At 69.4% G+C, this 46,704-nt stretch carries 32 protein-coding genes and 3 tRNA genes; 16 read left to right on the top strand and 19 right to left on the bottom strand.

Annotated features, from left to right (window positions below):
- Positions 1-113 precede the first annotated feature (113 nt).
- Positions 114-1,028 carry a transposase gene (locus M0R80_14890; protein ID MCK9460922.1) on the top strand — a complete coding sequence of 305 codons (915 nt, stop codon included), beginning with the start codon at positions 114-116 and terminating at the stop codon, positions 1,026-1,028.
- Positions 1,029-1,063: 35 nt separating this feature from the next.
- Here M0R80_14890 and M0R80_14895 read toward each other — a convergent pair whose 3' ends face one another.
- Complete coding sequence (locus tag M0R80_14895; protein MCK9460923.1) at positions 1,064-2,887, bottom strand: hypothetical protein; 1,824 nt, start codon at positions 2,885-2,887, stop codon at positions 1,064-1,066.
- A gap of 18 nt (positions 2,888-2,905) precedes the next feature.
- On the bottom strand, positions 2,906-3,445 hold the full coding sequence (locus M0R80_14900; protein ID MCK9460924.1) for a hypothetical protein: 540 nt from the start codon (positions 3,443-3,445) through the stop codon (positions 2,906-2,908).
- Between the two features lie 257 nt (positions 3,446-3,702).
- On the opposite strand from M0R80_14900, the gene M0R80_14905 reads away from it, so the two are divergent.
- The 6 genes from M0R80_14905 to M0R80_14930 are packed head-to-tail and all read left to right on the top strand — an operon-like array spanning position 3,703 to position 14,521.
- On the top strand, positions 3,703-4,236 hold the full coding sequence (locus tag M0R80_14905; protein MCK9460925.1) for a hypothetical protein: 534 nt from the start codon (positions 3,703-3,705) through the stop codon (positions 4,234-4,236).
- Positions 4,237-4,255: 19 nt separating this feature from the next.
- Positions 4,256-10,261 (top strand): hypothetical protein, encoded by a 6,006-nt coding sequence (locus tag M0R80_14910; GenBank protein MCK9460926.1) that lies wholly within the window; start codon positions 4,256-4,258, stop codon positions 10,259-10,261.
- A gap of 24 nt (positions 10,262-10,285) precedes the next feature.
- The gene (locus M0R80_14915) at positions 10,286-11,485 is read left to right on the top strand and encodes a tetratricopeptide repeat protein (protein ID MCK9460927.1); all 1,200 of its coding nucleotides are present in this window, start codon (positions 10,286-10,288) and stop codon (positions 11,483-11,485) included.
- A gap of 16 nt (positions 11,486-11,501) precedes the next feature.
- Complete coding sequence (locus M0R80_14920; GenBank protein ID MCK9460928.1) at positions 11,502-12,812, top strand: FHA domain-containing protein; 1,311 nt, start codon at positions 11,502-11,504, stop codon at positions 12,810-12,812.
- Complete coding sequence (locus tag M0R80_14925; protein MCK9460929.1) at positions 12,809-13,339, top strand: hypothetical protein; 531 nt, start codon at positions 12,809-12,811, stop codon at positions 13,337-13,339. The genes M0R80_14920 and M0R80_14925 overlap by 4 nt, the downstream gene beginning before the upstream one ends.
- Positions 13,340-13,387: 48 nt before the next feature.
- Complete coding sequence (locus tag M0R80_14930; protein MCK9460930.1) at positions 13,388-14,521, top strand: hypothetical protein; 1,134 nt, start codon at positions 13,388-13,390, stop codon at positions 14,519-14,521.
- A 22-nt stretch (positions 14,522-14,543) separates the two neighbouring features.
- On the opposite strand, the gene M0R80_14935 is transcribed toward M0R80_14930, so the two are convergent.
- The gene (locus M0R80_14935; protein ID MCK9460931.1) at positions 14,544-19,517 is read right to left on the bottom strand and encodes a hypothetical protein; all 4,974 of its coding nucleotides are present in this window, start codon (positions 19,515-19,517) and stop codon (positions 14,544-14,546) included.
- A 219-nt stretch (positions 19,518-19,736) separates the two neighbouring features.
- Here M0R80_14935 and ftcD point away from each other — a divergent pair, with 219 nt between their 5' ends.
- Complete coding sequence (gene ftcD / locus M0R80_14940; GenBank protein MCK9460932.1) at positions 19,737-21,416, top strand: glutamate formimidoyltransferase; 1,680 nt, start codon at positions 19,737-19,739, stop codon at positions 21,414-21,416.
- 48 nt (positions 21,417-21,464) lie between these two features.
- Here the strand turns inward: ftcD and M0R80_14945 are convergent, their stop codons facing one another.
- From M0R80_14945 to M0R80_14965, 5 genes are all read right to left on the bottom strand, one after another.
- Positions 21,465-25,643, bottom strand: a complete 4,179-nt coding sequence (locus M0R80_14945) for a hypothetical protein (protein ID MCK9460933.1) — start codon at positions 25,641-25,643, stop codon at positions 21,465-21,467.
- A 109-nt stretch (positions 25,644-25,752) separates the two neighbouring features.
- On the bottom strand, positions 25,753-26,790 hold the full coding sequence (locus M0R80_14950; GenBank protein ID MCK9460934.1) for a polyprenyl synthetase family protein: 1,038 nt from the start codon (positions 26,788-26,790) through the stop codon (positions 25,753-25,755).
- 43 nt (positions 26,791-26,833) lie between these two features.
- Positions 26,834-26,907: transfer RNA gene (locus M0R80_14955), tRNA-Lys, on the bottom strand.
- Positions 26,908-26,931: 24 nt separating this feature from the next.
- A tRNA-Arg gene (locus tag M0R80_14960) sits at positions 26,932-27,005 on the bottom strand.
- 120 nt (positions 27,006-27,125) lie between these two features.
- Positions 27,126-27,197, bottom strand: a tRNA-His gene (locus M0R80_14965).
- 123 nt (positions 27,198-27,320) lie between these two features.
- On the opposite strand from M0R80_14965, the gene M0R80_14970 reads away from it, so the two are divergent.
- Together M0R80_14970 and M0R80_14975 are read left to right on the top strand one after the other, a co-directional pair.
- Complete coding sequence (locus M0R80_14970; GenBank protein MCK9460935.1) at positions 27,321-28,736, top strand: TolC family protein; 1,416 nt, start codon at positions 27,321-27,323, stop codon at positions 28,734-28,736.
- 73 nt (positions 28,737-28,809) lie between these two features.
- A complete protein-coding gene (locus M0R80_14975; GenBank protein ID MCK9460936.1) occupies positions 28,810-29,397 on the top strand; it encodes an ABC transporter substrate-binding protein in 588 nt (195 codons plus the stop codon).
- 18 nt (positions 29,398-29,415) lie between these two features.
- On the opposite strand, the gene M0R80_14980 is transcribed toward M0R80_14975, so the two are convergent.
- Positions 29,416-30,807: a PKD domain-containing protein gene (locus M0R80_14980; GenBank protein MCK9460937.1), complete on the bottom strand. Its 1,392-nt coding sequence runs from the start codon at positions 30,805-30,807 to the stop codon at positions 29,416-29,418.
- Positions 30,808-30,958: 151 nt separating this feature from the next.
- Between M0R80_14980 and M0R80_14985 the strand changes: the two genes are divergently transcribed.
- Positions 30,959-31,285: a hypothetical protein gene (locus M0R80_14985; GenBank protein ID MCK9460938.1), complete on the top strand. Its 327-nt coding sequence runs from the start codon at positions 30,959-30,961 to the stop codon at positions 31,283-31,285.
- Here the strand turns inward: M0R80_14985 and M0R80_14990 are convergent, their stop codons facing one another.
- From M0R80_14990 to M0R80_15000, 3 genes are read right to left on the bottom strand one after another with little or no spacing between them, the layout of a single operon-like run.
- Positions 31,286-32,323, bottom strand: coding sequence for a tetratricopeptide repeat protein (locus M0R80_14990; protein MCK9460939.1), 1,038 nt, complete (start codon positions 32,321-32,323; stop codon positions 31,286-31,288).
- Positions 32,320-32,781 carry a hypothetical protein gene (locus tag M0R80_14995; GenBank protein ID MCK9460940.1) on the bottom strand — a complete coding sequence of 154 codons (462 nt, stop codon included), beginning with the start codon at positions 32,779-32,781 and terminating at the stop codon, positions 32,320-32,322. Before M0R80_14995 ends, M0R80_14990 begins: the two co-directional genes overlap by 4 nt.
- Before the next feature lie 44 nt (positions 32,782-32,825).
- Complete coding sequence (locus M0R80_15000; GenBank protein MCK9460941.1) at positions 32,826-33,161, bottom strand: hypothetical protein; 336 nt, start codon at positions 33,159-33,161, stop codon at positions 32,826-32,828.
- Positions 33,162-33,260: 99 nt separating this feature from the next.
- On the opposite strand from M0R80_15000, the gene leuS reads away from it, so the two are divergent.
- The 4 genes from leuS to M0R80_15020 all read left to right on the top strand — a co-directional run bounded on the left by leuS (position 33,261) and on the right by M0R80_15020 (position 38,628).
- Positions 33,261-35,876, top strand: coding sequence for a leucine--tRNA ligase (gene leuS / locus M0R80_15005; protein MCK9460942.1), 2,616 nt, complete (start codon positions 33,261-33,263; stop codon positions 35,874-35,876).
- 3 nt (positions 35,877-35,879) lie between these two features.
- Positions 35,880-36,665 carry a type I methionyl aminopeptidase gene (gene map / locus M0R80_15010; protein MCK9460943.1) on the top strand — a complete coding sequence of 262 codons (786 nt, stop codon included), beginning with the start codon at positions 35,880-35,882 and terminating at the stop codon, positions 36,663-36,665.
- The gene (locus M0R80_15015; protein ID MCK9460944.1) at positions 36,662-37,222 is read left to right on the top strand and encodes a hypothetical protein; all 561 of its coding nucleotides are present in this window, start codon (positions 36,662-36,664) and stop codon (positions 37,220-37,222) included. Before map ends, M0R80_15015 begins: the two co-directional genes overlap by 4 nt.
- Positions 37,223-37,533: 311 nt before the next feature.
- Positions 37,534-38,628 (top strand): hypothetical protein, encoded by a 1,095-nt coding sequence (locus M0R80_15020; GenBank protein ID MCK9460945.1) that lies wholly within the window; start codon positions 37,534-37,536, stop codon positions 38,626-38,628.
- Between the two features lie 24 nt (positions 38,629-38,652).
- On the opposite strand, the gene pssA is transcribed toward M0R80_15020, so the two are convergent.
- Positions 38,653-39,471: a CDP-diacylglycerol--serine O-phosphatidyltransferase gene (gene pssA / locus M0R80_15025; protein MCK9460946.1), complete on the bottom strand. Its 819-nt coding sequence runs from the start codon at positions 39,469-39,471 to the stop codon at positions 38,653-38,655.
- 161 nt (positions 39,472-39,632) lie between these two features.
- Here pssA and M0R80_15030 point away from each other — a divergent pair, with 161 nt between their 5' ends.
- Complete coding sequence (locus M0R80_15030; GenBank protein MCK9460947.1) at positions 39,633-40,757, top strand: PEGA domain-containing protein; 1,125 nt, start codon at positions 39,633-39,635, stop codon at positions 40,755-40,757.
- Positions 40,758-40,762: 5 nt separating this feature from the next.
- Here M0R80_15030 and M0R80_15035 read toward each other — a convergent pair whose 3' ends face one another.
- The 6 genes from M0R80_15035 to M0R80_15060 form a co-directional block, all read right to left on the bottom strand.
- The gene (locus M0R80_15035) at positions 40,763-41,785 is read right to left on the bottom strand and encodes a hypothetical protein (GenBank protein MCK9460948.1); all 1,023 of its coding nucleotides are present in this window, start codon (positions 41,783-41,785) and stop codon (positions 40,763-40,765) included.
- Between the two features lie 49 nt (positions 41,786-41,834).
- Complete coding sequence (locus M0R80_15040) at positions 41,835-42,779, bottom strand: hypothetical protein (protein ID MCK9460949.1); 945 nt, start codon at positions 42,777-42,779, stop codon at positions 41,835-41,837.
- 151 nt (positions 42,780-42,930) lie between these two features.
- The gene (gene dacB, locus M0R80_15045; protein MCK9460950.1) at positions 42,931-44,403 is read right to left on the bottom strand and encodes a D-alanyl-D-alanine carboxypeptidase/D-alanyl-D-alanine-endopeptidase; all 1,473 of its coding nucleotides are present in this window, start codon (positions 44,401-44,403) and stop codon (positions 42,931-42,933) included.
- Positions 44,404-44,476: 73 nt separating this feature from the next.
- Positions 44,477-44,866 (bottom strand): HEPN domain-containing protein, encoded by a 390-nt coding sequence (locus tag M0R80_15050; GenBank protein ID MCK9460951.1) that lies wholly within the window; start codon positions 44,864-44,866, stop codon positions 44,477-44,479.
- Positions 44,863-45,183, bottom strand: coding sequence for a nucleotidyltransferase domain-containing protein (locus M0R80_15055; protein MCK9460952.1), 321 nt, complete (start codon positions 45,181-45,183; stop codon positions 44,863-44,865). Before M0R80_15055 ends, M0R80_15050 begins: the two co-directional genes overlap by 4 nt.
- A 349-nt stretch (positions 45,184-45,532) precedes the next feature.
- On the bottom strand, positions 45,533-46,684 hold the full coding sequence (locus M0R80_15060; GenBank protein MCK9460953.1) for a transposase: 1,152 nt from the start codon (positions 46,682-46,684) through the stop codon (positions 45,533-45,535).
- Positions 46,685-46,704 lie beyond the last annotated feature (20 nt).

Consider the following 46,704-nt stretch of genomic DNA (forward strand, 5'->3'; position numbering starts at 1 on the left):
TCATCCGAATTTCAGGAAGTTATCGCCTCCTTCCATCCCAACGGACCGACAGTGCTCGGTCGCACCAAGACCCATCACTTGTCATATAGGCCCATGTCCTGTAGATTGGCGCGATGGCTAGGAAACCCCGCATCGACTATCCGGGCGCGTGGCACCACGTCATGCACCGGGGCGCTCGTCGCGCGCCCATCTTCAACTCCGATGATCACTGCGGCACGTTCCTCGGACACGTCGCGGCGACTGTCGAAACGTTCGGCATCGAGGTGCACGCCTATTCGCTGATGCCGAACCACTACCACCTGCTCGTCAGGTCACCCCACGGCAACCTGTCGCGCGCGATGCGTCACCTGAACGCGAGCTACACGCAGCACGTCAACGCGAGGCACGGCTGGGACGGGCCGGTCTTCCGCGGCCGGTTCCACAGCGAGCTCGTACGAAACGAGGCGAGCCTCCCGTTCTTGCTCGCGTACATTCATCTGAACCCATTGCGCGCTGGTCTCGTCACGCGCCTCGACTCCGACTGCTGGACGAGCCACCGCGCTTACATGGGTCGCGACCCCGCGCCCCCTTGGCTGACGCTCGGATACCTTCTCGGCGTGCTCGGCTCCGCGGCGAAGCTGCACGGCTACGTCGGAGACGTTCACCGAAAGCGCATCGCGTGGCCGGACGGCATGTCGCTCGACACGGGTTGGTTGAACGAGAAAGAGACGAGCCCGGCGCGAAACGTCGAAGCGCCGATCGCGGCCCGCTTCGGTGACCCGCGGATCGTCATGACGAATGTCTGCGAGGTCGCGGGTGTCCGGAAGTCGGAGTTGTCCCGCGCTGCCTGCGGTCCGCGCGCTAATCCGCCGCGCCGTCTGGCGGTGTTCGCCTTGCGCAGATGGACCTCGATGACACACGGCGAGATCGGCGCCGCGCTCGACATGTCGCCGACCCAGGTGGCGAACGTCCTGCGGAGATTCGACGCGTCCGCCGAGCCGATGAAGGCGTGGGTCGAGGCGCTCGGCGCGCGTCTATATGACAAGTGATGGGTCTTGACCCCAGTGTGTGACCCCAGTGTGCGTCAGCGGCCAGCGGCCATGTACGTGTAGGTGAAGATGCAGCCGTGGAGCTGGCAAGCCTCTCCGCACGCGGCGTCGTCGATGATCCAGCGGACGTTGAGCAGATCGTTGGCGTTGTCGACCACGAAGGAGCAGTCGCTCGAGATGGCCTGGACAGTCGCGCTCTGGCCCGACGTGATCGTGTCGTCGTAGCACTTCCAAGTGTTGTCCAGCGTGTCCACCACCCCGATCGCCGCGACATTGTACGTCGCGTGATTGTCGTAGACGTAACAGGTCATGTTGGTGACGGTCACCCCGTGGGGGAGCGTCAGGGCCGCGACGAGCTCGGTCCCGGTGGCGCCTGTCGGTATGAACCGGTAGGTCCCGTTCCCGGCGCCGTCGTAGGCGTCGGAGCTCGCGTTCGTCGTGAACGCCCCGGAGGCGAGCGCCGCGTAGCCGGTCTGGGGAGACGCGTAGTCGAACCCCGTCGCGATCGCCGTGCCGTTGATCATCGCGGGCCCGTCCACGATGAGGCTTCCGGCGTACGTCCTCCCGTCGAAGTAGCCGGCCCAGCCGTTCGTCGTCGAAGCGGTGGTGCCGTACACGCCGTAGTTGACCCCAGTACTGGACGTCGCGGTTCCGTACACGCCGTAACCCGTCGCGGCCGCCGTCGTGCCCAGGACACCGGTCGCGCCGACGCCGTAGACGCCGGTGCCGGTGGTCGTCGTGTACCCCTGCCCGTAGACGCCGCCGATGCCGCCCGAGCCCGCGTTGCCTCTCACGCCGGCGTAGCCGCCCTGGCCGTAGATCGGATACCCGCTGCTGTTCGTGGTCGCCGCGTTGATGGTGATCCAGTTCGCGCTCGTCGCGTCGATCGCGTACGCCCCGTTCGGCGTGGAGATGCTCAGCGCGCCGGTCATCGCATCGCCCGTCACGTTCACGTACGCGGCGTCGTGGTTGTGCGAGATCGGCGCGTAAGCAGCGGCGTGGTCGTGGTTGCCCGCGGCGGCGGTGCCGGCCGCGGTCCCGTAGTTGACGCTGAACGACGTGCCGGTCAGGGTCAGGCCGGTGCCGGCCGCGTAGGTCGTGTTGGTGTCGATGTCCGTCGCGCACTCCCACGAGTCGCCGTCGTACTTGAGCACGTAGCCCGTCGTGCAGGTTCTCCACGGAACGTAGACGCCGGCGTGGGCGTGGTTGCCCGTCGCCACGGTGCCCGCCGTCGTGCCCGTCGTCACCCCGACCGTCACCGTGCCTCCCACCGTGCTCGCGGTGATCGGCGCCGTGCCGTTCACCACCGTGATCCCCCCGCCGGCGCCGGTGTCGTCAGGGTCGCAGATCAGCCCCCCTGCCCCGTCGAACGCGCGGAACGCGGTGTCGGGCGGGCAGCCGGTGTCGATGAGGACCGACAGATCATCGGCGTCGTCCTCACCGAGCACCCCGAACTGCCGGCAGGACTGGGCCTCCGAGGCGAACGGGACCGACGCGAGCCGGATGCGCGGCATCTCCACGTCCTCGGCGACCGTGATCCCGAGCCACTGCTCCGGCGCGCCCCAATCGATGACGAGCGGGTTCCCCGACGGGTCGAGCTCGCCGAGGTACACGGTGAAGAACCCGTCCTGCACGTCGACGGCATTCGTCGTCTCGTAGATCTCCGTCCAGATCGGCGTGACGTCGTCAAACGCGTTGTAGATCCTGAACGTCAGCTTGGTCGGCCCGTCGATGGGGCTCCCGACGCTGTCCGAGAGCACGCCCTGCACCGGCATCAGCTGAGGAACCGTGGCGTTCGCGGAGCCCATGGCTCCCAGGAACACGGCGAAAACACAGAACACCCCAATCATCTTCTTCATGGCTTCTTCCTTCCCGTCCTACTGGTTCACCAGGGCACCGGTGCCCAGATTGATTTGATAAAACGCCGTCGACGCCGAACCCTGCGGTGAGCCGCCCACGCTGACGCGGAGCGTGTACGCGGCGGTCGAGACCTGACCACCGCCGGACGGGATGCCGATGACCTGATCCACATCCGTGTCCGTGTCGGTATCTGTGTCCGTGTCGGTATCGGTGTCCGTGTCCGTGTCGGTGTCCGTATCGGTATCGGTGTCGGTGTCGGTATCCGTGTCCGTATCGGTATCGGTGTCCGTATCGGTATCGGTGTCCGTATCCGTGTCGGTGTCGGTGTCGGTGTCGGTGTCGGTATCGGTGTCGGTGTCGGTCTCGGTGTCCGAGTCCGTGTCGGTGTCGATATCCGTGTCGGAATCGGTGTCCGTATCGGTATCGCTGTCGACGTCGGTGTCGGTGTCCGTGTCCGCGTCGGAGCCCCCGCCCGCCCCGGGGACGATGGCGGAGCACCCCGCGACCGCCGCGAAGAGCGCGGCGAAGAGAATCGACCACCTCGGTACCGCTGGCATCGCAACTCCTTGGCAGTGCGCCGTCCCGCGCGGCGCAGCTGAACGGTCATTTAACGAGTGTGCGATTATAACCAAATACCTCTGAGCACGGTCCGAAAAAGAAGCGCTTCGAAAAAAAAACCGGCCGGCTCTTCGGACCATCATTTGGGTTGTCGCCGGTCGAAAACGCCCTTAGACTCGGTGCTAATAGGTTCAGTGTCCTGGTAATCGTCCATCAGCGACCCGTCGTCGCGCGCGCAGGTTCGAAGGAGAGTGAAATGTCAATTCCGCACCAACGATTCGGCTCGATCGCGCTGCTCGTGTCGCTCGTCGCAGGCTGCTCCGTGATAGTCCCCGGAGCCGACGGCGAGGGGTCGGACACCGACACGGACATCGACACCGACACGGATACCGATACCGACATCGACACGGACACGGACATCGACACCGACACGGACACGGATTCAGACACCGACACGGACACGGACACCGACACCGACACGGATTCAGACACCGACACGGACACGGATTCCGACACGGACACCGATACCGACACGGATTCCGACACGGACACCGACACCGACACCGACACCGATACCGACACCGATACCGACACGGACACCGACACCGATACCGACACGGACACCGATGCCGACGTGAAGACCATGGTGTTCGGGTCGGTCACCGGCGGCGGCCTGGTCGAGTCGTACAGCTACAAATGCATCGTGACGATCGGCGGCGGGACGCCGGGGTCGACGCAGAGCACTTCCTACAAGGCGAACCTCGGGGTCGGCGCCTTGGTGAAGCAGTAGACACAAGGGGAGAACTAAAATGAAGAAGATGATCGTCAGCGCTGCGATTCTCGGGGCCGCAATCTGCTGTGCCACGGCCGCCAGGGCCGAGGTGCCGGACCTGATCCCGGTCCAGGGAATCCTCACCGATCAGTACGGCGACACCATCGACGGGCTGGCGAACATCCAGTTCGCCATCTACGACTCCGAAGTGGGCGGGACGCTCGTCTGGTCCGAGCTCTACAACGGCGTCAACCAGGTCGATGTCGTGGACGGGTTCTTCACCGTCTACCTGGGCACGCTCACCACGATCAACTTTGAGGACTTCGTGCTCCACCCCGAGCTGTGGCTCGGCATCACGGTCGGGCTCGACGACGAGATGGACCGGATCCGGATGGCCGCGGTGCCGTTCGCCGAGGAGGCCGGGATCTGCTCCCAGGTCGGCGACCTGACCGCCGAGGACATCCAGGAGGCGCTGAACTTCGCGTGCAGCGGCGATCAGTTCCTGCGCGGCTGGGACCCGGTCAGCGGCCCGATCTGCGGGACCGACATCACGAGCGCCGGCGTGGACGGCGGAACGATCACCGACGTGTACGCCGGCACCGGGCTCCAGAAGGACTGGGTCTCCGGCAACCCGGAGCTCTCGGCGGTGTTCGGCACCGCCGCGGGCACGGTGGCCGAGGGCAACCACCTCCACGCGGGCACGTACCAGCCGCTGACCAGCGGCGGGCCGTGCGGCGCGGGCTCGTTCATCTCGAACATCGACCCCGGCACCGGCGCCGTCACCTGCACGGCGGAGGAGACCGGCGAGAGCTACACCGCCGGGTTCGGCCTGACCGCGGCGGTGGTGGGCTCGAACATCGAGTTCGCGGTGAACGACACACTGATCCAGGTCAGGCTGGACGGCTCGTGTGCGCCGGGCGAGTTCGTCGAGTCGATCAACCCCGCGACCGGCGACTTCGCCTGCGCCACCCCGGCCGGCTCCGACTACACGCCCGGCACGGGCATCACGATCGGCTCCGGCCAGATCTCCGTCGATTTCGGCGTGGTCCAGCACCGCGTCTACACCAGCTCCACGACGATCAACGGCCAGTGCGACGACGGCAACCTGGTGCGCGGCATCGACCCGGCCTCGGGCGCGATCACCTGCGTCGTCGATCAGACCACCACCGGCGAGCCCGGCACGGGCATCGTGTCGCTCACGGCGCTGCCCCCGCTCACCGGCGGCGGCAACGACGTGAACGAGACGATCGGCATCGACATGGGCACCGGCGCCGCGCAGGCGGCGTGGGGCAACCACAACCACGACGCGGTCTACCCCCAGGTCTCGGAGACCCTGGCCGGCATGACCTGCGCGGCCGGCCAGCTGCTGGAGTACGACCTCTCCCTGGGCTGGATCTGCGCGGCCGACGACGATACCAACACCAACGCGGCCACGCTCTGCTCGGGCGACAGCACCTACCTGGACGGCGAGGGCAACTGCGACGTGATCAACCTCGCCGGCTTCCAGCTCGACGTGGTCGCCACGACCTGCGCCCTGGGCATCGCCTCGATCGCCAACGACGGCACGGTCACCTGCTCCTCCACCGACGCCAACACGATCTACACGGCGGGCGCGGGCATCGGCATCGCGTCCGACGTGATCTCGGTGGCGTTCGCCGGTTCCGGCACGGCGGCCACCGCGTCGCGCAGCGACCACGGCCACGACCACGGCACCCTGGCCGGGCAGCTCGACGACGACCACCCGCAGTACTTCAACCTCTCCCAGGCCGAGACCGTGTCCGCGATCCCGGCGTTCAACGGCGGCACCTCGGGGACGAGCGCGCCGTTCACCGTGGACAGCAGCACGCTGGTGACGAACCTGAACGCGGACCTGTTCGACGGCCTCGACTCCACCGACTTCTCCATGGCCGGCCACACGCACACCGGGTACGCGCCGACCTCCCACTCCCACGCGGCGACCGACATCACGTCGGGCACGCTGAGCACGGACCGGTTCGACGCCTACGCGGACCTGACCGCGGCCGGCGTCCTGAACGCCGACGCGGACACCGACATCCTGATCCGCTCCCAGTCCGACGCGCGCTACGCCGCGACCTCCCACGCCCACGACCACGGCGGGATGACCGGCCTCCTGGACGACGACCACACCCAGTACTTCAACCTCGCCCAGGCCGAGACCGTCTCGGCGATCCCGGCGTTCACGGGCGGCACGACCGGGACGAGCGCGCCCTTTACCGTGGACAGCACGTTCCTCGTCACGAACATGAACGCCGACCTGATCGACGGCCAGCACGCGACCGACTTCGCCGCCGCGGGCCACACCCACACCGAGTACGCGCCGACCTCGCACAGCCACGACCACGGCGCGATGACCGGCCTCGCGGACGACGACCACACGCAGTACTTCAACCTGGCCCAGGCCGAGGCCGTGACCGCGATCCCGAGCTTCAACGGCGGCACCTCGGGCGTGAGCGCGCCGTTCACGGTGGACTCGAACTTCGCGGTGACCAGCCTGAACGCGGACCTGCTCGACGGCCTCCACGCGAGCGCGTTCACCCAAACCGGGCACACCCACGTCTGGAGCAACATAACGGACCCGCCGGCCGTCTACCCGAACAGCAACCTGCTCGACGGCCTCGACTCGACCGCGTTCTCCCTCGCGGCCCACAACCACACGGGCGTGTACCTGCCGCTGTTCTCCTGCACCCTCGGCCAGGTCATGAAGTGGGACGGATCGGCCTGGGCCTGCGACGCGGACCTGGGCGGGACCTACATCGCGGGCGACGGCATCGGCATCGCCTCGAACACGATCTCGGTGGACTGGGCCGAGGTCCAGCACCGGGTCTACACGGACGCCACGACGGATGACGGGATCTGCGACACCGGCTACGTGGTCCGGGGCGTGAATCCGGACACGGGCGAGGTGATCTGCGTGCTCGACGCCACCGTGGGCGGCACGCCGGGCACCGGCATCATCCAGGTCAACGCGATCTCGCCGATCACGGGCGGCGGCAACACGTCGACCATTGACATCGGCGTGAGCGTGGGCACGGCCGCCGGCACCGTGGCCGCGGGCAACCACGCCCACGCCGGCGTGTACGCGCCCGTGAGCCACGCGCACAGCGGCGCGGACATCACGAGCGGCACCGTGGGGACATCCTACTACAGCGCGTACGCCGACCTGACGGCCGAGGCGTACCTCAACAACGACGCCGACACCGACATCCTGACCCGGGCCCAGTGCGACGCGCGGTACCCCTCGCTCTCCCACACCCACGACCACGGCACGAACACCGGCCTCGCCGACGACGACCACCCGCAGTACTTCAACCTCTCCCAGAGCGAGACCGTGGCCGGCATCCCGGCGTTCACGGGCGGCACCACGGGCTCGACCGCGCCCTTCTCCGTGGACAGCACCTTCCTGGTGACGAGCCTGAACGCGGACCTGATCGACGGCCAGCACGCCTCGGAGTTCGCGACGACCTCGCACGCCCACGACCACGGCGCGATGACCGGCCTCGCGGACGACGACCACACCCAGTACTTCAACCTCTCCCAGGCCGAGGCCGTGACGGCGATCCCGGCGTTCAACGGCGGCACCACGGGCGCGAGCGCGCCGTTCACCGTGGACAGCACCTTCCTGGTGACGAGCCTGAACTCGGACCTGCTCGACGGCCAGCACGGGACCTACTACGCCACGTCGGCCCACACCCACGCCGGGGTGTACGCGCCGGTCAGCCACGCGCACAGCGGCGCGGACATCACGAGCGGCACGGTGGGCACCTCCTACTACAGCGCGTACGCCGACCTCACGGCCGAGGCGGTCCTCAACAACGACGCGGACACCGACATCCTGACCCGGCTCCAGGGCGACGCGCGCTACGCCGCGACCTCCCACGCCCACGACCACGGCGGGATGAGCGGCCTCGCGGACGACGACCACACGCAGTACTTCAACCTCTCCCAGGCCGAGACCGTGACCGCGATCCCGGCGTTCACCGGCGGCACGACCGGCTCGACCGCGCCGTTCACCGTGGACAGCACGTTCCTCGTCACGAACCTCAACTCGGACCTGCTCGACGGCCAGCACGGGAGCTACTACTCCGCGGCGACCCACGGCCACGATCACGGCACCCTCTCGGGCCTGACCGACGACGACCACACGCAGTACTTCAACCTGTCGCAGAGCGAGACCGTGTCCGGCCGCCCGGCGTTCAACGGCGGCACGTCCGGCTCGACCGCGCCGTTCTCGGTGGACAGCACCTTGGTCGTCACGAGCCTCAACGCCGACTACCTGGACGGCCTGCACTCGTCGTCGTTCCTCACGAACTGCTCGACGTGCAACACGACCTTCGACGCGCGTTACATCCTGCGCACCGGCGACACGGTGAGCACCTCCGGCGTCTACAATTTCAGTTACACCGGCGCGAGCCCCCTCTACGGCACCCACGTCTTCGCAAATGCGAGCACGAACACCGGCCCCGCCTGGGCGCTGGTCGGCAGGGCGAACAACCATCCCAGCGCGGCAGGCGTATACGGCGACTCCTCCGACGGCAGCGGGATCTCCAGCACCAGCTACCAGTACGGTGTCTACGGCTTCGCCGAGTCGTACAACTCCAACCACACCACCGGCCAGCTCAACGGTGTTTACGGCGCGGCGTACACCGAGATCAACACCGGATCGATCGACTACGCCGGCGTGCGCGGCGCCGCCAACAACGGGGACGTCGGCATATCCACTCAGGATTTCTTCGGCGGGTACTTCACGGCGAATACCTACTACGGGAACACTTATGGTATCCGCGCACAGGCGACCAACACTGGTGGATACGCCTACGGCGGCTATTTTGTCGCGTCGACCTCTACATCCGACGCCTACGGAATCTACGCTTCCTCCACCAATAACGGCTCGGGCAGCAGCGGCTACGACAACTGGGGCATGTTCCTGAACTCAAATCAGTCCAACGCGGCAGCGACCGGCAACGCGGAGGCCTTGGAAATCCAATCGAACCACAATGGAACGTCCGGTGGCGTGTACGGCGTGCACATCTACACCTACGGCTCCAACGCGGGTTCCCAGTACGGCGTTTCCACCAACAGTTACGGCAGCACCGGCGACACTGGCGCGCAGTACGGCGTCTACAGCTACATCAACGGCACCACGACCGGCACCCGCTACGCGGTGAACGGGTACAGCGCCACCGCCGGCTCGTACGCCGGCTACTTCCAGGGAGCGCTGCACATCACCGGGGCGCTCACCAAGGGCTCGGGGTCGTTCGTGCAGCCGCACAAGAGCGATCCCACCAAGGAGATCGTGTACAACTTCCTCGAGGGGCCGGAGCACGCGGCGTTCATCCGCGGCACCGCGTTCCTCGAGGGCGGCCGGGCCGTGATCGAGATGCCCGAGCACTGGCAGCAGGTCGCGGCCGCGGAGGGCATCACCGTGCACCTGACCCCGATCGGCACCTGGGCCCCGCTCTACGCCGCGTCGATCTCGGCGCGCGAGGTCGTGATCGAGTCCGCGGCCGGGTTCGGGGGCGACGACGTGGAGTTCTCTTACTACATCCTCTGCAAGCGCGACGGGTTCCAGGCCCACGAGCCGATCCAGGAGAACGTGCACTTCCTGCCGAACCCGGATCAGAGCGCGTGGATGTTCGAGAACAGCTGGTCCAACGACACGCTGACCATCTCCGCGATCCGCGCGATGATGATCTCGAACGGCACGCTCAACGCGGACGGCACGCTCAACCGCGCGACCGCCGCGCGCCTCGGCTGGAAGGTCATCCCCAACGAGGAGGACGAGGCGTACTGCCACGAGCACAACCTGCCGTGCGCCCGGCCGGAACAGGCGGAGCGCCAGGCTCTCGAGGCGCACCACGCCGCGGACAGGGCCGCCGACGAGAAGTACCGGCGCCAGGAGCGCGCGGCGCTCAAGGCAGAGCGTAACAGGCAGAAAGCCGTGGACAGGCAGCTCCCGACGGAGAGCTCCTACGACGACCTGGAGTGGGACAGCTACGCCGAGGGGTTCTCCTCCGCCGAATAACCCCCGACACGATCGGAATCGACCATGTCTACCAGCGACGGGCGGCCCGCGTGCCGCACCACGTTCCTCCTGGCGCTGCTCGCGATCGCGGCGCTCGGTGCCCTGCTGCTCGCCGGGCCGCGGGAGTTCACGCACGGCGTGCGCCTCTTCTACGCGGCCGTGGCAGCCGCGATCGCGCTCGTGGCGGCGCTCGTCCTCGCCTCGCGCGCCGCGAGGCCGACCGACGAGGCTCTCGACCGCAAGCACGTCGCCTGGGTCGCGGCCGTGTGCGTGGCCGGCCTGGGCGCCGCCGCGATGGCGGTCGCCCTGCCCCACTCCCCGAGCGCGCCGGCGGCCGCCCCGGCAGCCGACGCCGGCCCGGCGACGGACGCGGGCGTTCCCGATGAGGCCGCCCCGGTCGCCCGAAAGCGCGAACCGGCCGGCGGCGCCCGCGACGTCGACGAGGAGATCGCCCGGGCCGGCGCGGCGCTCGGCCGCGACGACTTCGCGCAGGCCGAGAGCCTCTTCCGCGGCGCCGTCGAGAAGGCGACCGCGGCCGGGCTGGACGACCGGCGGCTGACCGCGAGCATGGGGCTCGGCGAGAGCCTGCTCGTTTCGGGAAAGACGGACGAGGCGATCGAGGTGATCACCGCGGCCCGCTCCTGGGCCGAGGGCGCGTTCGACGCCCCGCCGCCCGACGGCGTGCGCCTGATGGTGGTCGAGGCCCGGGCGCGCGCGCTCGCCAAGGATCTTCCGGCGGCCGCGGCGCTGGCCGAGCAGGCGATCGCGCTGGCCGATCGCCACCACCCCGGCGAGGCCCAGCTGCGCGGGACGGCGCTCGCTACGCTGGTGGACACGCTCCTCGGCCAGGGGCAGCCCGACGAGGCGCTCGCCGCGGTGGACGCGCAGCTGGCGCGCCTGCGCGCGGCGCCGCGCCCGGACGGCGCCGAGGTCGCGGCCTGGCTCGACACGGCCGGCCGGGTGCTGGGCATGGCCAAGCGCTACGAGGAGTCCGCCGCCCGCCTGAAGGAGGCGCTCGATCTGCTGCGGAAGGCCGGCGATCCCGATCCCGTGCGCGTGGCGCTGACCCAGTCGAGCCTCTCGTTCTCGCTGTGGAACGCCGGGAAGAAGGCCGAGGCGAAGAAGCTGCTGGCCGAGGCGCGAAAGGTGCTCGAGGCGCGGCTGCCCGAGGACCACCCGGCGCGCGCCCGCGTGACCGCGCTGGCCGCGGAGATGGGGCGCTAACCCCGGCGCCCACGCGATGAACCTCACGATCGTCCACACCAAGGGCCCGCGGCAGGGGACGGAGGACGCCTTCTCCGGCAAGGCCGTCGTCACCCTCGGCCGGCACCCGGCGTGCGACGTCGTCTTCCAGGAGAGCGGCACGCCGATCGTCTCGGGCCGCCACGCGGAGCTGCGCATCGAGGGCGACCGGCTCGTCGTCGTCGATCTCCAGTCGACCAACGGCACCTTCGTGAACGGGCGGCGCGCCCAGTCCGCCGAGCTTCAGCCCGGCGACGAGGTGACGCTCGGGGCGAACGGCCCGGCCTTCCGCGCGTCCGGCGCCGCGGTGGCCGCAGGGGCCCCGGCCTCCGAAAACGAAGGGCCGAAGATCTACGGCCAGAAGACCGTCGGCATGATGATCCAGCAGGCGCTCGCCTCGGTCCCGCAAGCGCAGGCGGCGCCCAAGGGGACCTCCAAGTCGACCGAGTACTTCGAGGCGCTCGTCGAGAAGAAGGTCCGGGGGTCCTCCAAGCGGCTCAAGATCATCGTGGCCGCCGCGGCCTTTGCCGTCGTCGCCGCGGGCGCGATCGTCGGCACCATCGCCTACCGCAACCGCACGGTCCAGGTGATCCAGACCACCCAGGTGGGCGTCGAGTCGGGCGGCGCGATCGCGGCGGCGAACCGCTACAAAGTCTTCATGCTCGCCGGGTACCCGGCGAAGGACGGCAGGCCGACCGGGCCGCTGCAGGGCTTCTGCACCGCGTTCGCCGTGAGCCCGGATCTCCTCGCGACCAACGCGCACTGCGTCGTCTCGGGATCGAAGCGCTTCGTCTCGGTGACCGCGCTCATGAACGGCGCGCCGGCGAACCGCTTCCCGGTCGTCCAGTGGGCGGCGCACCCGGCGTACCGGGAGGGCGAGATCTCACCCGACGTGGGGCTCCTGCGCATCGCCGGCAAGCTCACGACCGCCGTGACCCGCGCCGGACAGGCGGAGCTCGGCCAGCTCGGGCCGGGCGCGAAGGTCTTCCTGTACGGCTTCCCCGGCCGCCTGAACAAGGAGGACGCACCGGAGGCGACGTTCATCGAGGGCGACATCGGGCGCGTCACGACGTTCGACCAGAAGCTCGGCGCCTTCGGGGCGAACACGCTCCTGCAGCACTCGGCGTTCTGCACCGGCGGCACCTCGGGGAGCCCGATGTTCAACGCGGCCGGCCACGTCGTCGGCGTCAACGCCGGCGGCTACGTCGAGAACGGGCAGGCGCTGGCCGGCTACAACTTCGGGATGCGCGTCGATCTCCTCGAGGTCCTTTACGCGCAGCTCGGCGGCTCCGGGGGCGCCCTGCCTTGACGCACCTGAGCCGAGTGGCCTGGCTCGTGCCCCTGATCGCGCACCTCGCGTACGTGCTCGCGACCTCGCCCGCGCTGCCGGAGGCGTTCGGCGCGAAGCCGTGGTCCGCGGACGCGGGGGTGTCCTCGCGCGCCTTCCTCGTCGAGTGGCTCGCCATCGTCGGGCTGGCGAACGTCGCCCTGCTCTTCGTCCACGTCCGCCTGCCCCGCTTCGGGGATCGCACGCTCGCGGTCCCGCGCAAGGACTACTGGCTGGGCTCCCCGGCGCGCCGGGCGGAGCTGGTGGAGCGCCTGCGCGGCTTCCTCGAGACCGCCCTCCTCCTCCTCAACGTGTTCTTCCTCGCGATCTACCAGAACGTCTACCAGTCGAACGCGGCGCGCCCGGCGGTGTCCGTCCCCTCGACGCCGCTCGTCGTGGGCTTCATGGGCGTGCCCCTGCTCCTCGTCGCGCTGGCGTTCGCGAAGCTCGTCCTCGACCTCCGCAGGGCCGCGCGCGGAGGGGCGCCGCCGGAAGGCGTCGACGGGTAGCGCCGCCATCCTGTATGCTCCGCCCAAAGAGCGGAAAGGAGAGATCGAATGCGCAAACCCATGAACGCCGCGTCCCTGGCCCTCGCCGCGTGTGTCGCCGCCGCCTGCGGGGGCGCCGAGCTCCGCGCCGAGGCCCCGGCCGAAGACCCCAAGGCCGACTCCGAGAAGGCGATCGCCATCGTCCGGAGCTCCTTCGACGCCATGGGCGGCATCGAGCGGCTGCGCCTGGCGGGCGCGAAGGTGAGGATCTCCGCGGTCGCGAGCGCGGACGGCCGGGAGATCCCGGTCGAGATCTCGCTCGGCGGCCCGGCGCGGTTCCGGCTGGACTACGTCGCGGACGAGATCTCGTACGCGTACATCGACGGCGCGTGCCGCAAGACCGTCTACGGCGTCTCGGCGCGCTGCACGCCGGAGGAGGCGATGTGGGTCGAGCCGGTGCGGATCTTCGTCGGGCTCACCTTCCCCGCCGCCGACGCCTCACAGCTCGGGGCGAGCTTTAGGACCCGCGAGGACGCCGCCGTCGACGGGAGGAGCTGCGCCGTCGTCGAGGTGCGGCCGAAGAACACGAACCTCAGGCTCCGCGCCGCCTACGACAAGGCGACCGGGCTCCTCGCCCAGGTCTCGTTCGATCTCAAGGACGCGGCGGGCGCGAAGACGCAGTGGGAGCTCTCGTACGGCGACTGGCGCGAGGTCAAGAAGATGCTCGCCCCGCACGTGCGCGGCGTGACGCACGCCGGCAGGGAGATCTGGCGCGAGACCGCGCGCTCCGTGGACTTCGACGCCTTCGACGCGCGCGCGTTCGATCCGCCGCTGCCGCCGACGACGGACGAGCCGCTCCCGGCGCAGCTGCCGACGCGCCACCTCGTGCGCACGACGGTCGCCGGGCAGGCCGTCGAGATCCCGGCGCCGCCGCCCACGATCGGCGGGGCGTGGATCCCGGCGGGCCAGGTCACCGAGAGCCCGGCCGCCGCGATCATGCGCATCGTGCACCGCGGGCCGGTGGCGAAGGCCCCGACGCTGTTCGAGCGGCTCAAGGGCGGCGCCTCGATGGCGGGCCGGCAGCTCGCGGGCGAGCCCGGCGTCATCCTCCTCGAGAGCCCGGGGACGCCGGAGGAACCGGCGCTCATGATCATCTACGCGGCGCTCGCGCCCCAGGAAGTGAAAGTGGACGTCACGGAGTAGCTCCGTCCACTCCGTCCATCCGCTACTTCTCCTCGTCCTCTTCCACCAGAAGATCGTCCGCCGCGATCTCCTCCTCCTCGGCCACGAGGTCGTCGGCCGCGATCTCCTCCTCGGGCTCGCTCAGGCTGGGCTCGGGCTCCGGCTCCTCCCCCTCGGCGGGCGGCGGCATGAACGAGATGTGCTCCTTCGGGGCCTCCTCGGCGGGGACCTCCTCCTCGGCGGGGATCTCCTCCTCGGTGGCTTCCGCGTCGGAGGAGTCCTCCACGGGGACCTCCTCCTCGGGCGCCTCCTCCCGCGCGAGCGCGCTCGTCTCGGCGACGCTGTCCGCCACGTCCGGCTGCGGCTCGGCGGGCGGGGGCGGGATGGAGACCAGCTTCTTGATGTCCTCGTCCTCCTCCTCCTCGGCCTCCGCCGCCGCCACGGCCCCCTTCGCGCCGCTCTTGAGCCGGGCGAGGCCGGCCGTGGCCTCCTCGCAGCCCGGCCACAGGGTCAGCGCCTGCTCGTACCAGTCGCGCGCCTCGAACTTGTTCTGGATCTTCGTCTCCCAGACCCCGGCGATCTGGAGGAGCAGCTCCTTCTTCCTGTCCTGATCCGGCGCCGCGTCGAGCTGGCGCTCGAGGAGGTTGACGAGATCGTTCCACTTCGCGGTCTTCTCGTAGTGCTGGAGGAGCTGCCGGTACGCTCCCTCGTCCTTGGCGTCGAGCTGGATGATCTGCCAGTAGTGCTCGGCCGCCTCGTCGGGCCGCCCGAGCTCGTCCGCGAGGATCCGCGCGCGGCGGCGGTGGTAGAGCACCGCGACGTCCATCTCGAACGTCTCGTCCAGGATGTCCGAGTAGTGCTCGGAGAGGCTCTCCCAGAACCCGTGCCTGCCCGCCATCTCCTCGAGCTTGTTGATGGTGCCTTCGTCGCGCGGGTTGACCTGCTGCGCCTCCTTCAGGCACTCGAACGCCGAGTTGTTGTCCGCCATCTCCGACGCGTAGAGCCCGGCGATGATGAGCAGGAGATCGACCTGGTTCTCGCGCTCGTGCTTGTGCTCCGTGACGAGATGCCTATACGCCTCGATGAGCTTCGCCCAGTAGACGCCCTTCTCCGTCGTGAGCAGCGCGTCCTCGAGGCCGCGGACGAGATCCCAGATCCGCTCCACCGTCTCCTTGGAGAACGGGTCGTACTTGAGCACCTCGAGCGCGATGAGGAGCGCCCCGTCCGCGTCGTCGAGCTTGTCCCGCAGGATCGCGGCGCCCTTGAGCTTCAGCTCCGCCCGGCGGGGCGGGTCCTCCTCGTGCGCCGCGCAGGCGTTGTAGACGCGGACGAGATCGTCCCAGCGCTCCGCGGCCGCGCCCACGCGCTCGACGAACTCGAGGATGTCCGCGCGCTTCGTGTCGAGCTCGAACGCCTTGAGCGCCACGTCGAACGCCATCGAGTGCTGCTCGCCCTGTTCGTGCAGCACGACCGCATACCGCTGGAGCAGCTCGATTCGCGCCTCGTTGTCGGGCGCGCGCTGCGCGAGGACGCCGTACACCTGCCCCAGCCGCTGCCAGTTCTTCGCCTTGACGGCGAGCCTGTCCACGCGGTCGAGCATCCCGGCGTCTTCGGGCGCGAGCCCGAACGCCCGCAGGATCGCCTCCAGCGCCTGGACGGGATCCCCGATCTTCTCGTCGAAGATCTCCGAGATCTTCACCCACCAGCCGCCCTGATCCTCCGGCCTCTGCGCCGCGCGCGTCAAAACGCCGTAGACGTCGATGAGCTGCTCCCACATCCCGAGCCGCCTCGCCGCCTCCTCGACCGCCGGGACGGTCGCCGGCAGCGCCTGGAGCGCGTCGAAGGCCATCCGGTACCAGGCCCAAGCCTGCGCCGGGTCCTCGAGCTTCTCCTCGCAGATCCTGCCGGCGCGCTGCACGATGTCGTGCCTGTCGCCCAGCGCCTCGGCGGTCTGGTAGCGCGCCATGAGCAGCTTGAGCAGCTTGTCCCAGTTCTCGAGCTCGACGTAGAGCACGTCGAGCGTGTCGAGCAGCCCCGTGTCGTCGAGGTCGAGCGCGGCCGCCTGCTCGTACGCGTCCACCGCGCGCTCCTTGTCGCCGAGCTCGCCGCGGACCCAGTCGCCGAGGAGGACGTTGAGCTGCTTGAGCGCGACGGCGTCCTCCGTGTGCGAGATCTGCTGCTCCAGGACCTCGACCGCCTCCTCGAAGCGCCGCGCCTCGGCGAGGATCTCCCGCAGGAGCTTCAGGGTGGGCGTGTGCGCCGGATCGACCTCGTCCACGATCTGGCGCAGGCTCGTCACGGCGACGTCGCGCTCGCCGCGCTTGTCGTACAGGAGGAAGGCGCGCTTGTAGAGGATGTCGGCCCGCTCGCTGTGGCTCTCGGCGTAGGGGGCCTGCCTCGCGAGCACCTCGACGAGCTCCTCGAAGGCGCCGGTGCGCTCGTAGTACCTGGAGAGCGCGCCCAGGGATTCGACGTCCTCCCCGGCCTCGAGCACGAGGCGCCAGGACTCCATGGCCGCGTCCGGCTGGCCGAGCTCGTCCTCGAGCACGTGGGCGATCCGCCTGTGGATCTCCGCCCGCTCGCCGACGCTCTCGATGGTGAGGAGCCGCATGCGGAGCACGTCGACGAGATCGCCGAAGTCGCGCCCCTTCTCGTGGAGCTCGGTGAGCGCGTCCAGCGCCTCGACGTCCCCGGGGGCCGCCGAGAGGACGTCGCGCCAGCAGCGGACGGCGAGCTTGTCGTCCTCCAGCCTGTGCGCCGCGGTCACGGCCCGCTTGCGGAGGATGGTGACCTTCTCGTCGGGATCCCCGGTGGCGCGCGAGCGCAGGGTCAGCGTCTCCATCAGCCGCCCCCACTGCTCCGACTCCTCGTCGATCGACTCCATCAGGTCGAGGGTCTCCATGTCGCCGGGCGCGATCGCGAGCACCTCCCTGGCCTTGGCGTACGCGTCCTCGGCCAGGCTCAGCCGCTCGCGCAGCATCACCGCCGCGCGCAGCATGAAGCCGCGCTTCTCCTCGCGCGTCTTCGCCATCTCGGCGCGCTTCTGCAGGAGCGGCACGAGCTCCTCGTACTGCTGCTCGCGGAGGTAGAGCTCGTCGAGCAGGTCGATCGTCTCGGTGTCGTCGGGCTGCAGCTCGATGACGTTCTTGTACGCCTGGGCCGCGCGGGCCGCGTCCCCGAGCCGGATGCGGTAGATCTCCGCGAGCCGGCGGAAGCACTCGATGCGCTTGGTCCGGTTCTTGGTGGTGTCCGCCTCCATCTCCAGGATGGAGATCAGCTCGTCCCAGCTCTCCGTGTCGGCGAGCAGCCGCTTCAGGGCGTCGGCGGCGTCGCGGACCTTCGGATCGCTCTCCTGGATCATGCGCCAGGCCTGGATCGCGCCCTGGAGATCGGCGAGCTGCTCCTCGGAGAGCCGGGCCGCCTCGCGGAGCCGCACGGTCTGGACCGCCGGCGGCAGGTGCGGCGCGCCGGCCGAGCGCATCAGGAGATCGCGCAGCGACAGCCAGTCGCCCCGCGCGCGGAACCGGCGCTCGAGGTACGTCGTCGCCTTCTGATCGTGCGGCGCGTAGTCGATGATCTGGAGCATGCGCTCCTCGGCCCCGGCGTCGTCGCCGGCGCGGCGCGCCTTCTCCGCCTGCTGCTGCAGCTCGTTGACGTAGGACTCCAGGTCGGCGCCGCCCGGGGGCGGCAGCGGCTCCGCCGGCGCGAAGGAGGACTTCGCCGGCACGGGCGGCCTCGACGGGCGCGCGGTCGGCACCGGCCTGGACGCGGATCGCTCCTCGCGCTCCATCGTCCGCGGCACCGTCGCGGCGATCGCGGGCTGCGCGTCGGCCCTGCCCTTCGCGGGCGGCGGGGCCTGGGAGGCGCGCGCCTCGACGCCCTTCGAGAGCTTGGCGACGACGCGCTTGTCGTCCTCGAGTCCGAGCGGGTCGAGCCGCCTCATCCACGCGAGCGCCGACTCCGGCTCCCCGATCTCGTCGAGGTAGACCTTGGCGAGCCGCCGGATCATCGGCGCCTGGAACTGGAGGTCGCCCAGCCGCTCGATCACCTGCTGGTACGCGTCGGTCAGCGCGCTGAGATCGCCGAGCTCGCGCGCCTTGTGCTCGATGAACTCGACCGCCTTCTCGCTCTCGGGCAGCGCCATGAGCGCGAACCGCGCGAGCACGAGCGGATCCTCGGCCGTCCCCTCGCGCGCGGCCTTCAGGAGGAACTCGGAGGCCCACCTGTGGTCCTTGTTCGTCTCCGGCGTCACCTTGCACGCCGCGATCGTCTTCGCGAGCTCCACCTTGACCGCGTCGTCCTCGGGGTTGAGCTTCAGCGCGCGCTTCAGGGCGGTCGCCGCCTGCTCCGGATCGGAGAGGTGCGTGCTCAGGGTGTGGGCGAGCTCGCGGTAGAGCGCGATCCGCCTGGCCTCGTCCTTCTCGACCCGCGCCTCGAGCTCGCACAGCTTCGCGGCGTTCTTGTACTTCCCGGTCCGGTAGTAGATCTCGCGCGCCCCGTAGATGGCCACGAGGTTGGTCTTGTCGAGCTCGATCGCCTTCCTGTAGTGGTTGAGCGCCCGCTCGTCGTCCTTGAGCGCCTTGTCGAGGATCTCGCCGGCCTGCTGGTGCAGGTCGGACCGGATCACGACCTTCGTGCCGCGGACGTCCGCCTGCTCGAGCGCCGAGAGGCGCTGCTCCGCGAGGGCGATCGCGCCCTCCCAGTCGCCGGCGTTGCGGTAGATGGTGTCGAGCTTCTCGCCGACCCCGGCGTGCGTCGGGTCGCGGTCGAACCCCTCGAGGAGCACCTCGGCCGCGCGCGTCACGTCGTTCAGCTTGTCGTGATAGATCTCTCCGGCGCGGAAATAGAGATCGACGACCTCCTCGATCTGCTTGCTGATCTGGGCCCTGTACTTCAGGAGATCCGCGAGGTATTCGAAATCACCCTCTTTCTCCGCGATGTTGCACAGGTTCACGAAAGCCTGGGTGTCATGAGGATCGCGTTCGAGGATGGCTTGGTACTTCTCGAAATCTGACATGTTTCGACGCCCTCTTCTTTTTCGTTTGGACCAAGACGAAGAACTTTACCATAGGGCAAAATCGGCAATCAACTGAGAAGCGCCCTCACCTCCAATCATCTCGATGGGTTCCGCGCCTCCGCCGGGGCGCCGGTGGCGCGTTTCCGGTTGACGCTGCCGGCCGCGGTCGCTTAGGAAGGACGGCGGACGCCCGAAACGCCGCGCCGGAGGGGATGGAAGATGAGACTCGTCGAGTGCGTGCCCAACATCAGCGAAGGCCGTGACCGCAGGATCATCGACGCCGTCGCCGCCGAGGTGGAGACCGTGGACGGCGTCCGGCTGCTCGACGTCGACCCGGGCGCGACGACGAACCGCACCGTGATCACGTTCGTGGGATCGCCGGAGGCGGCGGCCGAGGCCGCGTTCCGCCTCATCCGCCGGGCGGCCGAGCTCATCGACATGCGCGGCCAGCGGGGCGAGCACCCGCGCAACGGCGCCACCGACGTCTGCCCGTTCGTGCCGCTCACGGGCGTCACGATGGCCGACTGCGCCGAGCTCGCGCGCCGCGTCGGCGCCCGCGTCGGGACGGAGCTGGGGATTCCGGTGTATCTGTACGAGCACGCGGCCTCCAAGCCGGAGTGGCGAAACCTCGCGACGATCCGCAAGGGCGAGTACGAGGCGCTGCCGCAGAAGCTCGGGAAGCCCGAGTGGAAGCCGGACTTCGGCCCGAACGAGTGGAGCGAGCGCGTCGCGAAGACGGGCGCGACGCAGGTGGGCGCCCGCCAGTTCCTGATCGCCTACAACATCAACCTCAACACGAAGAACACGAAGCTCGCGAAGCGCATCGGGCTCGTGATCCGCGAGCAGGGCGGCGCCGTGAAGCGGGACGCGAGCGGCAACAAGCTGCGCGGCCCGAGCGGCGAGCTGCTCAAGCACGAGAAGGGGCTGTTCGACCACTGCAAGGCGACGGGCTGGTTCATCGAGGAGTTCGGCTGCGCGCAGGTCACGATGAACCTGACGGACTACACGGTGACGCCGCCGCACCTCGTCTTCGACAAGGTCTGCGAGATCGCGGCGGAGCTCGGGCTGCGCGTGACCGGCTCGGAGCTCGTCGGCCTCATCCCGCTCGAGGCGGTGCTCGCGGCCGGCCGCCACTACCTCCGCAAGCAGGGCGCCAGCGACGGCGTGCCGGAGGCCGACCTCATCGAGGCCGCGCACCAGAGCATGAGCCTCTCCCAGATCTCGAAGTTCTCCCCCGACGAGCGGATCGTCGAGTACCGGGTCCGCACGCCGCGGCCGCTCGTGGAGCGCACCGCGGCGGGGTTCGTCGACGAGCTGTCGCGCGACTCGGCGGCCCCGGGCGGCGGGAGCGTGGCGGCGCTCTGCGGCGCGCTCGGCGCCGGGCTCGCGACGATGGTGGCGAACCTCACCGTCGGCAAGACCGGCTACGAGGCGGTCGAGGCGGAGATGATCGGGATCGCCGAGCAGGGACAGGCCCTGAAGGATCTCCTCGTCCGCGCCGTGGACGACGACACGTTCGCGTTCAACGAGGTGATGGCCGCGTTCGCGGTACCCAAGGGCGCGGCGCGCGACGCCGCGATCGCGGAGGCGAACAAGAAGGCGACCCTGGTGCCGCTCTCGGTCCTCGAGGCGATCCCGGCGGTCGTGGAGCTCGCCGGGGCCGCCGGCGCGCGCGGGAACCGGAATTCCCTCTCGGACGCGGGCGTCGCCGTGCTCGCCGCCCGGACGGCCGCGACCGGCGCGTACTACAACGTGCTCATCAACTCCGGCCAGATCGGCGACGCGGCGTTCGTCTCCGAGGTGCGCGGGCGGGCCGACGCCGCCTTCGCGCTCGTGACGAAGCGCTGCGACGAGCTGGACATGTGGTTCAGGTCGGAGCTACAGAAGAAGAAGGAGTAGATCTCACCCGTCCCAGGAGTTCCACAAGTCCCCGGAGTCCCACGCCCCCTACTCTCCCAGGCTCACCTTCCCGCTCCGCGGCTCGATCCTGCCCTTGCGCTCGCCGTACGTGAACTCCTTGCCGTCCCAGGTGATCGAGGTGAGCGTGAACGGGACGCCCCGGCGAAGCGGCGCGGTCCCGAGCTCGATCGACATCGTCACGCCGGCGGGCTTGCTGCGGCCGAGGTCGATCATCGCGATCCCCGCGTCCGGAGCGTCGGTCCGGTCCGAGACCTCGAACACGTCCTCCCCGCGCTTCGACTGGATCCCGAGCCGCGCGTCGAAGTCCTCCCACGACAGGACGACCAGGTTCATCGGCACGTCGAACTCGTAGGCGAGCTTGAGGTTCCGCTCGAGCGCCTCGATCTGCTCGGTCTCGCCCTCGGTCTCGGCCTCCATGATCATCCGCGCGAGCCGGACCGCCGAGTGCAGCCGCGCCCAGCGCCGCGGATCGGCGGGGCCGGGCTCCCCGTCGCCCGACGAGATCTTCCGCTCGAGGCGCAACGCCTCGTCGACGCGGCCCATCCCCGCGGCCGCGGCGGCGAGCCTGAGCTGCGCCGTGGGGTCGTCCGGGCGCATCGCGACGAGCGTCCTATACTGCCGGTAGGCGGCCTCGTACCAGCCGTGCCGGAGGAAGAGGTCGCCGAGCCGCTCGCGCGCCGACGGATCCGCGGCGTTGAACTCGACGAGCTCCGAGCACGTGCGCTTCGCCTCGTCCTCCTTGCCGAGCTCGGCCTGGAGGTCGCACAACGTGCCGAGCACGAGCGGCCCCGCCAGCTCGTCCCGGCGCATGCGCGACGCGATCGCCTGCGCCTCCTCGATCTTGTCGCACTCGAGCAGGACCTCGATGAGGAGCGCCTGCCCCGCGGGATCGTCCGGGAACTTCGCGATGATCTCGCGCAGCTTCTTGAGCCGATCCTCCGGCGTCTTGAGCGCGGCGAGCCCGCGGCTCACGACGTACCAGTCGATCCCCGCGCCGGAGAGGTACCGCATCGAGACCTCCGGGTTCAGCGTGCGCCGCGTGATGCGCTGCCTGAGGAACGACTGGATCTTGGCGTCCCCGGCGAACTGCGCGATGAGCGCGCGGACCTCGTCCGGGGTGACGGCGCGGCGCTCGATGAGCTCGAGCAGCTCCTTGCGCTGCTGCCAGCGCGGGATCTCGCACTTGCCGCCGGCCTCGACGTAGACCGCGGCCCAGCCCGACGGCGATGTCGCCAGCGCGAGCCGCTGCCGCCAGAGGACGCGCCGCTCCGCGAGCGGCCGCCGCGAGGCGTCCGAGCAGACGCCCTCGGTGAACAGCGCGCGCTCCACGGGCCTCGAGGCCTGCTGCTGCACGAGCGCGAGGAGATCGACCTCCTGCGGCTTGTCCGCCGCCGTGGCGCGCTTCCCGGACTTGCCCTTCGTCCCCTGCCCGGCCGAACGCGTCGTCGATCCGCCCGCCCGGCCGCCGCCGCCCGAAAGCCCTCCGTCCCCGTACCCGTACCCGCTCCCGCTCGCGCCGGTGGAGGAGCCGTCGTCGTAGGAGGCGGCCCCGGATTTCGGCGCCGCGTAGGACGAGTGCGGGACGGACGGCGGAGGGGGCGCCGGCCGAGGCGCCGGGGCGGGCATCTCCTTCGCCCTCGCGGCGCCCGACGGCGCCGTCCGGTAGTAGCCGAGATCCCCGTCGTACGAACCCGCCGACACCTCGGGCGACGGCTCGGACGCGGGCGCAGGCGGCGGCGACATCGCGCCGGCCTCGTCGCGCCAGTACTCCGCCTCCATCGGGTAGGCCTCCTCGGTCTTCTTCGCCTCCTCGGTCACCTCGAGGCGATCGGCGTCCGTCTTGTAGGCGCCGCTGCCGCCCGTCGCGAGCTCGGGCGCGTCGAGATCGAACCCGCTCCAAAGGACGTGCCGCTGCCGGCGCTGGATCCCCTGCGCCGCGTACGCCGCGTCGCTCTCGAGCACGAGGAAGGAGGTGAACGGCGTCATCAGCGCGTACATCAGGCCGAGCGAGATGATGTTGCCGCGGTTCTCCTCCAGCCCCTCGCCCATCAGCCGCTCGAGGTACATCCGCGCCCAAAGGAACGGCACGAACCCGTACTCCTCGCCCTTCTCGACCTTGGTCGCGTAGGACTTCTCGAACGGCTTGCCGCCGAGCCTCCCCTTGACAGTCACCTTGTCCGGCAGCTTATGGTGCGTTCGCGCGAGGATGACGACCTCGTCGCCCTCGGAGACCTTGCCCGCCACGTTGGAGAAGATCTGGTCCAGGCCGGCGCCGGCGCCGATGTTGAGCTCGGTGATGGTGGGCGTCTTCACGGCGCCCGCGAAGCGCAGCGCCTCCTGGACCGTCTGCTCCGGCGTGTCGATGCGGAACGCGCGGCCGCCCCCCATCAGCGCGGCGCGCTCGAGCAGCGGGTAGTTGGCGTCGCTGCCGACTGCGATCGTGAACAGCCGGGCGCGGGAGTCGCCGAGCGAACGCCGCAGCCGCTCGGTGAGCTCGATCGCGGTCGTCTCGCCGACCGTGGGCCTGCCGTCGCCGATGTACGCCACCGCGGGCTGCTCCGCGTCGTGCACGAGATCGAGCGCGACGCCGAACATCTCGCCGAGATCGGTCGCGCCGGCGGCCGAGACCGCGGCGAGCCGCTCCATCGCCGCCGAGACGTTCTTCTCGTTCGCGGCCGCGAGCCCCTCGTCCGGGTAGACCACGCGCGGCGCGAGATCCGCCGACACGACGGCGAACCTGTCGCCCGCCGAGAGCGCGCGCAGCACGGCCTCCGTGACGCCCGTGCGGATCTGCCGCTCGGCCTCGCCGCCGCCCGCGGACGTGTCGACGACGAGCACGACGTCGCCGGGCACCTCGGGGAGCTTGTCCCACTCCACCTCGGGCGCGTACCGGAGCATCACGTAGTCCGCCTCCTTGAAGCCGGAGGAGAAGCGGTACGCGCGGAACGGCGCCACGGGCTTCGTGGGCGTGAGCTCGAGCAGGAAGTCCGAGCGCGGCGTGTAGCCGGACCTGCGCACGGAGACCATCGACGAGTTCTCCTCGATGCGCGCGTCCTCGATCGACGCGATCTCGTAGTCCTTGCCCGCGTCCCCGAGGATCACCTGCAGGGAGAACTCCTGGATCCGCTGCTCGCCCCCGCCGCCCATCGGGTAGACGTACCTGTAGCGGCCGTCGGACAGCGGCAGGAACTGCGTGTAGGAGAGCACGACGCGCCGCTCGCCGGTCGCGGGGATCGGGAAGATCCGCGCGCGGTACGTGCGGCCGTCGACCCACTCGAGCAGCGCCGGATCGTACGCCTGCTGGATCGCGTTCTCGTACGCGGCGGCGGCCTGCTTGCGCTCGACCATCTCGCCGTCGACGAGGACGCCGTTCACCTCGAGCGCGAACCGCTCCACCGAGGCGCCCTCGGGGATCGTGAACCAGTACCACCCCTCGAGATCCGCGCCCGCCGGGTTGAAGAAGCGCTGATCGACCGTCGTGTGCGCGATCCCGTCGAGGACGACCGCCCGCACCTCCTGCGAGAGGATCTGCAGCTCCTCGGGCGGCGAGCCGGGGCGCATCCTGTCGATGCCGTAGATCCTGCCGGACGCCCGCCCGCCGATCCCGGCGAGCATCTCCTTGTCCGCCATCCCGCCGGTCCAGTCCTCCCAGAACTTCACGGGGGTGACGACGGGCGCCTTCCCCGCGGCGACGACGGCGCGCTCGCCGTTCTCGACCTCCGCGCGGCCGCCCGGCGCGTCGACCACGGCGAGGCCCCGGGCCACGTACACGCGCACCTCCCCGTCCACCACCGCGAGATCGAAGCCGGCGCCCGAGGCGGACACGTTCGTCCCGGCGGCGGCGAACCGGCCGAGATCGCGCTCGTCGGGCGGGACGTCGGCCCACAGCTCGCCCTTCTCGAGGACGACGGCGCCGCCGTCGATGGAGAGCGCCGAGCCGCCGCGGACGAACAGCCCCGCGCCGCTGGCGAGCCGCAGGAGGGCCCGCGCCCCGTCGCCGAGGGTCAGATCGCACTTCGCGGGCAGCATCGCGCCCGTGATCAGCCGCTGCCGTCCCCCTTCCACGCCGAGCCACACGTCCCCGGCCGCGAGCTCGATCCGGGCGCCGAGCGGCGGCACCTTCTTCGGCGGCGGCGGCGGAGCGTGCCCGCACGCGGTCACGACAAATAGACCGATCACCAGACCCAGCGACGCGCGCCTTCTCATGACATCTCCTCCCGTTCCGTTCCGTTCGGAAGCACCCAGCATACACCAAAGCGACGAGCCACTGACGCACGAACGCGCGCCGGGATCTGAAGGCCCCGCGCGGCGGGGATCACATCTCGCGGCGCTGCAGCGCGTCCGCCAGCGTGCAGAGCGCCTCGATGACGGCGCCGTCGCCGCCGGGGGCGCGCCGGAGCGCCTCTGTCGCTCGGCTCGTGTTCGCGGACGCCTCGGCCAGCGCGGTCTCGAGCGCCCCCGCGCGCCGGACGTCGCTCGCGATGCGGGGGGCGAGCGTCGCAGGGTCGGCGCCGGCGATCAGCTCCGCGAGGGCGCCGCGAAGCGCCGGGCTCTCCGCAGCCGCGACGATCAGCGGGAGCGTCATCTTGCCCTCGCGGATGTCGGCGTTCAGGCTCTTGCCGAGGACGTCCGGCTCCGTCGAGAAGTCCAGGACGTCGTCGACGAGCTGGAACGCGACGCCGACGTGCCAGCCGAACTCGCCGAGGGCAGCGCACAGCGGATCCCCCGCGCCGGCGGCCTTGGCGCCGGAGAAGGCGGCCCACCGGAAGAGGCTCGCGGTCTTGCCCTCGACGATCCGGAAGTACTGCTCGCGGGTCGTCGAGAGGGAGCCGCGGAGCTCGAGCTGCGTCACCTCTCCTTCCACGAGCCTGCGCAACGTCGCGACGAACTCGGGCATCAACCCGGCCCCCGCGGCGGCGACCGTCTCCACGCAGCGCGTGAGCAGGTAGTCGCCCCCGAGGATGGAGATGGCGTTCCCGTACACCACGCGCACCGCCGGCCTGCCGCGCCGCACGTCGCCCTCGTCGATGACGTCGTCGTGCAGCAGCGTCGCGTTGTGCAGGAGCTCGCACGCCGTCGCGAGCGCGACGGGCAGCCTCCCCTTCTCGCCGCGGGCCGCGCGGAACGAGAGGAGGCAGATCGCCGGCCGGATCCGCTTGCCGCCCGCGTCGAGCATGTAGCGGCACGCCTCACGGACGCCGCCCGGAGCGTCCGGGAACCCGCCCGAGAGGACGCGCTCGAGCGCCTCGAGCCCGTCGCCGAGCAGCGCCGCCGTGTCCGTCATGGCCTCGGCGACTGCACCGTTCAATGAATGCTTTTCGGAGATCGCGCGGAGTTTTTCGAGGGCGTCCATGACCTCCCTCGTCGCCGGAGGGATCTCTTCGCGGTTTACCCGGTGCGCCAAGACGGAATCGAACCGTCAACCTCCGGATTAAGAGTCCGCTGCTCTACCTAGTTGAGCTATTGGCGCATCTTTCCATCAAAGAACCGTCGGCGCGCCCGGGGTGACTCGAACACCCGACCTGCGGCTTCGAAGGCCGACGCTCTATCCAACTGAGCTACGGGCGCTTCGCGATCACCCGGCCACCGCGCGAACGGTATCTAAGCAAAAACGCACCGTCCGTCAACCTGCTGTTTCGCCGAAAGCGAAACCGTCGAACCAAATCGCGCAGCGGCCGATTTCTTCGGGGTGAGAGACGGGGCTTGAACCCGCAACAACCGGAGCCACAGTCCGGAGCTCTACCATTGAGCTACTCCCACCGTGATGGCGCCCCGAAGGGCGCGAAGGACGGGCGGATTATAGGCGGCGGCGTCCCGAACGCAACACGGATTTTTTTTGATTTTCGAAGGGTCGCGCCGCTTTTTCTGCTAAGTATTCTGTCCATGCGGACCCGATTGCTCGCCCTGGCCGTGTTCTCGTGGAGCGCGCTCGCAGCGGCGCAGGAGCCCCCTGCGGTGGAAGGCCCGCCGGCGCTCAACCGGCTGACCCTCGAAGAGTGCACGACACGGGCGATCGCCAACAGCAAGGAGCTCGCGGCCGCGCGGCACAGGCTCGACGCCATGCAGGCCCAGATCGAGCAGGTCTGGTGGGCGCCCTTCTCCATCATCGGCGTCGACGCCGGGTTCTCCTTCGTTCCCGATCGATGCGTCGACACGGGGACGCTCGCGAACGACGGGCGTCTCGTCGCGTGCAACGGCGGCGCGGTCGCCGCCGAGGAGGACTGGGCGAGCGACGAGTGGGGCCCGACCTTCCAGCTGGAGGTCAAGGGCGTGCTGCCGATCCTGGACTTCGTCCGGGTGACGCGCGCCCAGAAGGCGCTCGAGGAGGCCCGCGAGGCCAAGGCGGCGCAGCTGCCGTCGTTGAAGCAGCAGGTGCGCTACAACGTGGAACGCGCCTACCACGCCATCATCGGCGCCCGCGAGATGGCCTACACGCTCGGCGAAGGGAAGAAGCAGCTCGTCAAGGCGCGGGAGCTGCTCGAGGAGAACCTCGCGAAGCAGGAGGGGACCGAGACCGAGACCGATCTCATCAAGCTCAAGGTCTTCGAGGCGCAGGTCGGCTACATGGAGCAGCAGACGCGGCAGATCGAGCGCACCGCCCTCGCCGCGCTGCGGTTCCTCGTCGGGGGCGAGGACGCTGCGCGCGTCGACGTCCCCGAGGATCCGCAGTCGCTGATCGAGCGCGAGCTCGATCCGCTCGAGGCCTACAAGAAGCGCGCGCTCGAAAATCGCCCCGAGCTGGAGGCGCTGCGCCACGGCGTGAAGGCGCTCGAGCTCAAGGTGGCGATGCGCAAGGCCGAGTTCCTCCCGAGCCTCGGGCTCGTCGCCGACTGGCGCTACGCCGCAACGCCGGGACGGACCGACATCGGCAACTGGCTGCTCAAGGACAACTACAACCTCAACTACTTCGTGCTCGCCCTGGCGCTCAGTTACGATCTCGATTTGGGCCTTGATATTTACAAGCTCGACGAGGCCAAGGCCGAGCTCGCGGCGCTGACCGCGGATCAGGAGAACGCGCTCGAGGCGATCGTCCTCGATGTCGAGAACACGTATGTCGAGGTGACCTCCGCGCGCGACAGCCTCGCCGAGCTCGAGAAGTCGAAGCGCCTCGCCAAGGGCTGGATCGCGGCGGCCGTCCAGAGCAACGCCGCGGGTCTCGGCCCGGCCAAGGAGGTCAAGGACGCGCTCAAGGAGTACTTCCAGATCATGGCGTCCATCCACCAGCTCACCGGCGAGTACAACGTCGGCCTCGCGAAGCTCGACAAGGTCACGGGCACGCTCGGCGAGGCGCGTGAATAGGGCGTCCGGGAGGTCCGTCTCAACCCAGGGGCCCGCGCGGGCCCGGGGCCGACTTCGAAGGAGAATCGACACGATGCTCAAACCGCTATCCGTCATGCTCATCGCCGCGCTCGCGCTCGGCTTCGCCGCTCGAGCGGAGGCCCAGGGGACGCCGACGGCGTTCGTCCAGTCCGTCGACAAGAAGGTCAAGCCGCTGCTCGCGAACTCGGCGGCGAACAAGACGAAGATCCTCGGCGCCCTGAACCAGATGCTCGACTTCCCGACGCTGTGCAAGGACTCGCTCGGCAAGCACTGGGAGGGGAAGACGGACGCGCAGCGCAAGGAGTTCACGGACACGCTCAAGGCGCTCATCGAGAAGAACGTCGTCAAGCGGCTCAAGGACACGCGCAACCACAGGATCAAGTACGAGTCCGAGGAGATCACCCGGGACGGGGCGACCGTCGTCACGATCGTGAGCGACGGCGACGGCCCGCGCGCGCAGCAGCTGGAGATCGCCTACAAGCTGAAGAAGTCCGGCCGGAGCTGGATCGTCGTCGACATGATCACCGACGGGGTGAGCCTCGTGTCGAACTACCGCTCGCAGTTCAACAAGATCATCACCCAGGACGGCTGGGACGTGATGATCAAGAAGATGAAGGACAAGCTCGCCGAGCGCGACTGACCGCGGAGCCTCCCGGCCTCACTCGACGTTCAGGGTGTAGTCCTCGACCTCGCCGTAGGACGCCTCGCCGCAGGGATCCAGCGTCCCGGTGTACATGATCCGGACGCGCATCCGGGTCGCGCCGGTGAGCGCGCCCGTGGGCGGCGTGATCGTCGCGGTGTAGGGCCCGTAGCCCGGCGTGCCGGTCACGGCGATCGTCTCGCCCGCGTCCGTGAACAGGTTGTTGTGGTTCCAATCCACCCAGATGCCGCACTGATCCGAAGAGTAGCCGTAGCCGTTGGTCACCGTGATGGCCGAGCCCACGCCGATCGTCACGTCCGTCGAGAGCGCGGTGTAGTCGTGATAGTAGTCGCAGTCCGAGCTGTTGTTGATGGCGCCGATCTGCACCTGCTCGATGTACTCGTCGCAGGTCGCGCTCGTAGCGTCGCACAGCGTGTTCTCCGCCACGGTGATGTAGCCCGCCTTGATCTCCGTGTCCGAGCCGAGATCGGACGTGACCTCGAGCGTCACCGCGTACGTCCCCACGGCGGCGTAGGTGATCCCGGTCGGGTTCTGGGCCGTGCTCGCGGCCGGCGACCCGCCCTCGAAGCTCCACGACCACGCGGTCGGCAGGCCGCTCGACAAGTCGGTGAAAGAGACCGCGGATCCGACGCCCACGGACGTGCTGCTCGCGGCGAAGTCCGCGACCGGCGGGCCGAGCTCCTGCACGACGACGGCGTAGTCCTCGACGTCGCCGTAGCTCGACACGCCGCAGGGGGTCGGTGCCTCGCTGTAGACGACGCGGACGCGCATCCTGGTCTCGCCGAGGACGGCGTCGGCCGGGGGCGAGATCGCGCCGGTGTAGGGGCCCACCCCGGGGGTGCCGTTGAGGGTGACCTGCTCGCCCGCGTCCGTGAAGTCCTTGTCCTGGTTCCAGTCCACCCAGACTCCACACTGATCGGTGGAGTAGCCGTCGCCATTCACGATCGTGATGGAGTAGCTTCCGCCGATCTCCATGGCCGTCGAGAGGGCCGTGTAGTCGCCGTACGTGTCGCACACCGTGTCGTTGTCGATGGTGCCGACCGCCACGGACGAGACATACTCGTCGCAGCCGCCGCTCGCAGCGCAGTAGTCGGCGGGCCCGGTGTCGGTGTCGGTATCGGTATCCGTATCCGTATCCGTATCGGCATCCGTGTCCGTGTCGGTATCGACGTCGGTATCCGTGTCGGAGTCCGTGTCGGCATCCGTGTCGGAGTCGGTGTCGGAGTCCGTGTCGGAGTCCGTGTCCGAGTCCGTGTCCGAGTCCCCATCCGTATCCGAATCCGCGTCCGAATCTCCCGAGCCGCGCCCCTCCACGCCTCCAGTGGCGCACGCCGCGAGGAGCAGTGCCGTGATGAGACAGTCTGTGACGACGGCGCGATTCCCGAGCATCTCCACCTCCACGATGAATCGTCCCCTGCGGGATCATCATATGTCTAATTCTCTTTGTCGTGGCCCGCCAATCGAACGGCTCATCTTTTTGGTTGGCGGCGCCGCCGCGGCATCGCAGAATGGCGGCGACCTCTCAACGAGCGGAGCAAACGTGGAAGAGACCGGTTTCACCCTCGAAGGACGCGTGCTGTGCGGCGACGACGCCTGCATCGGCACGATCGGCCCGGACAAGCGCTGCAGGCTCTGCGGCAAGCCGTACGAAGGGGACGCGGAGCTCGGGAGCGAGGAGGCTCCCCGGCCGGCACCCGAGGGCGACGGGGAGCGCCCCGACGCAGCGGACGCGGCACCGGCAGGCCCCGCCCCCGTTCAGGACGGCGGCGCGCCCGACGGCCGGACCTGCTGCCCGGACGACGCGTGCACGGGGATCATCGGCCCGAGCGGGGCGTGCGGCGTCTGCGGGAAGACGAGGGCGCAGTAGTCAGGTCGCTTCCTGGAGTCTCTTCCGGGCGATCTCCGCCCAGGGTCCCTCCGGATCGAGGGCGAGGTACCTGCGCCAGTGCTCCCGCGCGTCCTGCTCGATGTCGAGCCTGTAAAGCGTCATCGCGAGGTTGAAGTGCGCGTCCGCGAACGTCGGGTCGAGCGCCACGGCCCGCTCGAAGCAGCCCCGCGCGAAGCCGAGGTTGCCGTCCTCGAACTCGAGGAACCCGAGGTTGTAGTGCGCCTCCGGCTGCCCCGCGTCGACCTCCACTGCCTTGGCGTAAAGGATCTTCGCGTCCTCGGACGCGCCGGCTCGGTACCTCAGGTTGCCGAGGTTCGTGTACGCGTTGGCGAGCTTGGGGTCGAGGTAGATGGCGCGGTGGTACGCCTCCTCGGCCTTGGCGAGCGTGGCCGGATCCTCGTCGAGCCGGCACCCCTCGAGGTACCACTCGTACGCGGTGCGGCTCTCCCGCGAGCCCCTGTGCGCGGGCAGCTCCGCGACGACCGACTCCTCGAGGCTCTTCACGCTGAAGTCGATGAGCAGCTGCCCCGACGCCGCCTCCATCTCGCGCTCGTCCTCGACGACGACGACGTTGCGCGCGTCCCCGCGGATCCTGAGCCGGCCGAGCGGGTGCGGGCCGAGCGGCAGCTTCTCCTTGAGCGTATTCAGTATCTTCCGCGCGCGCTGGACGCTCACGCCGCCCTCGAGCAGCGCCCTGGCGGAGCGCAAGCAGACGAGATCCTGGAACGTGAAGCAGCGCGAGCGGCCGTCGTGCCCCGAGGGGGAGAGGAAGCCCGAGCGATCCCAGTACCGGAGCCTCCCCTCAGAGATCTCGAAGAGCCGGCTCACGTCGCGCCAAGTGAAGGTCGCGCTCATCGTCCGCCCGGGCGCCTGCGACCTGGGCCGCGGCGCCTCGTCAGCCTTGTCCGCCGCCGCGATCCGCACGAGATCCCCGATCTCGCCGACGAGGCGGACCCCTGCCTCTCCCCTCCGCGGACCGCTGAACCGCACGTAGACGACGGGGGTGGGATCGCTCACGGCGTACCTCGTCGCGCGTCGTCCTCGCCGTTCCACGGCGCCGCCAGCGGGCACTCCACGTCAATATCCACGAAAAGCATTCCGCCTTCAACGCGAAAGACCGGCTCGGTCCGCATTTCGCGCAGGAGGAGCGGCGCGCACCGTCGCTCGGCCTCGGCGCGGGCCATCCGCAAGAGGCGCACGCGGAACCCTATCGATCGCCGGACCGCTCCCATCAGCTGCTCGTCGGAGAGCGGCCCCGTGTCGAGGAGCTCTTCCTCAGCGCCCCGAAGCCGCACCGAGATCATCGTGCTCCCGGCGTAGACGCGCTCGCCGCCGTCTCCGTCCACGATCGTCCCCTCGCTCAGCATGGTCGAGTGCGCGAGCAGCGCGCCGTCCGCGAAGGAGGACAGCGAGGTGCCGCTGAGCGTCTGCGCGAGGGGCACCTTGACCGACTTCTTGGGCGTTGCGACCTCCATGTAGGATATTGTAAGGAAATATCCGCCACATAGCAAGTTCGCTGTCAGTCGGTGGGAGGCTCCGGCCGGTTGTCGAACGCGCCGGGCGGTCCGGGCGGACCCGGCACCGACACGCCGTCCTCGAGCTCCTCGAGCCTGAGTCGCGCGTACTCGACCTTGTCGTCCGGCTGGTTGTAGACGTGATCGGCGAGCCAGCCGCGCCAACACGAAGCCCTCTCGTCGGCCGCGACGCCGGGCCGGTAGTCGAGATCGAAGCACCGCGTGAACGCGTTGTCGCTCTCGTGCGTGCGCCGGAAGCTCGGCCCGCACGACGCGGCGGCGACGGCCCCGGCCGCGACGAGGCAGGCGAGAAGAGCCGTCGAGAGGCGCCCGTTCCGCATCGGCAGAGGATCTCGCACGCGCCCCCGTTTGACAATGTTTCCTTGCCGCGAAAATCCGCCCCGTCTATATACGTACGGTTTCGCACGCCGGGAGCGACGATGCAGAAGAAATACGATCCCAAGGAGATGGAATCCCGCTGGCAGGAGGCCTGGGAGGAGCGCGGCACCTTCCGGGCGCGGGACGACGCGCCGGGCGAGAAGTACTACGTCCTCGAGATGTTCGCCTACCCTTCCGGCCGGCTGCACATGGGGCACGTGCGCAACTACTCCATCGGCGACGTCATGGCGCGCTACCGCAAGAAGCGCGGCTTCAACGTGCTCCACCCGATGGGCTGGGACGCGTTCGGCCTCCCGGCCGAGAACGCGGCGATCGAGCGCGGCCTGCACCCGGCGGGGTGGACGTACGACAACATCGCGACGATGCGCGGGCAGCTCAAGTCGCTCGGGATCGCGTACGACTGGGATCGCGAGATCGCGACCTGCCGCCCCGAGTACTACAAGTGGGAGCAGCTCGTCTTCACGCGCGCCTTCGAGAGGGGGCTCGTCTACCGCAAGAAGGCGCTCGTCAACTGGTCGGAGAAGATGCAGACCGTGCTCGCCAACGAGCAGGTGATCGACGGCCGCGACTACCGCTACGGCCTGCCGGTCGTCCAGAAAGAGCTCACCCAGTGGTTCTTCAAGACCACGGCCTACGCCGAGGAGCTGCTCGCGGGCCTCGACGAGCTCGCGGGCAGCTGGCCGGAGCGCGTCCTCCTCGAGCAGCGCGCGCGCATCGGCAAGAGCCACGGCGCCCGCGTCGACTTCAGGCTCGAGACGCCCGTCGACGGCGAGGCGATCCTGCCGGTATTCACGACGCGCCCGGACACGCTGTGGGGCGTCACGTTCATGAGCCTCGCGGCCGAGCACCCGCTCGCGCTGAAGCTCGCCAAGGGGACGCCGCGCGAGGGCGAGGTGAGCGCGTTCGTCCAGAAGGTGCTCGCCGAGGACAAGCACAAGCGCGGCTCCGAGGACTGCGCGAAGGAGGGCGTCTTCACCGGCGCGTACTGCGTGAACCCGGTGAACGGCGAGCGCGTGCCGATCCACGTCGCGAACTTCGTGCTCATGGACTACGGCACCGGCGCGGTCATGGCGGTCCCGGCGCACGACCAGCGCGACTTCGAGTTCGCTCGGAAGTACGGCCTGCCTGTCAAGGTCGTCATCCGGCCGCCCGACGGCCGGGCGGCCGATCCCGGCGCGATGACCGCGGCGTACGTCGACGACGGCGTGCAGGTCGCGTCCGCGCAGTTCGACGGCCTGCCGAACCGCGAGGCGATCGAGCGCATCACGGACTTCCTCGCCGAGAAGGGCCAGGGCGGGAGGACCGTGAGCTACCGCCTGCGCGACTGGTGCGTCTCGCGGCAGCGCTACTGGGGCGCGCCCATCCCGATGGTCCACTGCGACTCCTGCGACGTCGTGCCCGTCCCCGAGGATCAGCTCCCGGTGCGGCTGCCGGAGAACGTCGTGTTCCAGGCCGAGGGCGGCTCTCCCCTCTCCCGCTGCGAGGAGTTCGTCCGCACGACCTGCCCGAAGTGCGGCGGGCCCGCGCGCCGCGAGACCGACACCTTCGACACGTTCGTCGAGTCCTCGTGGTACTTCCTGCGCTACCTCTCGCCGCACCTCGACACGGCGCCGCTCGATCCGGGCGCGGTCGCGTTCTGGATGCCCGTCGACCAGTACATCGGCGGCATCGAGCACGCGGTCGGCCACCTCGTCTACGGCCGCTACTACCACCGGCTCATGCAGGATCTCGGCCTCTTCCCGGCCGCGGTCGCGCGGGAGCCGTTCAAGCGCCTCCTCTGCCAGGGCATGGTCTGCAAGGAGACGCTCTTCACGCTCGACGACAAGGGGCAGCCGATCTGGCACACGCCCGCGGAGGTCGAGGGCGGCGTGAGCAAGCGGGACGGCAAGCCGATACAGGTCGGCCGCGTCGAGAAGATGTCCAAGACGAAGTACAACGGCGTCGACCCGGAGACGATCATCGCGACCTACGGCGCCGACTCGGCCCGGCTGTTCACCCTCTTCGCCGCGCCGCCCGAGAACGATCTCGTGTGGAAGGACGAGGGCGTCGAGGGCGTGCACCGCTTCCTCACCCGCCTGTGGAACATGATCGGCCAGCGGCTCGAGGCGATCCGCTCCGCCGCGCCGTACGACGGCGACGGCACGGGGCTCGACGAGCCGACCGCCGAGCTGCGGCGCCAGACGCACAAGACGATCAAGGCGGTCACCGAGGACGTCGATCAGCGCTACCGCTTCAACACCGCGATCGCGCGCTGCATGGAGCTCGTGAACGCGCTGAGCAAGTTCGAGGCGCCGGCGGCCGGCGGCCCCGCGGCGTCCGTGCAGCGGGACGCGTTCGCCGCGCTCGTGGGGATGCTGTCGCCGTTCGCGCCGCACGTCGCCGAGGAGCTGTGGCTGGAGATGGGCGGCGTCGGGCTCGCCTCCGAGGCGCCCTGGCCGAGCTTCGATCCGGCCGTCGCCGCGGACGACACCATCACGATCGCCGTGCAGGTCTCGGGCAAGCTCCGCGCGACGCTCGAGGTCGAGCGGGGCATCGCGAGCGACGCGCTCGAGAAGCTCGCGCTCGATCACGAGAACGTGCGAAAGCACACCGCCGGCAAGACGATCCGCAAGGTGATCGTGGTGCCGGGCAAGCTCGTCAACGTCGTCGCGGGGTGAGGCATGGGCGACGTCGTCATCAAGTCGTCCGCGGATCTCGAGGCGCTGCGCCGTGCCTGCCGGCTCGCGGCGGCCACGCTCGAGGAGGCGGCGAAGCTCGTCGCGCCCGGGGTCTCGACCGACGAGATCAACACGTTCGTCCACGAGCACACGCTGAAGCACGGCGCGCGGCCGGCGCCGCTCGGCTACCGCGGCTACCCCAAGAGCGTGTGCACCTCGATCAACGAGGTGATCTGCCACGGCATCCCGAGCGCGCGGAAGCTCAGGGGCGGCGACATCGTGAACATCGACGTCACCTCCATCCTCGACGGCTGGCACGGCGACGTCTCGGCCACGTTCTACGTCGGCGAGCCAAAGGCCGGGGCGCGCGCGCTCGTCGAGACGACCCGCGAGTGCCTGCGCCTCGGGATCGCCGAGGTGAGACCCGGCAAGCGGCTCGGCGACGTCGGCGCCGCGATCCAGGCCTGCGCGGAGGGGCGCGGCTTCTCCGTGGTGCGGGACTACGTCGGGCACGGCATCGGGCGCGGCTTCCACGAGGGGCCGCAGGTGCCGCACTTCGGCAAGCGCGGCCGCGGCATGCGGCTCGCGCAGGGGATGACGTTCACCATCGAGCCGATGATCAACGAGGGCGTCTGGCAGATGCGCATCCTTCCCGACGCCTGGACCGCGGTCACGGCCGACGGAAAGCTCTCGGCCCAGTTCGAGCACACGGTCGCCGTCACCGCGGACGGCGTCGAGGTGCTCACCGCGTTCTCCGCGCCGCTCGTCAACAGCGACGCGCTCCCGTGACCCAGCTCAAGGAGATCGCTCTTGTCGTGCTCGTGGCATCGAGCTGCGTCGGCTGCGCCGCGGGCTTCGCGGTGGGCCTCGGGCCGCGTTTGGACACGGAGGGCGCGTTTGGGATCGAGCTCGTCGCGCGCGGCGACTTCGGCATGGGCGTCGAGTCGCAGGCGATCGTCACCGAGGCGGGCCCGCTGGGCGCCGCGAGCTTCTCTCCCGCCGCCCCGTCGGTCGGGCTCGACGCCGGCTTCGCGTACCAGCAGGAGCTCGTCGATCGCGATCTCGCGCTGCGCGGCGGGATCCGCGGCCGCTTCGAATGGACCCACGGCGAACACTGGCGGAACGCGATGGGCGTCGGCGTCGCCTTCGCCGTGCTCCCGACGTTACGCGAAACCGACACGTGGACCGAGCACCTCGGCGCCGAGGCGGCGGGGTACTGGCTTTCCGTCGAGCCCGGCCCGCGCGCGGACGAGCGGGGCGACGTCGGGCTCTTCTCCCTCCTGCTCGTCTACTCGCGGCTCTACGCGGTCGCCGGCCCGCAGCTCGCCTTCCTGCCCGGCAAGTGACGGCGCCGCCTTCGTGGGCCGGACGGGCGTCACGACTCGAGCGTCACGCGGGGGGCTTCGGTTGGGCTTCGGCTTGTGGGCGTGCAGGTTGAACCGCCCGGCCTTGAGCGCGCGTTCGCGGACCGCCCCTTCCGCGACTCCGAGCCCGGGGCGAGCCGTCATTTCGCTCCAAGCGGCACAGAATGGCACAGGTCGAGTCCGAACGTACGCAATACCCGAATGAAATCGAGGTGAAGCCCTCGGAGGGCAGTTGGCATCGCGGTTGCAACTCCTCTCCACCGGGCAATCACGCGAGGTGTACAATGGGGATCATGAAGTGGCGAGCTCGCGACGTGATGATGGCGGCCGCGTTCGCGTTGTCGCCGTTGTCCGCCGGCTGCGACGACTCTCTTCCGGACGACGACGATTTCGAGGGCGATGGCGGGGTCGAAACGCCCGTGTGCGAAGCCTCGCCGCTCGATTGCGAGGAGCTCGTGTGCACGGGCGACTACTCCACGTCGTCGTCGACCTATCCCTACCCCCCTCCCGATTGCACGACCATCGAGGGAAACCTGACCGTCGTCTTCTGGACCGAATCCGGTTTCTTCCCGCCCGAGTGCCTGCGGCACGTCACGGGGGATCTCATCATCGAAGCCGATCCGTGGAGCGACGATCTCTCCGGATTCAAGAGCCTCGAGACCATCGGGCAGGACCTTCAAATAGGCTTCTACTGGACCTCCGGCGGCTCCGACAGCATCCGCAACCTCGACGGCCTAAGCAACCTGCGCGACGTCGGCGGCAACATCAACGTCTTCGGGAACCGGAACCTGCAGAACGTCGACGGGCTGTGCAACCTGGATCATGCGGCGGGAATCTCGTTTTCGGACAACCCCGCTCTGACGAACGTGGACGGGCTCGAAAGAATCGGCTTCGTCGAGAACAACCTCACTTTCTCCAGCGTCTCGGACGGTGTCGGCCTCCCAGCGCTGCAGAACGTCAACGGGTTGAGGAGCTTGACATCGGTCGGAGGGAATCTCCATTTCGGGCAGTGGCCGGAGATCTACTTCACCTCTCTCGAAGACCTGTCGGGGCTGAGAAACCTGACAGAGATCGGCGGCACGTTCTACCTCATCGGGCTTTCGGCGCTGCAGGACCTCGACGGGCTCACGGCGCTACAATCGATTGAGGCCGGCTTGGAAATAAAAGACAACAACCAGCTGCAAGACATCTCGGGATTGTCCGCGCTCGAGGAATTGGGGAGCTTTCTCTGGATAACCTCGAACGACGACCTGCCGACCTGCCAGGCGACCGACCTGCTCCAAGGGCTCGGCCTGGGGGGTCAGGTCGGCGTCTGCATCTTCGGCAATCTCGACGACAGCTGCGACGACGTGGACAACGGCGGCTGCGGCGGAACGATCTACGATTGAGCGAAGCGGGCCGGCGTCCGACCCTCACTCCCCGGTCTTGGTCCCCGTCTCGCGCGCGGCGCGCTTCTCGCGCCAGCGGCGCGGCCAGGTGAAGATCGCCTCGAAGAAGCCGAAGAGGACGTAGGTCAGGAGGAGCGCGATGAGGATGTACTTCGGCGAATACAGGAAGCCGACCACCGCGCTGCCGCCCACGACCACCGCGACGAGCGCGATCGACAGAGCGTTGATCCGGAGGTCCTTGAAGGAGCGGAACCGGACCGTGCTCACCATGAGGAGCGCGAGCACCACCATCACGACGAGCATGATCGGGTACTCCTCGCCGCGGAGGTGCAGGCCGTACTCGGTCAGCCACGGCCACCCGCCCATCGCGCGCTCGGCGAGGAGGAGCGCGATGACGAACGCCGCGGCCATCGGGATCGGCAGTCCCTGCATGTACTTGTCCGGCCCCGTGCTCTTGGCCTTGGGCTTGTGGGCGTGCAGGTTGAACCGCCCGAGCCGGAGCGCGCCCGCGAGCACGTACAGGAACGCCACGATCGCGCCGAGGATGCCCGCGCCGTCGAGCGACCACCGGTAGGCGATCACCGCCGGCGCCACGCCGAACGACACGAGATCCGCGAGCGAGTCGAACTCGACGCCGAAGGCGGACTGCGTCTTGGTCATGCGCGCCACGCGGCCGTCGAACAGGTCGAAGATGAACGCGTAGAACAGGAGGAGCGACGCGCGGTACGCCGTCTCCTCCGCGGCCTCGGCGCCGATGCACAGCGTGATCGCGTACATGCCGCAGAACAGGCTCGCCGCGGTGAGGAGGTTCGGGAGGACGAAGATGGTCTTCTTGAAATCCATTCGAGATCATGAAATCTATCCGAATTTCGCGGAAGCGGAAAGCGCGGACGGCGGTCGCCGCCCCGGGGGCGCCTTCGCGAGGCGCTTGGCACCGGGGAACGGCCGGGATAGAATCGGTTCGTCCACCTAACGAAACGCAGGAGGTCCTCGCCGTGACGGGAATGGGTTCGGTGCCGAGAGCTCACGTCATGCTGGCGCCCGCCGCGGTCCTCCTCGCGCTCGCCTTGGCCTCGGGCGCGGCGCCGGCGGCCGAGAAGGTCGCCGTGGTCCCGATCGAGAACAACGCCAAGCTGTCCGTCGACGAGGTCGCGATCCTCACGAACGCCGTCGTCGCGGCGCTCTCCGCCAGGGGCGCGGACTTCGAGATCGTGCTGATCCCGGTGAAGCCCGGCGAGACCTGCAACCGCCTCTGCGTCTTCAACCGCGCCAAGGTGACCGGCGCGCGCTACCTCGTCACGGGCGCCGTCGTGCTGTTCGACAAGAAGTATGCCCTGAAGTTCGAGGCGCAGGATCGGATCACCGACACGCTCGTCGCCAGCGCGAACACGCCGACCGCGGCGACCCTCCAGGACATCCTGCCGCTCGCCCGCGACGCCGCCGAGTCGATCCGGGACGATCTCGCCCCCGCGCCCGCGCAGCCGATCGCGCCGCAGGACGCGCCGATCGCGCCGGAGCCCGAGCCGCCGCCGCCGGCCGCCGCCGCCGAATCGTCGTGCGCCCAGGGCTTCACGGGCGAGCTCTCGGTCACCTCGAGCCCGCCGGGCGCCGTGGTCCGCCTGCGGAGCCCGACCGGCTTCGGGCTCGGGGCGCTCGGGAAGACCGGGCGCGCGCTCTCCTCGGAGCGGGGGGGCAGCACCCTCGGCGCCACGCCGGTGCGCAAGCGGCTCTACCAGGGCATGTACGATCTGCGCGTGTCCCTCGAAGGCTACGAGACGGAGCGGGGCCTTCTGGCCACGGTCTACGTGGGAGAGACGACGTCCCTCCACGTCGTCCTGGAGCAGAGCAAGCCGCTGCTCGCGGGCGGCGTCGCGCTGACCTTCAGCGGCACCATCGTGACCGTCGTCGGGGCGATCCTCGCGGGGATGGGCGACGACGCCGGCGGCTCGACCTCGGCGGCGCAGGCGGCCGGGATCGTGATCCTCATCTCCGGCGGGGCGATGGTGGTGAGCGGCGTCACGATGTGGATCGTCCATTTCAAGAGGCAGAAGGCGGCGCAGCGCCGCGGGGCGCTCGCGGTGCTTCCGACGCGCGACGGCTTGGCGATGGGCTACGCGCGGAGCTTCTGACCGCCCTACTCTTCCAGCACGATCTCGGCGTTCGGATCGGCGGGCCCGCCGATCGCGGCCACGTAGTCGCGCGCCGCGGCGTCCCCGAGGGCGAAGGCCCTGAGGAACATCGCGCTCCACCGCGCGACCGTCTCCACCGCGACCCCCTGATCGATCTCGGGGACGTTCGGATCGATCTGCGCGCCCTCCGGATCGTTCACGTCGCACACGCCGTAGTGGTTGGCGCCCGCGATCCCGACGTACGCCTTGGGCGGGTCCTGGACCATGGTGTACGTCTCCTGCGTGTCCGCCGGGAGCGCCTTGCCGTCGAGGGCGCCTTGCACGAACGCGATCGGGACGCCGTCGTTCTCGACGGTCGAGATCACGGAGCCCACGAACGGGAGCGCCGTGTTCGTGCCGTAGAACGCCGCGCCCGCGAGCTGCTCCGGGCGATCGAAGGTCAGCCCCACGCAGGTCGGCGGCTCGCACACGCCGCGCACGACGTTCAGCCCGCACAGCCCGCCGTAGGAGTGCCCGAGCAGCACGAGGGTCTCGACGTCGACCGCGCCAAAGACCGGCGACGCCGTGCTCGCGTTCTCGGCCGTCATGTGCGCCATCACCTCCGCGGCCTCGGACTGCTCGGCGTACAGCCCCGGCCCCGCGAGGCCGAAGCTCTGGTGATCCGGCACGACGACGACGAAGCCGTACGCCGCGACGCGGCCGGCGGCCCCGGCGTAGTGCGCGCGCCCGACCTCCGCGCCCTGGAGCAGCAGCGCTACAGGGAACGGCCCGGCTCCCTCCGCGCCGCCCGGCACCGGGTAGTAGACGTCCGCGGGATCGCCGTTCGCGGCGATGGTGGTCGCGTACGCGCCGACCTCGTCGAAGAGGGGCGACCCCGGGTCCGGCCCCCCGCCGTCCGCGTCCGTGTCCGCGTCCGCCTCCCCGGCGTCCGCGCCCGCGTCCGCGTCGGACAGCTGCACGGTCTCGGCGGTGCATCCCCCGAGGCACGCGGCGACGGCGATGGCGGCGAAGCGGGTCATCCTCCTCATTCGTGCATTCTCGGCCGGATCCGGATGGCGGGGCAAGGGGCGCGTCGCGCTACTCGATCGGCACGAACTCGTCGCACGCCTCCTCGATGCCCGCGAACGCCGCGTCGAGGCCGTCCTCGAGCGCGCCGTCGCAGAGGTTCCACCACACGCCGCGCTCCTCGTCGATGAAGAGCTGGGTCAGCTCGTGGAGCATCGTCGCCTCATCGGACGAGCCGTACTCTCCCTCGCACGCAGTCGTGCCGCCGATCCCGAGGAAGACGATCCGCGAGACGTCGCCCTTGATCGCGACGAGCCCGTCGTAGATGTCCTGCGCGGTCTCGACCCCGTCCAGGGTCGGCTGCTCGTCCTCGTCGGTGATCGCCATCACGACGAGCATCGCGTCGTCGCGCAGGAAGCCCGCGTTCTCCTCCTCGATCCACGGCGCCTCCATCGCGGTCAGGGCGGCCGTCGCGGGCTGCTCGTCGTCGTTCTCCCCCGAGCACTCCTGATCGCCGAGGTAGATGTCGCCGACGCACGCGAACTCGGCGTCCATGTTCGGCGACGCGCTGTCGATCCACGGCTCGCCGCCGAAGAACGCGCACTCGCCGCCGATGCCCTGCGTGTGGAAGTTCGCGGGGTTCGGGCAGGCGTCGAGCGTGGCGACCCGGAAGTTGTCGAGCCCCTCGCCGATCTCGACGAGCTGGTCGGCGAACGCCGGGAACACGTCGTCACGGAGCGCGACGAGCTCCTCGACCATGCTGCCCGAGGCGTCGACCGCGATGACGACCTCGACCTTGCGGCACGAGTCGGCGTCCGAGTCCCCGTCCGAGTCCGAGTCCGTGTCCGAGTCCCCGTCCGAGTCCGAGTCCCCGTCCGAGTCCGAGTCCCCGTCCGTGTCCGTGTCGGCGTCCGTTCCCCCCGCGATGCCCGGCGCCTCGTTGCCGCACGCCGCGAGCAGTAACGCGAGCCAAAGTCCGAAAAGGCTTCTGGCGAGGATTCCACGCGTCGTGAGCATTTGGGTTCCCTTTCGCAATAGGGTCGCCAACCGGTACCGACGACCCGCGTTCAATGACTTAGTGTCACGCGGGCGCCGTTCTTTCCAGTTTTGAAATAAACTTGTAAATTTGAACAATTGCAGTTGAATCGTTCGTTCAGCGTGCCAGCGTCTACTCGTTCAGGAAATCCGCGATCGCGGTGACGATCTTCTCCTGGTACCCGCGCGCCGCGGAGACGTATCCCGGCGCCTTGTTCACGAGGATGGAGAACGCGATCGGCCGGCGCCCCTCGTCGTCGAGCACGTAGCCGGAGAGCGCCGAGACGTCGGCGAGCGTCCCGGTCTTGGCCCTCACGCGGCGCCTGGTCGTCGGGCCCCTGTAGCGCTCCCCGATCGTGCCGTCCGCGCCGCCGGTCGCGAGCTGGGTGAGGAACTCGGAGCGTATGGAGACGTCGAGGTACGCGCCCCGCAGCACGCGCACGAGCTGCCGCGCCGAGATCCGGTTCGCGTCGAAGAGGCCCGAGCCGTTCCTGTAGGTGTAGGAGCCGGGGGCCAGGCCCCAGGCGGAGAGCACCGCGGAGACCTCGGCCGTCGCCGTGTCCCACGTGCCCGGCCCCTTGCCGGCCTCGGCGCCGATCGTCTTGAGCACCATCTCGGTGACGAAGTTGTTGGACATCTTGCCGGTCTCCCAGAGCACCGACGAGAGCGGGGCCGAGGCGTGCTCGGCGAGCAGCGGCGTCCCGGGCGGCATCGGCCCGACGCGCACGTCGCCGCCGACCGCGATGCCGGCGTCCTCGAGCGCCGCCTTGACACCGTACCCGGTGAACGGCGAGGGGTCGTCGATCCGTCGGGCGTAGGTGACAGGCCGCGTGCCGAGCTGCACCTGGCCGTACACCCGGATCCGGGGCCGCCCGCCGCTCGTCTCGATCGATATCTTGAGGTCGCTCGCACCCTGCCCGACCGTGACGGCGTCGTTGACGAGCACCGCGTAGCCCGGGGGATCGAGCGTCACGCGCGCCCGCTCCATGCCGAGCGGACCCGGGCCGATGGTGATCGCGATGGCGTTCTCGTTGAGCGACGCCGCGCCGACCGGCGCGCGGAACTTGTTGTCCTCGTCGGGCTGCTGGTCGTACGCGAACGGGAGGTTCCGATCGTCGAAGTACGTGTCGTCCACCACGACGTCGCCCTCGACCCGGCGCACGCCCATGGTCCGCAGCTCGGAGGCCATCTCCCAGAGATCCGAAGACTCGAGCGTCGGGTCCGCGTGGCCCTTGAGGTAGAGCGGGCCGCGGATCGCGGCGCCCTCGCGCTCGCCGTGAAGGCTTGAGAAGAACCGGAACTCCGGCCCGAGCTTCACGAGCGCCGCCGCGGCGGTGACGATCTTGGCGTTCGACGCCGGGTTGAGCGGCGTGTCGCCGTCCTTCGCGAAGATCTCGTTCCCGGACAGGACGTCCGACACCGCGACGCCGACCTGGCCGCCTCCGGGCCTGCTCGCCGCGAGCCCCGCGAGGGTCCGGCCGAGCTCCTCGAGCGGGCGGGCGGCCTTCGGCTGGGCGGCCTGGGTCTGCGCGCGCCCGGCCCCGAGGATCGCGACGAGCGCGAACGCGAGCGCCCCGGCTGCGGCGAGCTTCAGCTTCAGCGACATGGGATCACCTCGGGGTGGGATTATAGTGGGGTTCCGCTTCGCGACAAGGGGCGGGATTCTGTCGGGCTCCTCGCTACCGCGGCGCCGGAGACGCGAGGAGTCTCTCCGCGAGCGCGACGAACTGTTCGGCCCGCTCGATCTGGCGGGCGGCCTCCGCGGCGGAGAGGCCCGGACCGATGTCGTAGTCTCCGACGTTGCGCGAGTCCTGGCCTTCGATGAGGTAGCGGTGATACTCGGCAGGCACCCTGTTCGTCTTGGCGAGCTCGCGGCCGAACGCGGCGATCACCGCAGAATGGCTCGAGAACGAGAGCCCATCGCCGAGGAGAAAGGCCTGCGCGATGTAGAACATGGTGTAGTAGGCGCGCGAAGCTGCGAAGTCGTGGAGCCCATCCGCTTCGAGCATCTTCGCGGCGCGGAGGCTGTCGCCGGCCTTGCGCAGGAGGGTGGCCTGCTCAGGGGTCATACAGCGACGCCCTCTCGGCGCACGTTGAGCAAGAGTGGGCTGCGCTCGTTCGAGTAGCGATCAGACGAAACGAACACGCAGGAGAGGACGACGTCATGCTCCAGGGAGAGCGCTGCGGTGATCGGTCCGACGCGCTCGATCTCCTCCCCCGGGTCGACTGGGCCGCGGACCACGACCATGACGTCGATGTCGGAACCGGGAGAGGCCTCGCCGCGGGCCTGCGAACCGAAAAGCACTATGCCAACGAGGCGATCGCCGTACAGCGCCTCGAGGCGCCCGCGCAACAAAGACAACACGATTTGGACGCTCTTTGTCATCTCGACAACTCCGTCAGAAGTATAACAGCAGGGAATCAATACCTCCAACGCAGACGCACCCGCGCATGAATTGCGCGGGCTGGAGGAGGTCCTCACTCATAGGCGTTAACCGGGCGCTGCCACGGTTTCCAATTGGAGGAGGAACCGTGGGATCTGCCGGGAGCGAGTGTGCTTGTTGCTCCGAGAGAGATGGTCCAGGAAGAGATCCAATGCCGCGGGGACTTGGCAGAGGTCGATGGGGATGATTGAGGAACGGATGATCGTCCAGACGAACACCAGCACGCGCCAGGCCTCGTCCCGCACGCGAACGTCGAGCCCGGAGCGGACCGACGCCCGCCGAGTCGCCGCGTCAGTGCGCCGCGCATGGACCACCGGGGGGGAAAGAAACCTGCTCGCTGGCGATCTTGCGCGCGATGAGCAGCAACAGCATCTTGGCGCAGATCCAGGAACGAATCGTCTCGGGCTTGGTGTTCGGCACCGCACCCAGGCCGCCGATCGACTTGTCTCTCTTGATGAACAGCTCCACCTGCCAACGCACTCGGTAGAGTTCCAGGATCTGCGCGGTGTCCAGGCGAGCGCGCGGGACGGTCGTGAACACCACCACGTAGCTCGCCGCGGCGAGCATCTCACGTGTGACAGCGGATCCGTGTTCGCGGCGGACGCGCTTGCGGGCCTGGAGCGCCTTGTCCGGGGGCAGGCGCACCGCGCACAGGCGGCCGCGGATCGGTTCGCCGTCTTGCGGACGGACCCACGCCTCGCATTCCGCCGTCGCGCTGGCCTCTTTGAGCTGTCCGAGCCACCGGCGCACATCGAGGCCTTGCCCGGCCTCGTCGTACAGCGGCAGGGAACCGAAGTTGTAGCGCACCAGCGCCTCGGCACCGTGCGCCTTGATGAACGCGATACCCGGCGGGTTGGCGTAGCCGCGGTCTCCGACCCAGACCTGGTCGCGCATCGGCTCGAACCGGCGGTACGTCTCACCGCCCCTGTGGTCCGTCACCTGGATCTCCGCCGGGTGCAGGTCCGAAAGGCGGATGGCGTAGTGGACTCGCGCGGAGGTGCCTTCCGCGCCGGGGCAGCACAGCGCCGACGCGTCGACGGCCATCACCTCGTAGCCGGCCCAGCGGTCTGGAGAAAACGCGGTGCTGTCGCCGGCCATGCGACCGCACAGGTCGGCGAGATAGGGGCCGATCTTGACCATCCACTTGTGCAGCGCCACGTGCGAGATGTCCGCCAGACCGGCCGCCGCGGCCGCCGCGGTGGTCACCTTCAGCGAGGCCCCGTTGCCGGCGTGATGGAGCACGAGGCGCAGCGGATCCTCGATGTCCGTGAACTTGGCGCCCATCTCCTCGGGGAGCTTCCTCGAACACAGACCGTAGGTGTCGGCCATCGTCTTCCATGGACTAGGAAGCTGCGCGGTGATCATCTCCCAGCCCTTCGACTCTATAGTGTTGACGAGGTTTTCCATTCCTCCGTCATGGAACGGACAACATGTTGAAGGCAAAAAAACGGTTAACGCCTATG

The sequence above is a fragment of the Pseudomonadota bacterium genome (genome assembly GCA_023229365.1).
Lineage (GTDB): Bacteria > Myxococcota_A > Polyangia > JAAYKL01 > JAAYKL01 > JALNZK01.

What these genes read in the sequence shown, in the direction of transcription:
- M0R80_14890 (MCK9460922.1), top strand. Translation starts at nt 114, where the DNA reads ATGGCTAGGAAACCCCGCATCGACTATCCGGGCGCGTGGCACCACGTC.
- M0R80_14895 (MCK9460923.1), bottom strand. Translation starts at nt 2,887, where the DNA reads ATGAAGAAGATGATTGGGGTGTTCTGTGTTTTCGCCGTGTTCCTGGGA.
- M0R80_14900 (MCK9460924.1), bottom strand. Translation starts at nt 3,445, where the DNA reads ATGCCAGCGGTACCGAGGTGGTCGATTCTCTTCGCCGCGCTCTTCGCG.
- M0R80_14905 (MCK9460925.1), top strand. Translation starts at nt 3,703, where the DNA reads ATGTCAATTCCGCACCAACGATTCGGCTCGATCGCGCTGCTCGTGTCG.
- M0R80_14910 (MCK9460926.1), top strand. Translation starts at nt 4,256, where the DNA reads ATGAAGAAGATGATCGTCAGCGCTGCGATTCTCGGGGCCGCAATCTGC.
- M0R80_14915 (MCK9460927.1), top strand. Translation starts at nt 10,286, where the DNA reads ATGTCTACCAGCGACGGGCGGCCCGCGTGCCGCACCACGTTCCTCCTG.
- M0R80_14920 (MCK9460928.1), top strand. Translation starts at nt 11,502, where the DNA reads ATGAACCTCACGATCGTCCACACCAAGGGCCCGCGGCAGGGGACGGAG.
- M0R80_14930 (MCK9460930.1), top strand. Translation starts at nt 13,388, where the DNA reads ATGCGCAAACCCATGAACGCCGCGTCCCTGGCCCTCGCCGCGTGTGTC.
- M0R80_14935 (MCK9460931.1), bottom strand. Translation starts at nt 19,517, where the DNA reads ATGTCAGATTTCGAGAAGTACCAAGCCATCCTCGAACGCGATCCTCAT.
- ftcD (MCK9460932.1), top strand. Translation starts at nt 19,737, where the DNA reads ATGAGACTCGTCGAGTGCGTGCCCAACATCAGCGAAGGCCGTGACCGC.
- M0R80_14945 (MCK9460933.1), bottom strand. Translation starts at nt 25,643, where the DNA reads ATGAGAAGGCGCGCGTCGCTGGGTCTGGTGATCGGTCTATTTGTCGTG.
- M0R80_14950 (MCK9460934.1), bottom strand. Translation starts at nt 26,790, where the DNA reads ATGGACGCCCTCGAAAAACTCCGCGCGATCTCCGAAAAGCATTCATTG.
- M0R80_14970 (MCK9460935.1), top strand. Translation starts at nt 27,321, where the DNA reads ATGCGGACCCGATTGCTCGCCCTGGCCGTGTTCTCGTGGAGCGCGCTC.
- M0R80_14975 (MCK9460936.1), top strand. Translation starts at nt 28,810, where the DNA reads ATGCTCAAACCGCTATCCGTCATGCTCATCGCCGCGCTCGCGCTCGGC.
- M0R80_14980 (MCK9460937.1), bottom strand. Translation starts at nt 30,807, where the DNA reads ATGCTCGGGAATCGCGCCGTCGTCACAGACTGTCTCATCACGGCACTG.
- M0R80_14995 (MCK9460940.1), bottom strand. Translation starts at nt 32,781, where the DNA reads ATGGAGGTCGCAACGCCCAAGAAGTCGGTCAAGGTGCCCCTCGCGCAG.
- M0R80_15000 (MCK9460941.1), bottom strand. Translation starts at nt 33,161, where the DNA reads ATGCGGAACGGGCGCCTCTCGACGGCTCTTCTCGCCTGCCTCGTCGCG.
- leuS (MCK9460942.1), top strand. Translation starts at nt 33,261, where the DNA reads ATGCAGAAGAAATACGATCCCAAGGAGATGGAATCCCGCTGGCAGGAG.
- map (MCK9460943.1), top strand. Translation starts at nt 35,880, where the DNA reads ATGGGCGACGTCGTCATCAAGTCGTCCGCGGATCTCGAGGCGCTGCGC.
- M0R80_15020 (MCK9460945.1), top strand. Translation starts at nt 37,534, where the DNA reads ATGAAGTGGCGAGCTCGCGACGTGATGATGGCGGCCGCGTTCGCGTTG.
- pssA (MCK9460946.1), bottom strand. Translation starts at nt 39,471, where the DNA reads ATGGATTTCAAGAAGACCATCTTCGTCCTCCCGAACCTCCTCACCGCG.
- M0R80_15030 (MCK9460947.1), top strand. Translation starts at nt 39,633, where the DNA reads ATGGGTTCGGTGCCGAGAGCTCACGTCATGCTGGCGCCCGCCGCGGTC.
- M0R80_15035 (MCK9460948.1), bottom strand. Translation starts at nt 41,785, where the DNA reads ATGAGGAGGATGACCCGCTTCGCCGCCATCGCCGTCGCCGCGTGCCTC.
- M0R80_15040 (MCK9460949.1), bottom strand. Translation starts at nt 42,779, where the DNA reads ATGCTCACGACGCGTGGAATCCTCGCCAGAAGCCTTTTCGGACTTTGG.
- dacB (MCK9460950.1), bottom strand. Translation starts at nt 44,403, where the DNA reads ATGTCGCTGAAGCTGAAGCTCGCCGCAGCCGGGGCGCTCGCGTTCGCG.
- M0R80_15050 (MCK9460951.1), bottom strand. Translation starts at nt 44,866, where the DNA reads ATGACCCCTGAGCAGGCCACCCTCCTGCGCAAGGCCGGCGACAGCCTC.
- M0R80_15055 (MCK9460952.1), bottom strand. Translation starts at nt 45,183, where the DNA reads ATGACAAAGAGCGTCCAAATCGTGTTGTCTTTGTTGCGCGGGCGCCTC.